Source organism: Bacillus sp. OV166, assembly GCF_900177675.1.
In the GTDB taxonomy this organism is placed as follows: domain Bacteria; phylum Bacillota; class Bacilli; order Bacillales; family Cytobacillaceae; genus Neobacillus.
On sequence record NZ_FXWM01000002.1, the window covers coordinates 350,001 to 406,174 of the forward strand.

Sequence of the window (56,174 nt, forward strand, 5' to 3'; positions counted from 1 at the left end):
TGATATTCCTGTACCACCTCTTTATCGTTTGAGCAATGGGGGGACGCAGAAGGATAGGGTAAGCGCGCTGTTGGATATGCGCGTCTAAGCAGTTAGGCTGAGAAGTAGGCAAATCCGCTTCTCGCGAAGGCTGAGCTGTGATAGCGAGGGAAATTTAGTACCGAAGTTCCTGATTCCACACTGCCAAGAAAAGCCTCTAGCGAGATAAAAGGTGCCCGTACCGCAAACCGACACAGGTAGGCGAGGAGAGAATCCTAAGGTGAGCGAGAGAACTCTCGTTAAGGAACTCGGCAAAATGACCCCGTAACTTCGGGAGAAGGGGTGCTTTTTGAGGTGAATAGCCTCGAAGAGCCGCAGTGAATAGGCCCAGGCGACTGTTTAGCAAAAACACAGGTCTCTGCGAAGCCGCAAGGCGAAGTATAGGGGCTGACGCCTGCCCGGTGCTGGAAGGTTAAGAGGAGGGGTTAGCTCACGCGAAGCTCTGAATCGAAGCCCCAGTAAACGGCGGCCGTAACTATAACGGTCCTAAGGTAGCGAAATTCCTTGTCGGGTAAGTTCCGACCCGCACGAAAGGCGTAACGATCTGGGCACTGTCTCAACGAGAGACTCGGTGAAATTATAGTACCTGTGAAGATGCAGGTTACCCGCGACAGGACGGAAAGACCCCGTGGAGCTTTACTGTAGCCTGATATTGAATTTTGGTACAGCTTGTACAGGATAGGTAGGAGCCTGAGAAGCCGGAGCGCTAGCTTCGGTGGAGGCGTCGGTGGGATACTACCCTGGCTGTATTGAAATTCTAACCCGCACCCCTGATCGGGGTGGGAGACAGTGTCAGGTGGGCAGTTTGACTGGGGCGGTCGCCTCCTAAAGAGTAACGGAGGCGCCCAAAGGTTCCCTCAGAATGGTTGGAAATCATTCGCAGAGTGTAAAGGCACAAGGGAGCTTGACTGCGAGACCTACAAGTCGAGCAGGGACGAAAGTCGGGCTTAGTGATCCGGTGGTTCCGCATGGAAGGGCCATCGCTCAACGGATAAAAGCTACCCCGGGGATAACAGGCTTATCTCCCCCAAGAGTCCACATCGACGGGGAGGTTTGGCACCTCGATGTCGGCTCATCGCATCCTGGGGCTGTAGTCGGTCCCAAGGGTTGGGCTGTTCGCCCATTAAAGCGGTACGCGAGCTGGGTTCAGAACGTCGTGAGACAGTTCGGTCCCTATCCGTCGTGGGCGCAGGAAATTTGAGAGGAGCTGTCCTTAGTACGAGAGGACCGGGATGGACGCACCGCTGGTGTACCAGTTGTTCTGCCAAGGGCATCGCTGGGTAGCTATGTGCGGACGGGATAAGTGCTGAAAGCATCTAAGCATGAAGCCCCCCTCAAGATGAGATTTCCCATAGCGCAAGCTAGTAAGAACCCTGAAAGATGATCAGGTTGATAGGTCAGAGGTGGAAGCGTGGTAACATGTGGAGCTGACTGATACTAATCGTTCGAGGACTTAACCAATTTTTAAGGCATACTCGTTTTTACAAACTTCTTCTGCATTATCTAGTTTTGAGGGAATGATACCTCAACAAAATAGTCTGGCAGCAATGGCGAGAAGGTCACACCCGTTCCCATACCGAACACGGAAGTTAAGCTTCTCAGCGCCGATGGTAGTTGGGACACGCGTCCCTGTGAGAGTAGGACGTTGCCAGGCTGTTTAATTTAATATTAAACAAACGTAATACTTTTTATTATCGCGGGGTGGAGCAGTCTGGTAGCTCGTCGGGCTCATAACCCGAAGGTCGCAGGTTCAAATCCTGCCTCCGCAATCAAGCGCATCTACTCATATAAAATACATAGAATTACATAATTTTTATTCGCCTTAAGGAGCTATTCTTAAGGTTTTTTTTATTCCATGTTAAATAAATGGAATATTATATTAGTTATAAATTTCAAAAACGAGTACTCTAATACTTACTTGGGGTGATCTTTAATAAAATGTATTGAAATAGATAAAATCATTCTGATTGCATTTCGGATTGTTTTTTTTCCTGATAAGCATCCTTGGTTTATTCCTCGTGAATCAAGAAATCTTCCTATCTTCCTATTCTTTTCCGTGGTTTACTTCCGAATAGTTCAAACATAAAACATTCTACCTTATTAAATCGAGACTATCTGTATGAATAAGACTCTGAAAAATATACATATCGAATTTGGAATTTTATTAAATTGGACTTTGAAGTTTGATATCTGTATTAACTACAAAAGGTTATTTAAACGTATCCCAATCTCGACAATTTTTTTGCTTCAAGGATGGAAAAGTCCTTTATAAGCAAGGGATCATACCAAAACTAAACAAACGTTTGATTAACAAAGGAAAAGGGAAAAAAGGTCGAAGAATGTAAGATTACGATGTTTTTTTCTAATTTTTTAAGAATAAGAAAATAACTCCAAATAAATACACGGATAATTCGTGATAAATTGGAATTATAGCTCTAGAACAACTTGTGGCTGCAAAAAAAATTTCTAATTTCAATATGTGCTAAATTCACATCTACTATTATATACACGCCCGGACAACGTATAGTTTATAATTCAAGTAACACCACCAAACGGTCAGCAAGGAGGGTTTGTTTTGAAGGATAATATAATAAAGGAAAAAGAGGTAAAATCACGCAACCGAGATAACTTTTTAATCAAGCAGCGTGCGTTTGTGAAGCTGTATTTGCTCTCGTGGATCGAGCAGGGGAGACCATACGGCCAAGAGATGTTGGATGATTTTTATGAAACATTTAAATATTTTAATTATAAGCCCAACCATTCTGAAGTTTACAAAGGATTACACGAACTGCTGGATGATGGAATCATCACAAGGTCTCGCATTATAAAAGAGGGGTCAAAGCGCCAAGAGCTTAAGGTATATGAAATCGCCAATAAGGATGAAGCTAGACGGTATAAGAAGCAAGTTAAAGAAGATTTAGACCGCAGTATAGGCCTTTTAAATAAAGCAGTTAGAGATAATTATGTATAAACTAATCTATGATAAATATTTTCGCAAAATTAGGCGCTCCATACGATACCTTATCGAATCTCAAGTCGACATGAGTCCCGATGAAACTGTTAATCTCATGAACCATTGAATTAAAACTTTTAGCATATCTTGATTGCAGCTATTTTGCAATTTTGCCATTCAGCTATTCTTCTTTATGCATATTCGTGAGGGAGACGGACCAAGATATGTAGAGGGCTTTGAGCAATTTATGAAACGTTATACCAACGGACTTGCAATTGAAAGAGCGGCAATTGAAAATCTTAAATAACAAATTAGGAATTAAAACCACGATAGGGATGAATTTCTCCTGTCGTGGTTTTTATTTAACTTAGTTTTTAAGAGTATTTTCCCAATCAGCAGCAAATTTTTCGATTCCTTGATTAGTAAGTGGATGTTTAGAAATTTGCTCAATGACTGAAAATGGAATCGTTGCAATATGTGCACCTGCCATTGCTACACGAGTTACATGATCCGGATGACGAACAGATGCTGCAATAATTTGTGTGTCGAAATTATGAATGCGGAACAATTCAGCTATTTTTGATACTAATTGGACACCGTCTTCGGAAATATCATCTAAGCGGCCTAAAAATGGAGATACATACGTTGCACCAGCACGAGCTGCTAATAGTGCTTGGTTTACTGTAAAGATAAGTGTGACATTTGTTTTAACGCCTTTATCAGCAAGATAACGGCAAGCCTCTAAGCCAGCTAAAGTCATAGGAAGCTTGATTGTAATTTTCTCATCTCCGCCGTTAATTTTAATTAGCTCTTCAGCTTGGGCGATCATTTCATCAGCTTTAATGGCTTCTGGAGTTACTTCAGCGGAAACAGACTCTACTTGTGGAACTACTTGGCAGATTTCTTCAATGCGGTCTTCGAATTTTACGCCTTCCTTCGCAACTAGGGAAGGATTGGTTGTAACACCAGATAAAACGCCAATTTTATATGCCTTTTTAATATCAACAAGATTTGCAGTATCAATAAATAATTTCATCGTATATTTCCTCCATTTTAAGATTGCAGTAGACTTTTTGCAGTTCGAACAACATTTTCTGTCGTAAATCCAAATAGCTCCATGACTGCAGCGCCCGTTCCTGAAGCACCGAATGTTTCAATAGATAATACTTTCCCTTCTGATCCTACATAACGTTCCCATCCAAGAGAGATACCCATTTCTAGTGCCACACGCTTCGTAATAGAAGCAGGGAAGACAAGCTCTTTGTACTCTTTCGGTTGACGATCGAAAAGTTCCCAGCTTGGCATTGCGACAACGCGAACCGATACATTTTCCTTTTCAAGTTCAGCTTTCGCGTTAATGGCTAATGACACTTCCGAACCGGTAGAGATCAAGATAACCTCTGGTTGGTCATTTGTTTGCGTTAATACGTAAGCTCCTTGTGAAAGGTTGTCTAAATTGGCTTGTGTTTCTTGGAACACAGGCAGGTTTTGACGGCTCAGCACCATGGCAACAGGACCGTCTGTTTGTTTTAGTGCATAAGCCCAAGCACTTGCAGTTTCGTTTGCATCTGATGGGCGAATTACGGTTAGCCCTGGGATCGCACGAAGAGAAGCTAGCTGCTCAATTGGCTCATGAGTTGGACCATCTTCACCAACCGCAATCGAATCATGAGTAAATACATAAGTGACTGGAAGCTTTTGCAAGGCTGCCAAACGAATGGATGGTCTGAGATAATCATTGAAAACAAAGAATGTGCTTACAAATGGCTTTACCCCGCCATGAAGAGCCAAACCATTGCCAGCCGCTCCCATTGCGTGTTCCCGAACCCCAAAGTAGATATTTCGTCCGCTAAATGATTCTACCGCGAATCCTGCGTCTTCCTTTATATCTGTCATTGTGGAATGAGAAAGATCCGCACTTCCTCCAAAAATAGAAGGAACTGATTTTACAAAATGGTTAATGGCTTCTCCGCTGGCTACACGAGTTGAGATTGTTTTACCTGTATCAAATGTCAGGATGTCTTCCACATTAATTAAAACTTCTCCCGTGATGGCATGTTCCAGTTCCTTCGCTAATTCAGGATATGTCTCTTGGTAAGACTGGAATAATGCATTCCATTGTTGTTCTTGACTAATTCCTCTTTGTTTTAGCTCTTCAAAATGGGCCTTAACTTCTTCCGGTACAAAGAAAACCTCTTCATATTGCCAGCCATATACCTGTTTTGTTGCACGAGTTTCTTCTGCTCCAAGTGGATTTCCATGTGCCTTGTTTGTTCCTGCAACTTTGGGACTTCCATAACCGATAGTGGTTCTAATTTCGATCAAGGTTGGTTGGTTTGTATTTTGTTTAGCTAATGTAATAGCTTTTGAGATTTCTGCTACATCATTGCCATCTTCTACTCGTAAATATTGCCAATGAGCAGATTCTGTTCGTTTTTGAATGTCCTCTGAAAATGAAAGGTTTAATTCACCGTCCAAAGAAATATCATTTGAGTCATATAATGCAATTAAATTTCCTAGTTTCATATGGCCGGCCATAGACATGGCCTCATAAGAGATGCCTTCCATTAAATCTCCATCGCCAACTAAAGCATATGTATAATGGTCAATTACAGGGTATCTATCCCGATTGAATTTTGCAGCTAAATGCGCTTCAGCCATCGCCATTCCTACTGCATTTGCAATTCCTTGCCCTAAAGGCCCAGTTGTCGCTTCAACACCTTCTGTGTGACCAAATTCGGGATGACCAGGTGTTCTGCTATTAAGCTTTCTAAAACTTTTTAAATCTTCTAAAGATACGTTGTACCCAGCTAAATGAAGCAAACTATACAACAAGCTAGACCCGTGTCCGGCAGAAAGAATAAATCGATCTCGATTAAACCATTTTGCATTTGCAGAATTATGATTTAGATGATGCGCCCAGAGTGCATATGCCATTGGAGCAGCCCCCATAGGTAAGCCTGGATGACCGGAATTAGCACTATTGATCGCGTCAATTGATAAGGTGCGAATCGTATTTACAGCAAGTGTTTCAATACTATTATTCATCTTTTTTTCCTCCTTTTATTTCGTGTGATTTTTAAATTGGCACAAAATGTGAGTATTAGGTTTCTTGCCTCAAATGATTTCTTGTTTTTGCATTTTAAATCCAGTTTTTTCGTGTTTAAGAATATTTTATCTTTATAAACAAGAAAAAACAAGAAAAATTTTGCCGGATTTTTTTAGAATTGGTGAATTTAAGAAAAAATTATATAATAAAAGAAAAAACATGCAAAAACACGGAGGCTGATCAATGTTATGCTTAGAAAAGAACGACAAAGCAAAATTTTACAAATACTTGAAAAAGAAGGGAAAGTCGTTGCTAAAGAATTAAGCATGAAATGGGATGTTTCCGAGGACACAATTAGACGAGATTTAAGGGAAATGGATTCATTTGGTCTTCTCAAAAGAGTACACGGCGGGGCATTTCCTGCATCTGCGAGCGCTTTAACCTTTTCTGAAAGAACGGAAGAAAATATAGATGCAAAAAAAGAATTAGCCTTAAAATCGGTGAAGATTATTAAAGATGGACAAGTTATTTTAATAGATGGAAGTACAACAAATCTTTTTCTGGCTCAAGAAATTCCAATGGAGTTTAAAGGGACCATTATTACGAATAGTCCCTCTATTAGTTTGGCATTATCAAAACATCCAAATACAGATATCATCCTTTTGGGTGGAACCTTTTTTAAGGAATCTTTTGTAACTGTAGGATTAGATGTAATTGAAGTGCTTAAAAAAATTAGAGCCGATCTCTGTTTTTTAGGAGTGTATTCCTTGCACCCTGACTTTGGTATCAGCATTCCTCATATAGAAGAGTCTCATGTTAAACGTCAGATGATTAAAAGTTCAAATAAAATCGCAACCCTGGTAACAAGAAGTAAACTTAATACAATTTCCAATTACTTGGTTGGTCCTGTTTCAGAACTTGATTACTTAATTACGGAAGATGGTCCTCTAAGTCATAATTTAAACAAGTATATGGAATTAGGTATCGAAATTATTTAACTATAGTAGTTATTTTATATTTGAGCTAAAGCAGCTAATAGCTTTTACATTCTTCTATAAAAAGTTTAAAAACGTCATGATATACTAAAAATGTCCATGCTAAATAACCTTCCTCATTTTTCTTAATGGAAGGTTTTGTTGTTTTTAATTAGATATAGGTTCTAAGCTACATCTTGGGATGTAGTTCTACGTTTTAATAAGGCATAAAAACAATGTAAGTGCTAATTTACACAGGCAATGATAACTACCTCCATGAGAAATGTGGGCATCCACCAGTGCGATCATATTTTTACTCATCCACCAATTTCTGTAAGTAATTGGTCGGTGGGCTATAAGTTTTTTTTTCAAATGGTCCAGTTTTATCCTTTTCAGTTATCAATAACACAAGCCAAATTCCTTACAGTAAAGGTATTTGGCTTGTTGCATGTCGTATTTTGCTTAGCGTACAAAATTTCCTTCATGTTGGCTGTACCCCTAGTATGTATAGATAAAGAAGAAAATTGAAATTCGTTAGCCTGTTGAGGAATTAGTCCCTTTATGTACCTGGTGGTCCAACAATTTCTAAAGAAGGATGGGCTCTTATTCGTAAGAATGGGCTTGAATTCCGTCCTTACACTGAAGAAGAGTTGTTTCAAGATGTAGGCGACGAAGTAGATGAGGTCAGACAAAACGATCCAGCAGCAGTAGAAGTTGGTTTTGCTCGAACGCTTTTACGCTCAACTTGGTGAACGCCCCTCTACAGTTAATCAAAGTTTTACCAAATGGTTCTCACGTTTATAATCTGTCGTATGATTATAAAATTTTCTCAAAAAACGAAAGCTACCAAATGGAGATTCGTTTACCGTTATCAGGGATTGCTATGCCGAGTGGTGAGGTTACTTTAACGGTTTTAGTTCCACAAAACGTTACGATTAACCGGGCTATTAGGGGTACCGCCAACAAAATGCGGATTTCGCACGCTAAGACAATTTTTTACAATAAAAAGCCGGATTCCTGCATGCTAAGAGGTTTCCGGCTTCCATTGTTTAAAGGTTTAAAGGCCTTAATAAACTTAAATTAGTCACTTGTTCATTATCAAAATTGTATTCTCCTAAGAAATTAATGTGTTCCCACCCTAAAGGTGAAATATGACTCAAGAGAGCTTCGTTAAACTGACCTATTTCCTTTTTATATTCGGCTGCTTTCGCCAAATATACTGTATTCCAAACACTAATAGCGTTGATGATGATATTAAGCGCAATGGCACGTTGAAGCTGATCCTGCAATGCTCTTTCTCTAAATTCTCCATGTTTACCGAAAAAAATAGCTAGTGCAAAGGCATTCATGGCTAAATTTTTCTTTCAATGATATATCAAAATTTTTCCTGCTTTAATCAAATGTATGATTAAATAAAAAGGCATGTTAAAAATTAATGTTGAATTTCATTAAAATCTAAAAGGACCTGTTCTGGGTGGGTGTTGTAATTGTTGAATGACAATAAAGATGTTGTTTGTAAAGTTATTTAAAACCCCATCCATGATATTCAGCAATCGGGCCAGATAATGGAATAAGAGGTCATAATAAACCCCATTTTTTTTACAGCCATCAGGTGTACTTGAGAGTGCGAAATCGTTGATTTATCGGAGTTCTATAAAATCCTGAATAAACGACTAAAACAAAAAAACGCTAATTTTTTGTGTGCCAAGGGATTCGCGTTTTTCCTACATCCTAAAATGTGCGATTATTGTTAACTAGTTTTGTATGGAATATATAAAGAGGAATACTCTTTAACTGATACGAATCTATTGTAAGGTAAGCAATAATAAATTCAATCTAACCTTGTATACAGAGGAGTGAAACTATATATGTCAAACATTTTAAAAAGTACATACCCAGTAGATACATTCACTCAATCAACACTTACATCACAAGATGGTACAGTTATTAGTTATCAAAGTATCGGTCAAGGACCCAGTCTTATTCTAATCCATGGTGCATTAAATGATTCGAGGGACCTTAGCAAGCTTGCCCAAGAACTATCGGATTCATTTACAGTCCACATCATTGATCGAAGAGGACGAGGGATGAGTGGACCTCAGGGAAGTGAGTACTCTATTAACAAGGAATGCGAAGATATTCAAGCGCTACAAAAAGTAACAGGTGCAATTTATGTATTTGGACACAGTTATGGTGGACTCGTAGCTTTAGAAACTGAACGTACGTTTCAATCTTTTACCAAAATAGCTCTGTATGAACCTGGAGTTTCTATAGGCTCATTACCAACAGAGTGGGACTGGATATTAAAATATGAAAAGGCCATGAACCAAAAAGATTTTAGAGAAGCATTTACTAGTTTTGTAAAGGGTGCAGGCCATAGTCCTTTAACAAGAATGCCAAACTGGTACGCAAAACTTATCTTACGTATGGTAATACGTGGAGATCATTGGATTAAAATAAAAGAAATATTACCAGCAAATTTATGTGAGCATAGGGAAGTAAAACGCTTAGAAGGCACTTACAACAATTATCAAATCATTAATACAAATATATTATTAGTTTCTGGAGAAAAAAGTCCAGAAACAGTGCACCAAATGATTCGAATATTAAGTCGAACAATTCCAAAAACACAAACATTAATGCTCCCAAAATTACATCATCTTTCTCCTTGTAATGAACATAATCCAATTGAAGTTGCAAGACACATAAAGCAATATTTTCTTAGTTAAGATCTATATAATATTTCAAAAATTCAACATATTATAATCATTTTTTATAACTACCGATAACACTTGATTATGTAACATAAAGGTGAATTTAATATGCACCCGTAATGATACTAATTATTATAAATTAAGATCTTCCACAATCGGGCACAATTCTGCAGCAAGAATTGTACTCTTTCTTTATGTTAAGGGCCATATAATGGAATAAACTAAAAGGACAGTTAGATATGGTTTCTTTATCACACAACCATACAGTTGCTTACATTTGACGGGCAACCGTAAAGTTACATATACTTGCCAGGTAACTGCAGGGTTGCTATATTCAAGGAGGTAAAACATGGATTACATTTCACCGAAAGAAGCGGTGTTAAAGGTGAAACGGTGGCCTAAAGATACCATAGCGGCGGGTCGTCGTCATACCGTTGGGCTTAAATTTGACGGAACGGTGACGGCTGTGGGTGATAATAAATATGGCCAATGTGATGTAAGCGGCTGGCTGGATATTGTGGCGGTCGCGGCTGGTAATGTTCATATGGCGACGAACACGGGTAATGCTCATACAATCGGTCTTAAATCTGACAGTACTGTAGCGGCTGTGGGTTGGAATAAGCATGACCAATGCGATGTAAACGACTGGCACGATATTGTAGCGGTTGCGGCGGGTTGGCGTCGTACCATTGGGCTTAAATCGGATGGCACGGTGGTAGCAGTGGGCCGAAATAATGAAGGTGAATGCAATGTAAGCGGCTGGCATGATATTGTGGCGGTCGTGGCGGGTGACTGGCATACCATCGGTCTTAAATTGGACAGAACGGTGACGGCTGTAGGTAATAATCGGTATCGCCAATGCAATGTAAGCGGCTGGTGCGATATTGTGGCGGTCGCGGCGGGCTATCTTCATACAATCGGTCTTAAATCGGACGGAACGGTGACGGCTGTGGGTTTGAATAAATATGACCAATGCGATGTAAGCGGCTGGCGCGGTATTGTGGCGATAGCGGTGGGTAGTAATCATACCATCGGCCTTAAATCGGACGGTACTGTGACGGCTGTGGGTTGGAATGAGTATGGCCAATGTAATGTAAGTGATTGGCGCGATATTGTGGCGATTGCGGCGGGTTGTGCCCATACCGTCGGTCTTAAAACGGACGGCACGGTGGTTGCTGTGGGTGATAATGAATATGGCCAATGCGATGTAAGAGGGTGGCACGGCATTCAACTGCCCGGCAATTAGTTTTTAATAAAAACAAGCCAGAGAATCACTGAACGAGTTAATGAGCATTGCTTCAGAAATAAGGCTATTCCATTAAAGGGCGCTTTTCTGGAGTAAGATAAATGGGCTGATCGGCTTTACCGTTCAGCCCATTTATCTTCTCAATAAGGTACACTCTAGACTGATAAAATCATAGTTAAGAGCGTCTCATAAGAATTGTCTCAAAAATGAGTTACAAGAAGCCCTTTCCCGGTAGGGAAAGGAACAATTTTTAAAATCAACCGAAAAAACAGCCCAGAATTATAATAAAAGTAATTTCGGGGCTGTTCTATTTAACATCAGCTTTATTTCTAGCCTTTTTGCAGTAACCTCTATTTTAAGCAATTTTTTTATTTGTTCACATATGGAGCTAACAGGGATTCAGAAGGAATTTAGAGAGTAATACAGAATAGATAGGTTATTAAATGGTATAAATAAAGAGGGTGCTACAATGGGTTCAAAAAAGAAATGCTCCAGGCATAAAGAAACCAAAATAGAGACTCATTTAACAATTGAAAATAAAACTTATATCAGTAACTATTGTTTTTCTTGTTGGGTAGACCAAGAATTTAAAAAAGAAATGAAAAAATTTGAAAAACGACTAAAAGGATCCAATTTAATGTGGATAAGAAATTTATTTTCACTTGATAAACCGAATTTTTACGAATTTGAAGAATTATATAGAGGTCACGCAAATAGTGAAAAGAAAAATGCAAAGAAATACAAATCGGAACTTCGCCAAAAATATTATAAAAAATATCCTCCTACCGATTTAAATGAAATTCTTAAATTAAATAGGGTAGAATTTGAGAATTATATAGAAGCTCTTTTTCAAAAACAGGGATTTAATGTAACTAAATCTCCTGAAGATGAGAATGTTGGAATAGATTTAGTGATTGCAAAAAAGATAAAAAGCCAAATAACAAGAGCCGCAGTCCAATGTAAACAACATAAAAAATCAGTGGGTGTTTCGGCTATACAAGAAATTTTTAATGACCAACATATTTGTAAATACAGTAAATCAATGATCATAACCACTTCCGAATTTACAACTTCAGCTATTAAAAAAGCAGATGATTTAGGAGTGGAATTATGGGATAAAACTAAATTAATAGAAGAAATTAATAGAACGGTAAAAACAGATAATAACAATACTTTATCATGGGATGAATTTCTTGCTCCACATTTAGTAGAAGATAAATTTCCTAATAAAAAAAGAACTTATAAAAAATCTTCAAGTTCTTTTTAAATGTTATTGATCTTGCTGTTTAATCATTTACATATGGAGTTAACAGGAATTCAGATGAAATTTCTTTACCTTCTAATTTTGTCGTCAAGACTAAGAAATAATGAGAGAGTAAATAATTGTTCAGGAGCTAAAAAGTCAGAGTTTTGACCTTCAAAACGATGAAAGGTTAAAACACCTCCAATAAAAAAGAAGAAGTTGAAGAAAAAAGATTGCTAATTTCAATTGTCCTTTTATCTAAAAATCCTTTAGTCGCTGCGATTTTAACCTACATTTAGATTGAGTACTTCAAATCAAAAGTGCCGGTGCAAAAACCCGACATTTTTTCTTTGAATGCTTCATAAAGGGGAGATTTTTATTGATCAAAATATAATTCGTATAATATAAATTTTACGAATTATAAATACAGATAGTTTAAATGGAAAATTTTATATTAAAATCTGTAACAGTCTGATAACTTTGAACACTTTTCGCAAATTCGGTTTGAGTTACAATTAAGAAGGCAAGCTAATTACAGGCTTGCCTTTATCTATATAATGAAGTAACTAAAAACGCAACAAGTTATCCGCGTCTTCCGTCTCTACCGCCCTGTTTTGCTCCAGTGTTACGTTTGAGTGAGAGTTGTCTTTAGCAGCATGAGCATATAGAGGACGTATCTTTATACTGCTAAAAAACTCTAATAATGCCTGAGTGGCAATACCCTGGCTCCAAAAATTCCTCGCCAATCAAACAAGGAACTTATTATAGATTTTAAGAAACGTTTAATCTTTCTCTTTTCAAATAAGTAAGTACAAAAATAACCAAAGGAAAAAGTGCAGACAGTCTAAACCATCCCTTTGTGTACCGCTTAAAATTTATACTAAGAATGCTCCTAACGATACCATTGCATTCTTTAATGCTTGTTCATATGCTTTATCTTTACCAATAACTAAACGGAAATCAGGCATATCTCGAACAGTTGAACGCCCTTCTACTTCATAACCATTTTCAAAGATAAGAAGACAAATTGTTGATTTATCGCTCATACGGTGAAATTTTTTCTCAACAATCATTTCCTCTAACTTTATACGTTTATCATCCTTTATTCCAATAGTTCTAGAATAAGGGAATACAATATGATCATATTTATGGTTATTCTTACAATCTACGATAAGAATGGCTTTTCCATTAAGTTCAACGTTATTAATCTCTCCACATTTAGGACAAATACTTTCGATAAACATATTCCTTCTCTCCCTTTAAGTTATTTAACGAAGTTGGTAAATGAAGTCCAAATAAGGGATACTGTAATAATAAATACGCTAATAAATCCAATGCCGTGAATGGATTTTAAATGCTCCCTTTTTCCTCCAAATTTGCTTAAAACTAATCTTCATCAATGATCATAAAAATAAAAAGAACACTAGTTTACTTAGTGTTCTTTAAAACGCACCAATAGTAAACCTCCTCTCTAAACGCTTACGAGGTTAGCTGTTGGATTCGGACTTAAAGAGTAGCCCTACCTTTTAAAAAGGATTCACCCCAAGTACAAATGTACAAAAAATTGGGTCCCCCGCTCCTATTGGATTAAGCGATATAAGGTTGCTTTAATAAATTTTTAAGTTTTATGATGATAAATATATTCCTTTAATTGCAAGTTGTAAATAGGAAAAAATAAAATTTTTCCTTATGCCACTAAGGTTGACAGAACAGCCTTACATTGTTTAATATGAGCACTCGCTTTGATGAAGATTCTAACTCAATACTCAACTATATTTAGCCATTGACCGTCAGGATGTGACTTTAAGAGATAAATTGCACACTTTTTAAACGCTAAATTGCATTCAAAATGGATGTTAAGTAACAATAAAGTTGGTTAAAAAATAATCAATTCATTTAAAAACTCCAATCATATTATTCCATTATATGGCCCTTAATGAAATAAGGCTTATGAGCTAACTGCAGTTAAGTTGTGGAAGGATTTTTGTAATTAAAACAGAATAATTATATTTACCTCCAGAATTTGTAAGCAAGTTATTTATCTTTAGGTATTAATTGAAAAATACAAGATAGTGAAAAAAAGGAGGAAATTTTAAAATGACGCATCCCGCATTAAAAATGTACGACTACCACATATGGGCAAATGGAGTTATAATTGATCGTTTAAAAGAACTTCCGCAAAACATTTATCATAAGGAAATTCAGACTGGTTTTTCTTCGGTATCAAAGGTTTTGTCTCACATTTATCTCACTGATTATGCATGGTTTGACATTATCTCAGGTAAAAGTATGAATGAAGCAATCTCAACCACGAATCAATTAAGAGAACAGATCGAAACGAAAAGTATTGAAGAAATGAAAAAGATCTTTTTAGACTTATCTGAATGTTACAAAGAACTTCTGAACAGCCAAGAAAATATTGAAAAGGTGATAGTAGTTGATAACCCCTATGCTGGATTACTTGAAACTTCTGTTTCTGAAACGGTGCTACATGTTGTCACACACGGATCTTATCATCGTGGCAATATAGCTACCATGTTACGGCAAATGGGACACACCTCCGTGATGCAAGATTATGGACTTTACCTATTCATGCCCCAAACTTCATGATTACTGGTCTGGGGGTTTTGTATATTTTTAAAAAAATTCTTCAATTAAAAGAGTGCTAATGTAGGGACAACTAATTAAGGAGGCGACCAACATGGTCATGACATTGGAGCAATTCCGCGAAATTTTGGATGAGAATCGTCGTTTAACCATTCGAACAATTGAGGCTTTCCCTGAAGACAAGTTATTCACCTTTACACCGATTGAACCGCTGCGGCCCTTCTCAAAAATGATTTTAGAGATACTAGATATTGAACGCGGATATATACGCGGTATCGCTCTAGGTGAATGGGAATATAGCCAACCTTTTGCTGGTGTTTCGACCAAAGCGGAACTATTAGACGGTTGTCATGAAACAAAGGAGGATGTGCAAAAATGGTGGCCAAAAATCACCGAGGAACGGTTGCACACCGTAGAAAAAGATCCCTTTTTTGGTGGCGAAATGAGTCATTTCGAGCGTCTACATTATGCGTTGGAAAATGAAATCCACCATCGGGGCCAAGGTTTTATTTACTTACGGTTACTTGGGATTGAACCGCCAGCGTTTTGGGAGCGACAATAAAAAGGGACAACATTTTAATTTAACCCGGATTCGTTCCGGGTTTTTTATACCGGGGTAGTACCAGCGAAGCTGTCACTAGGCCTATTAAGTTACATTCTATTTTCGCTTGGTCGTACAGGTGTTACTAAATGTTCACACATAAAAAGGACTCCTAAAGGCTTAGGAATCCCTTTTTAATTCTTGAAGTCGCTTGTATGCTTCTTGGTAAACTTCATTATCTTCTCTTTTTCCGACAATAATTATTTCTGCAATTTCGGCCTTGTCCCCATTCGGTAAACGATTCGATAAGGTGAGAACACGTTTCAACGACCTGAGTAATTCCAGAATAGGGCGCGTTTATTTAACAACGTGACGCAGCTCTATATGTTTTTTAATTAGTGAGCGATCATATGCCTATTTAAGAATCGAGTGCGTTTAATGGTAACGAAAAAAGCCCAATTTCCCAAATTAAAGCCATTACATATGACCTTTTACAAAAAACACTTTAAATCTAGGGGATTGAAAAATATGGGAGAAAAAAGTAAGTTACGTTTAACTGGAAACATTATTTTAAAATTGGTGATCTCTATCATCTTAATGATTGTTTTAACCGGTATCCTGTCAATTCCAGCTATTATTTATATCTTCACGACTTCTAATGTTCCATTAGAAGCAATTTCTAGTCTGGAATTCGATGATCCTGTTGTGGGATTATTAACAGGGGCTGCATCGTTTTTTGGGGTGCTTTTAACTGTTTTAATTATGACAAAATTTAAAAAACAATCCCTGGAAAATATGGGTTGGATGGATTTTTGGAAACACAAAAGGGAGCTTGTCTATGGATTGGTTCTCGGATTTGCTTCGATTACAGCTGTTTTTCTTGTTTTATGGGCTACGGGACAAATTTATTTTGAAAAAAATGCGTTTTCACATATGAACTTCTCATGGTCTCTACTAGTTGGTTTAATAACATTCATTTTTGTGGCGTTGAACGAGGAATTATTTTTCCGTGGATACATTATATCGATTTTAAAACCAACCCACTCGAAGATTATCATTTACATTGTTTCGGCGGTTCTTTTTAGTTGTGCACATATTTTAAACGATAATGTGAAAATCATAGGTCTAATGAACATTGTTTTGATTGGATTGCTATTTGCGTACATGTTTTTAAAAACCAATCGCTTATGGATGTCCGTTGGTTACCATCTAACATGGAACTTCTTTCAAGGAAATATATGGGGATTTCATGTGAGTGGGACCAAAACTACTAGCATCTTTCAGCCGAAAATTCATGACACGATATTAACAGGTGGAGGTTTTGGGCCGGAGGCAGGGCTTTTAACAACGGTTGTAATTATAGGCGGATTTGTTGTAACAAGGTGGTTTTTGGGCTCAAAGTCAGTGGATTTTCAGAAAGAAAATAGATCCATATAAAAATAGAAGTTTGACATAGATGGGACATAGGGTTAGGTTCCTTGTCCCAGTAGGTGATATTTATTATATCTTTTGCTTGTTCAACAGTTTTGTAGGATCTTCAATTAAAGGGCGCAATTGCGGAAGAACGCAGCACAAAAAGATCAAACTTTTTTATAAAAACAAAACTTAAATCTACTAAATAAGAATCCATTTTGATCAAATCTTTTTTTCAAAATGGATTCCTTTTATTTACCGTAAAATACGGGTTTGTGAGGTGATTTTGGTCAATAAAAGGCATGAACATATTTGATATGTCAAATATGTTCATGCCTTTTATTTAAATATCCTTGACCCACATTATCTAAAGATAACACCTTGGTCCGCATTGTTAAGAGGCGTGGTGGGTTCTGTTATTATTATCATATATCCTTTAAATGTTTTTGTCAAAGAATACTAAGAGCTGTAAGGAGAAAGGTAAAGGACGATATTATGAACAAAATTGGAACTAAGTAGATGTTTTATGAAAATTGGGGTAACCTGCGGGTCCAATAAAATAAGATCAACGCATTTGAGCGGCTTTAGAATAAAGAAACTTCTATAAATAGATAGGCCAAGTACAATCTTTTTTGTCCTTGGACAAGTTAGAGGGAGAAGAGTATTTTCTCTCTTTTTTACTTTAATTAACTTTGCGTTAAATCTTTCTTTAACGAACAGTTGTGGAATTCCTGGTTTTGTGATACTGAGCCCCCACCATTAAACGGCCAAGGTCCAGTGTAAGACGGGTCAGGCCAAGAGTGGTTCATGCTTGGCTGTGTTTCAGACCAATATGGATGAGTAAATACTTCCACTGATGTACTCGAATTGGTTCCAGGTGCAGCTGATATTATTGGTTGAGCCCCACCTGGTGTACTCGGATGATATATGGGCTTTTTCTTACCCTTTAAGATTGGCATTGTAGGAGTTCCAGGTCCAACAGGATGTGGAGTGCTAGTAAGAACTGCTAGAGGTATTAGTTTAGGCGGAATTTGTGGTCCAATAGTTGGAAACTGTATATAAGAGGGAAAACTTTGCTGACCCAACATAATTGAATGGTGTTAAGAAGGAAAATAATGATCATAATTCAAAGATTATCTCTCCTTTTAATTGTTTTAAGGTATCGAGATTGTTAGTGCCCTATAAAATATTCCGTTTTTTTACATTGATTGACGAAATACTTTATGAAAAATCCCAAAGTCAGAGTCGGCCGATTAACATAAGTGTTGTTTTGTAGTCAATTCAAATTGGATCCTGGTGAAAAATAACAAAAAACCTATCTTTTATAGATAGGATATTTTTTGTGAAAAACCTATAAAATTTCTAAAAAAATCATTAAATATCACATTTATTTATTGATACCCTTTGTTTTTTGCTCGTTTTCGTTGCTTTTATTAATTCCTGTAGCTTTTGTGAATATCGATTCTAGATTCAAAGGTGAAAACAAAAAAGGACCTTATACGGCACCTTTTTCTTTTCAAATATCCTCAAACAAATTTCCGAATACCACACATGTTTCCATATCCAATCTAGCCATCCAGTGTATGTATCTTATTTCTTTTCCTGTTAAATCTCTGTTCAATCTGCTTGAAATTAGACGGATTAATCGTTTATATCTCTCTTCTTCAGTTACATAACTAGTATCCTCTAAATTTTCTTTTCTAGTCATCATTATACTTAGCTCCTATAAATTAATATGTTCATTGTTATACCTTTGTAATTGTTCTTGTAGAATTAATATGTAATTCATCATTGCCATTCTAACTATAGAAGGGTAGTAACGATTGTTAAGTTCTTGTTCACATTCCTCTAAATCCATCTTTTTTACTGCAATAATTTTATTTAATTCTTCTATGCTCATTGATACCCACCCCTACATATTAAAAAAATCATCATAATTCACATTTGAATCCAGTTTCTTAAGAAAATTTATGATTTTCCTTGCTGTGCTTATTGTTGGCTGGTGTTCGTCATCTGAACATAACCGACTGATAGTAGCTCTGCTAACTCCTGATTTTTCTAACTCCTTTTGACTGATACCGTGCTGGTCAATATATCGCCCTAGCTTTGACCTATCTTTACCAATGCCAAACCATTTCAAAACTTCCAACCTCCCAAGTGCTTGTTATTTATAGCTCAAGGATGGACAAAATTTTCATAGCTTATACATAGGTTTCATCTCTGAAAATTTTTCTCATAGATGATGCAACTTAGACAAACGGTAACGCATAGGCTTTTATCATTGGGTAAGAACTCCTTCAGATGTAGGTCGGAAAGATAAGAACTACTTCTGATGTGGTTCTGAAAGGAGAAAATTTAGATGCCGGGATTAAAGAAAATTACTCTTGTCTTAAACACAGATGACCCAGAGCAAAGGGATTTATATCGCTTTGTCAATAGCCTTCCTAATGGTCAGAAGAGGAATAGTAGTGCCTTTCTTCGCACTCTTGTTGACCGTGAGTATCAAAAGAAAAAGGTGCAGTATCTCGAAGAAAATCAGAAATTTTTACAAGAAAAAAAGACGCAAGAAGCGTCTAGTGTGAAGGTTATTAAACCAACTAAGAAAAACATCACATATTTAGCTAAGGATATTGACCAAAACGCCAATTAAAGCTCCGATTGCTCCACCTATAATAAATGTCATCCTTAACACCTTCTTTTGTTGGTTTTAATTGTATCATCCCCAATTAATTTAAAAATATACAAGGAGTGGACAGCATGAGAACGCAAACACTTGATTTTAAACGATTTGTTAGCAATGAGACGTTTTCTACCGATGAACTATTGAAGATGTTAGAAGATAAAAAATTAACCAAGATAGTCAGTATTGGCGGCGGATTAATGCTTTTATTGGTGCCAAAATCAGCATTAGCAGCAGCTAAAGCATCAACAGATCAAACTTTTGGTGACATATGGAAAGCTGTTATGAATGTTGTGGATTGGATTGCAGTTGGAGTTTTTGTTTTCTCTGGTGTCTCTTGGATGTTAGGACATAGACCAAAAGCAATTGAATTACTAATAGGTGGTTCAGCAGGTTACATTTTAGCCCGACATGCTATTGATATTAGAGACTTCTTGAAAAAGTTATAAGGAGGTGGGAACGATGGGAACAAAAACAATCATTATGCTCTGTTTGTTGGGTTATAGGATTTACTCCAAGAACAAACCAGTAAAATCGGTGAATTTTAACGCATTCCTTCAAAAAGGAGGGAATAAGCATGAAATTTCGTTTATCAAGTGAATACGGTGAGCTTTCAGAGGTTCGAAATATGATCCCACACCACGGAATTGATTTGGCTATTCCTGAAGGTACTGAATTAAGAAGCGTAATGGATGGAGTTGTTGAAAGGGTAGTCGATTTTGGAAACAATAATCTAGGAAAGGGCGTATTTATCCGAAACGATGACGGCACATTGTCTATCTGCGGCCATATGTCAAAGATTAAGGTGAAGGCAGGGGAACATTTAACGTCTGGGGAATCAATCGGTTTTTCAGGGAACACAGGACACTCAACAGCTGCACATTTGCATTATGGTATAAAGGATGTTGCAGGTCATTGGATGGATCCCACACCTGTTGCGGAGAATGTTTCGAATATGTCAGGTAATGACTTTCATTTCGGTGATATAGGCGGTGTTTTATTAGATAAGTACAATAAGTTTGCTGATAAATTCATTGGTTCCGAAATGAATATGGTCGTCAAACCAGCACAAGAAACCTTACAGGACTGGTTAATATCCCTTGGCAATACTCTAACGGATTTAATGCCAGAGATAGGCACTGGAATAACGATATTAGCTGGAATAGCCATAATGTTTACAGGTAATTTTCCGAAATATATCACTCGGTGGGGATTTGCTATGATGGGGGTGATTTCGTGGATTCTACTCGCAAAATAAGGTCAATCAAGTTATCCGATTACTTTGCATATCAGAGGAACAAAATGATCACTTATCGCATTATCCCTCATATTTCAGTCACGAATAACAGCAATACCAAGATGTGGAGGATTCTTCATAAGATGTATGAAATCTATGACAATGTTCCTTCTCGGCTAAGTAAGAAAGGTTTTAAATTAACGTATCGTGAAAAGGACAGTATTTGGTTCGATGTGGTATTCAAGCAGGATGGAAACGAGAAACGGATTGAGTTTTATGTAAGCACATCAGAAATATGGGCAAAGAAATTCCGTGAAATCCTTGAAAATTATATGAAGGTCACTGTAGAAGAGGTTGAAACTAATGCACTGAAAATCCCCGATACGAATGAAATCGTACTCCAAGAAATCAGACTTTCCAGGCATGATATATTTTCACTTGGTGTCAAAGCTTCAGAACAAACTACACCTATTGCTTCCATATTGACGGCACTTGATGACATTTCAATGGATGGCGACTTTGCCCGTCTTTCTGTTTGTGCGGAAACATTTGACCGTAAGAAATGGGCACATAACGGACAGTGGGCTAACGAAAAACTACAAAAGGGGATAATACCCGTAAGAGCAAGAATAACCCCTAGCAAGGTACAGAAGGCTCTTAAAACAGGTATATCCACCTTTGCAAATGAAGTGTATGACGTTGTTAACGACATTATGAATGCCATATCAAACACATTCTTCAAGAGTGATAAAGGATTTGAGAAGAAGAAGGTTATTGATCGTAAGCACGCTTTAATTGAGGAGCTGCATTCTAGTAAGGTTACCCAAAAGACACAGGAAAAGCTCAATCAACCTGTTTGGAAAACACATATCCGTGTAGCTACCGTAACTGAAAATAAGCTCCGGGCGGATTTAGTCGCCAATACAATCAGCAGTGCCTTTGCTGAAATATCTGGAGATAATGAGTTATTACCCTATAAGATTCGCTTGAAAGTTAGGAAGCGGGAAATGATTAATGAAATGAATACTCTTCATTTATCAAAAACAACTATGACGGAAGGGGATGTATCCTTACTATCTTGTGATGAGATTGCAAAAGTCGCTATTCAAATGCCTACATCTACGATTCAACAACGGTATGAAAATGAATTATGCGTTAATAAGAAGGTGGAGACAGATATATCCTCTATTTTCGTTCATAAGGAAGAGAAAGCTGGTGTGCGAATAGGTGATATTGTGATTAATATCGGCAGCAATAACATTACGTTCAAAGATGAACCATTGAAAAAGCACGAATCCAAAAGCAGCAGCATTTTAATTGGCCACGCAGAATTCAAAGGTAATGATATTCCTATTGGTATTCCTTTAGGAAATCCGGATGAAACCTACAAAGGCTATGTAGCAATGGGTGGAATGGGTTGCGGCAAAGATACCATGATTCAAAATTTTGTTACTGAAGCCTCGTTAAAGCACAATATAAGCTTTGTTGTCATTGACCAGGTAAACAAAGAAGGATTGCAAGGTATGGCAAATGGTATAAGGGACTGTCTGCCTCCTGAAAAGATTATTGATATTGATTTGTCTGATGATAATTACTTGCCTCCACTGGATCTAACTGAAGTAATGGAGAAGTTAGGAAGAAAAGGTGCAGATAGGTTCGCAAATGAATTGATTGATTTCTTCGGTGATTTGGAATCAATGGGGCAAAGCAGGAAGATATTAAGGGCTTTTGCTCAAGCTTCTAATGGCAGCCTATACAACATCAAGCGATTGCTTGAAAATGAATCATTTCGAGTAGAAACAGCTAAAAGGCTGCGGGATGAAAACAAAAATAGGGTAGCGGAAGAGATTGAAAAATATATCAGCGAATACGAACTAGTGGAGAAGAGGAACGGCAAAGGCGAAATTACTTCATCAGATATGAAGTGTACTAAAGACGGGCAAAAGTCCATAGATGGGAAAGCAAGTGCAATCTATAACCGATTAGATGAGTTTATGGGGGATTCCACGCTATTTGAAATATTTGCTCAACCTCCTAAAAACGAAATGAACCTGGAACAATGGATGAGGGAAGGGAAAGTAATTATCTTTAGGGTGCCGGATAGAATCTTATCTACCGTGGCGGTAAGAACCTTAGTACATTGGATAACACTTAAAGTGCTAATGACAAGAATGTTAATGACAGTAGATGATCAAGAGAACGGGGCTTTTATTGTCTTTAACGAGCCTCAAACATATTTATCCGATAATCCCGGTCTTGCTAAGTTATTGTCTAGGATTGCTGTTCAAGGACGTAAAGAACGGTTAGGAAGCATCTTTGCGTGTCACCACTTGGGGCAATTAAAGGAGATTTCAGAGGATTTAATATCCGGCGGTGTTAATTGGCTGCTATTCAAAAACGACAACGAGAACACCTTTAAAAGGCTGGAAACACAGCTACAGCCAATAACTATTGAAACAGCTTTAAATATCCCGAACACCAAAACAACACGGCACGCTATTTGTATTTTGAACTTTGGTGGAGAACGTAAGCCAGCCTTTTTAGTAAGGATGTTAAAGCCATCTTACGAACGATATAAACCTTATGACAATTCATTCTTAACTAAGCGGCACTCTAGAATGTTTGGAAGGCATTATGAAGAAATTCAGGAGATAATTGATCAAGAAGAAGTTAATTACAGAAAAAAAGAAAGAAATTAATGAAAACCGTCGTAGGACCTGCATTTATAGCTGGACCCGTGCATATGCTGCTTGTAGGCAACAGCCACAACAGCGGTGAGGCATACTATACCCTTCGGCCTTAATAGGTCGAGGGGTTTTACTTTTATATGACAGTTCGGAACTATTTCTGAACTACATCAGAACAGCATCCAGAGTGGTGCTTTTTTTATTTTCAGAGCGATTTGAGACATAACGCAGACTTTGTAATAAGTTATGGGTTTGTCCCCACAAAATTCTAATGAAAAAGCACTTCCATCCATAATTTCCCAACATATTTTGTAAGGAATAAGTTTAAAGGAGGCTATAAAATGGATGGATTTGGTGGATACGGCGGATTTGGTGGTTGCGGTGGCTATGGCTACGGCGGTGGTGTCGGCTGCGGTGTTGGCGGTTTTGCTTTAATCGTTGTATTGTTTATCTTGTTAATCATCGTTGGAGCTGTTATCTGTTTTTAAGAAAAAAACAATTACGCTTATCTTAGAAATACAAAAAAGCCCTACAAGGGCTTTCAGATTGTAGACAAAAGGCATTCGAATGAGCCCATTCGGATGCCTTTTTATTGGATTTTTGCTCATAAGAGCAAAATTTAGACCTACCTTTGACTATTATTACGCCAATTCTGGACCTTTCCACGTCCAGCTGGCCATCTTTTTCAAGTTCATGGCAGCAAAAGTAAGCATCGCTTGCATGGACAATTTTTTTAAGCCTCTTAAGGTTGTCCAACGCATACCATGCTTTTCCTTAGCATCCGCAAAGACCCGTTCAATCGTTTCTTTACGTCTTGCGTAAATGCTTTTATTTTCTTGTGTGTGACGAAGATGATCGGCTTCTTCTATGTAATGTTCCCAAACATGTCGCTCAATCAATTTTTTATGTTCTTTACTCTGCGTGCATTCTGAAAGTAAAGGACAATTTTGGCACTCAAACGGATTAGAGAAGTATTGACGCTTTCCATTCTTCGTCGTCGTTGCATATTTCAGTATTTGTCCTTGCGGACAGATATAACAATCGTAGTATTCATCATAAATATACTCATGTTTTTTCATATAACCGTCCTTCGTACGAGGTCGTGTATATGGTAATGCAGGAGTCATATCATTTTCAATTACGAATTGAGCAATAGCAGGTGTTTTGTATCCAGCATCAGCAGCAACAGCTTCAGGTTTCCCGTGTTTTTCAATGACCTTCTCAAGTAGTGGCTCGAAAATGACGCTATCATGGATATTCCCCGGGGTTACAATTGCACCCAAAACAAAACCATTTCGATCCGAAGCCGCATGAAATGAATATGCGAACTGTTTCGTTCGCTCATCCTTTACGTAATAACCACTTTCTGGGTCAGTGGTACTTTCTTTAATTTCCTTTAATTCTTCTTTTTCAAATTTATCTGGAGGAAATGGCTTTTTTCCGTGATCATCCCGGTCTTTATTAATCTCTTCTTGTAGACGTGTTTCATAAACCTTCGATTCCTTTCGAACTACTTTCTTTTCAAATTTACGCTTATTTGCACTAGCTTTAACATGTGTAGAATCAATAAATACGTGCTCGCTACTAATCAATTTCTTTTCTGAGGCTTCCTTTAAAATACGATAGAATATCTGTTCAAATAAATCAGTATCCTTAAAGCGTCGCTCGTAGTTTTTACCAAACGTTGAAAAGTAAGGTACCTTATCATAAAAACCAAAGCCGAGAAACCAACGATATGCCATATTCGTTTCGATTTCTGCAATGGTTTGACGCATAGAGCGAATACCGAAGGTATATTGAATGAAAGCCATCTTTATCAATACCACAGGGTCAATACTCGGACGTCCCCGTTCAGATGAGTACATATCTTGAACAAGTGAATAGATAAATGAAAAATCAATAGCAGCTTCTATCTTACGAACCAAGTGGTTCGCGGGTACAACTTGTTCTAAAGCTATCATTTCTATTTGATCACGATTCATCTGTGTATTTTTAGTTAGCATTTCATCCACCTCATCTATATGTCTGTATCTTAATTATACAAAGGACTGATTTAAAGGTCATTATTGATTTTAAAACTTGTTGATTGGAGCGGAAGGCGCGAAGACTCCTGCGGGAGTACGGAGCAGGGGAGACCCCGCAGGCGCTTAAGCGCCGAGGAGGCTCCCCGCTACGCCCGCGGAAAGCGAAGCGCCTGGAGCGCAAATCAACAAACAATTTAACAAAGACATAAAAAAGACTGCCGGCAAACCCAAGTTTTTCGGATTTGTCGACAGTCTGAAAGCCCTACAAGGGCTTTTTCTTGTGTTTGAGACTATTCTGATTAAGGTGTATATGCCATGGAAGGCTATGGGGCTTCGGCTACACTCTAGCTTATGCATCAGTTCATGTGAAATAATCAAGGGGTTAAGCCTTATTTTGAGGAAATATTATTTATTTACTTTAAATCAGCACTTGTCCACTCCGTTTTATTATTAGGACATATGTTATTACTACCACCAGTTATTCCTGCACATTTAAAAGACCTCCGAAGAGGCGTTTGCATGTATTGCAGACGTTTCTTTTCATTTTTAGAAATTGTTTAAGCAAATCAAATATTTTGTCCTAACCATTATGATGTTTGACCAATCCATCCTTGTCTTACGAAATATATACATAGTAAGAAGTTTTTTCCTTCAGATATTCCAATAGGTGGTTGTGGGGCTTATGTGGCGGTTACGGCGGCAGTACTTTTGTATTAATCGTTGTATTGTTCATTCTGTTAATCATCGTACTTTCCAGTGTTTGCTAATGTTTAATAAACCAAATGTTTGAGCAAAGTCAAATTAAGCATAGTGTGAGGTGTTACACTTGGGTGGTGGAATGGGAACTGCGTTAATCGTTGTATTGTTCATTCTTCTTATCATTATCGGAGCTTCTTTCATGTGCTACTAAATTGCACAGTGCACAGGGCAGGTTGAGTAAATCTGTCCTTTTGTTATATAAACTTCTGGAATGAAAGGAGGATGAATTAAATGCCATTTTTCGGATTTGGTCGAAGAGACCTGTTTTTTCGTGACGGCTTTAGAAGAAGACGGTTTTTCCCCATTGAAATTGAAATTGAAATAGAGAGAAGAAGACGAATTGAAATTGAAATCGAAATCGAAAGAGCGAGAAGAAGACGCAGATTCTTTTAAGCAAATGATTTGAACGGTTTACCAGGGGCCAACGGGCTCTTTATTTTTTTGTCCATAAAAAAGAAGCCAGGTTACAGTGCCCCTGACTTCAGCCAACACCCTATGAATTAATTTTTTTGCGGAACAAACGTTCTTTGTTGGTCAAGTATCTATTTAACTATAAATGATTTTTTGTATCGTGGGTATTTATATACTATTTCTTCGTATGTACCTGTATCTTTGATGAATTCATCCTTGTAAATAAAACATTTCGCGTGCTGGATCTGTGTAAACATGGTGTCTGTTTGAACTATATCGTCTTTTCGAAACGGTTCCTTGCACACCATACAATGCGGCTGAATTTTTTCTTTTTCCATAATACCCCTCCTTTCTGTCTTCAACATATCAAAAAAAGAGGGGTATTAATTTAAGTTCACAAAATCGTTTATATTTTGAAAAATAATTGTCGCTATTAAGCAGTATTATTTCTTTTCTAACTCATCCATATTTCATCCAGATGTGGTCTAGGAGTTTTATGATCATCCTGCCAAAGATTCTTTAACATTTTTATCGTTTCCTGCATGAAAAAGCCATTCCATTTCTTCATTTCACGATATTTATTTATTAAAAATTCCCCACTTTTATATATTATGGGAACATTCGTTTTTGTTGTTCGAGGAATATGTTACAAAAAATTTGGATATGCCTACATCCTCCTTCAGTTTTTTTCCAGTCATGCAGCCTTAAGTCTGCGATCTTTCTTCAGAAATAAGTACGATAAAATGGTTAAAATCATACAGAACTACTTCGGGCGGCAGCACTACGGACTGATCAGAAAGGAAAGAGCATCTTTCTATCATTCCGTACGTGTCGCTTCGGCATTAAATGGACCGATAACCACGGTCTGTACGGCTAACGCCTACATGCCGTAGGTTCCTGTTCCATTTACGGCTTACGCCGCCATACCGAACGAGCCGAAAACCGGAAAATCAAAAGATTGAAAGAATAAAAGACAAAAGGAGAGCAGCCGAAACGGCTGCTTTTTATTGTTTATTTTTCCCTTTTGCCTTCCGAATCGTAAAACAGCGCAGGCCTTCTAATCTTCCAGCCGGTAGGACACCCGAACCTTCCCGGCTAGAAGCTAAGAAGGCTAGTCAATCGGTCAAGGGGCAAAAAACTTTTTTCCTTAAGGGCGCTTTCGCAACAGTAAATAACTTTTTGTGCTAAGAGCACCCTTGACCCATTGCCTATGCGTGTTTTTCGTTCTACTTTCAAAAGGGGAAAAATCATCCACATTATAATTAATTTCGGCATTAAATGGACCGATAACTACGGTCTGTACGGCTCATGCCTACATTCCGTAGGTTCCTGTTCCCTTTACGGCTTACACCGCCATACCGAACGAGCCGAAAACCGGAAAATCAAAAGATTGAAAGATCAAAAGAATAAAAGACAAAAGGAGAGCAGCCGTTTCGGCTGCTTTTGTTATTTATTTTTCCCTTTTGCCTTCCGAATCGTAAAACAGCGCAAGCCTTCTAACCTTTCAGCCGGCAGGACACCCGAACCTTACCGGCTAGAAGCTAAGAAGGCTAGTCAATGGGTCAAGGGGCAAAAAACTTTTTTACTTAAGGGCGCATTCGCAACAGCTAAAAACTTTTTGTACTAAGAGCGCCCTTGACCCATTACCTATGCGTGTTTTTCGTTCTACTTGCAAAAGGGGAAAAATCATCCCCCTTTGGGGAACTCACTCGCTTCGCAAGTCAAAAGGAAAAAGAAATCTTTAACCAAACTTCAAAAATCTAATTAGACAATCAAAGGAGGATAAACCAAATGACAAAAAGCGTGTATGAAATTATTACAGAAAAAATCATCGAAAAATTAGAAAAGGGAGTTGTACCGTGGCGTTAGCCATGGACCAATTCAAATGCGATCAACTGGAAAACGCAAAAACCTTACCGGGGAATCAATATTTTCCTAGTGGAGCCGGGGGAATATGCTTCCAAAAAACAGATTTTAGAAGCGGGTGGACGAATTAAAAAAGAGGAACTAAAAAATTCTCATATCATTGTGTATTGGCTTTGGAAAGAGAAAGAAGACGTAGCCTAACCCCCAAATCGTATTAATACGAAAAGGGAATTCTCCTTCTGAAAACCGTTCTCTTAACCTTTTTATATGAACATCGACTGTTCTTTCGTCCCCTTCATAATCATAGCCCCAAATGTCTTCAATGAGCTCTTCTCTAGAAACAGTCTTTCCAGGATAACTTGCCATTTTAAACAATAGCTCGAATTCCTTCAACGGAATGGTATATTCCCGCCCTTTAAAAGAAATTTCATGTGATTTCCGATTTAACTTAAATTCATCAATATTGATTGTTTGTGAAACGGTTATTTTATACCGTTTTAATAATGCTTTTACTCGTGCGGCTAACTCAATCGGGTCAAATGGTTTAACAAGATAATCATCCGCCCCGAGATCAAACCCCCTTCACCTTTTGCGCTGTTTCTCCTTTGGCGGTTAACATTAAGATCGGAATATCACTGAACTCCCGAAGCTCTCGACATAATTCCCAGCCATCCATGTTTGGCATCATAATATCAATGATTGCTAAATCTACCTTTATTTTTTCCATCAATTGCAATGCCTTTATACCATCAGAAGCCTCATAAAGCTCGAATCCCTCCTTTTTTAAAAAAAGGAGGACAAGTTCTCGAAAATAGCAGTCATCATCGACAATTATTATTTTCGTCATTCATCCTCATCCTTCCGAGTTATTACGCAGGTTCTATTAATCGTAATTGTTGCTCGGCAAATTCACGATACAAAGAGTGAGTTTGTAGAAGTTGTTCGTGTGTACCACTTCCGGTAATTTTTCCTTTTTCGAAAAAGATAATTTGATCAGAATCAATGACAGTTGATAAACGATGGGCGATAATGAGGGGCGTTCTTCCCTTCATTAAAAAGCTTTGATGGTTTTGTTCGTAGCACCAATTGAATAAATTGACCCCAGCCTTTTTGTTGCTTCACTTCTGACATATTAATTTACATCCTTTCTATCTTTGTCGGTAATTAACATATCCCATTCCTTATTACAAACATGATTATACAAAGAATATATGAATTGAATATGAACAACTAAGGTTCATAGTGCTCAAAATGAGTTTTCATCTGACTACTAATTGTAATTCATAATCCTTCCAGCATTGGAAATAATAAATACAATGCTGAATACGGCGGTGAAAACGATAATGGGCTGGTTTACAAAAAAACAGGGACAAACAGATGAAAAAGAATCACTCGAACAATATCTCAAACGCTCAAACGATTTTAAACAGGTTTATTATATCAATCAACCAACAAACACTCAGTTTTCTTTTTCCTTTATTGCTACGCTAATTGACGAAAGCATTTTGCAGGAGAATGCCCTTCCTTATTTACTAGAGAAACCCTTCGAAACAATCGAAGATGTAAAGAAACTTATCGCGATAGCTGACGTGCAAATTAGCAACGATCCAAGCGTAATCGAACAGAAATTGTTTAATGGATATGTACTATTAACACATGATTCAGACAAAAAAAACTTTGCGTTTTTGGCCGCCCAAAAAGAGCTTGTCCGCGGCATTACAACGCCGGAGGTTGAATTTAGTGTAATCGGCCCGAAGGAAGCTTTTGTCGAATCAGTAGAGCAAAATATCAACCTCATTCGTAAAAGGCTCCCCGTGAAAGAACTTATTATTGAAGATTTTACAGTGGGTTCTCTTTCTAAAACGAAAATATCCGTTTTGCACATTGATGGCATTGCCGATCCCACCAATGTCAAAACCATTAGGGAACGGATAAAAGGTATCGAATTTGATGCTATTACGGATAGTTCCTATATCGTCCAAATCATATCTGATAATAAAAATTCCCCTTTTCCCCAACTTCTGGATACGGAGCGTCCAGACAGGGTGACAGCCATTCTGGCAGAAGGGAAAATTGCTATCCTTGTTGATGGGTCACCGCAAGCATTGATTGCGCCAACAACACTGGTTGAATTCTTCAGTTCCTTTGAGGATTATTTCTTAAATTGGATGTTATCCTCTTTTTTCCGGCTGATCCGGCTTTTCGCCGTTGCCTTTTCTATTTTAATAACGCCTGTATATGTAGCGACCTTATCCTACCATTACGAACTGATACCAAAGGATTTAATGAACACTTTGGTTACCTCCCGCCGGGAAATACCGCTCCCGCCCATTCTGGAAGCACTTTTTTTGGAACTGACGATTGAACTGCTTCGGGAAGCGGGAGCGCGTCTTCCTACTAAGGTTGGCCAGACGATTGGTATCGTGGGCGGTATCGTTATCGGAACGGCCTCTGTTGAAGCCGGACTGACAAGTAACGTCCTCCTAATCATCGTGGCGCTGGCAGCATTAGCATCTTTTACGACACCTGTTTATAAAATGGGCAACGCCATTCGGTTACTGCGCTTTCCTTTCTTGTTTTTTGCAGAATTGTGGGGGCTGCTTGGAATCGTTTTTTGTTTTTGTCTGTTAATGACACACGTAATAAGGCTTACTTCCCTTAACAGGCCTTTTTTAGAACCAATCTATCCACCTAGAATGACGGATTTGAAGGATTCGCTTATTAGGCTTCCGTTCAGCAAACAATCCAAAAGGCCACATTATTTACGGACACAAAATCCTGTTCGTTTTTCTCTTAATGAAAAAAAGGAAAAAAGAGATATTGATGAATAGGAGGCGGGTGTTGGGATATGGAACAATTAGTGCCTGAAAAAGCAAAAATATCGCCTTTTTTAGTTTTTTTTCTAGTCCACACTATGCAGCTTGGCATAGGTGTCCTTGGCTATCAGCGCATTATCGCTCAGACCGCAGGATATGATGCATGGATATCGGTAGTTATTGCTGGTTTAAGCGTCCATATCATTCTATGGATGATTTACAAAATCGCTGAAACAGCCAATGGGGATATTGTATCAGCTCATACTTTCGTATTTGGAAAGAAAATGGGCAAACTCCTATCTCTGCCATTTGTGTTATATTTTTTACTTATCTGTGTCTCGGTGCTTAGGACCTTTATTGAGGTCGTACAAGTGTGGATGTTTCAGGATATGAGTACTTTTTGGTATTCCTTGGCTTTTTGTAGTTTAGCTATCTATATTATTTTCGGAGGGTTTAGAACCGTAACAGGAGTGGCATTCTTTGGAGTTGTTCTTCCAGCCTATCTAATATTCACTTTTTTCTTTACCATCCCTTATGCTGATTTAAGAAATTTACTTCCAATCTTTGATCACTCGATTAGGGATCTGGTTATGGCATCTTATCAAATGTCGCTTACTTATCTCGGCTATGAGATACTATTGTTTATTTACCCGTTTATTAAAGAACCACAAAAATCAAAAAAATGGGCTCATCTGGGTGTCCTTTTTTCCACTTTTCTTTATACGTTTCTTACTATTGTAACCTTTGCCTATTTTTCAGAGGGACAGCTGCAAAAGAATGTCTGGGCAACGTTGACAATATGGAAAATAGTGGAAATGCCTTTTGTGGAGAGATTTGAATACATTGGCATCGCCAATTGGAATATCATCATTCTCCCCAATTTCTGTATTGCCCTATGGAGTGCCAGCCGCATTGTAAAAAGGGTGACCAACATGAAGCAAAAATATGGGGTCCTTATATTAGCAATGGTCGTGTTAATCACCATTAATTTTTTAAAGACCCGGCAACAAATTCACACCTTGATCGACTATACAGGAAAAATTGCTTTTTTGATTAACTACGGGTACATCCCATTACTCTTTTTTCTGATTCTTATTGTGAAGAAGGTGAAGAAAAAATGAAAAGTATCATGATATCCCTACTAATTTTAACCACAGTTCTTGTAGGGTGTGTACAAAAGGAGATCTTAGATGATGTTAATCTCGAAACGGGAAGCGCTTATGATTATGTTGGTGATAAGATACGCGGAACGGCATTAATACCTATCTATTTGCCAGATAAAGCCGTTGAAAATAAAACCTTTACGGCCTCTTCTATGTTAAGCAGGGATTTTTTAAGAGATGTGCAGCGTCAATCTTCAGATCCGATCGTGACAGGAAGTCTTAAAGTAGTCCTTTTTGGTGAACGGCTTGCGAGAAAAAAAGGAATTTTAGACCTCATTGATTCGTTTCAACGGGATCCCAGCGTAGGTGCCGGCCTTTACCTCGCTGTAACAGAGGGTGAAGCAAAGGATTTTGTTGAAGGTCAGTTTGGAAAAAGAGGAAATGCCGTTTATTTATCCAATCTCATTCGCCATAATATGAAAACAAAAGATGTGCCCAAAACAAACCTTCAGCGTTTTTTATTTGATTTTAATCAATTGGGGAAAACACCTTATCTCCCGCAGTTAAGAAAAATTGGAAAGGATCAGATTGAAATAAGCGGAATCAGCTTTTTTCGGTATGGAAAAGTCGTGGAAACCATTCCAGCTGAGAAAATGTTCTATTTCAAGCTGCTGGTTGACAAATATAGTCAAGGAACCTTAAAGGTGAACATGGGCAAAGATTTGGCAGCCATTGAAAGCATCAGTTCAAAATACAAAATGCGGCTTGCATCCAGAGATCCCGTTACAGTAAATGTGCAGCTTAAGATTAAAGCTATCTTAAATGAATACTCCGGCAACCGTGCTACACCAAAGGAAATTAAAGAAATCGAAAAGAAACTACAAAAGAAAATTGAAGTTGAATGTAAAAAATTAACAAAAGGGTTTCAGGAAAAAAATATTGATCCAGTAGGATATGGGCATTTTGTAAAAAGCAACACTAGGCAATTCAATTTTAAACAGTGGGCAACTGACTATCAAAATCTAAAAGTAAATGTCCATGCAGATGTAGCCATTACGGAATCTGGGGTCATAGAATAATTTTGATATTCACTTAACCATTTTAGAAAATATATTGCTTCATACCATTCTCTGCTGAATCTGAAAAGGAGACACTTTGTTTTAAGTATCTCCTTTTCATTTAATATAAGGTTTTAGATCACATTTTAAACATTTATTTGGAAAATCGCCCCACTAAAACCCAATACAGGAATGCGCTGAAAACAGTAATGAGTGAAAGAACCAATAAAATATTACTATATAAGGAAGCGTCCGAATTATTTAGATATTCCAAGGATATTTCCTCGCATTGATGAGTGATCCATCATTGCTGCTGTATAGGCTATACCAATGGAAGCAGCTACATTAAGAATCAAATTATAAAATCCGACCGCTGTTCCCGAGTTTTCTTTCGCAATAGTACTAATGCATGAATCAATCATCGGAGCATACATAAACGCAAACGAACTAGAGAATAAAATCATGGAAATTACGAACACAATCACAGAACTTTGTATAAAAAATCCGCCTACCAATAGACTGGTGGTAATACCAGCCATTGCAATAGTGATACATTGCCTGGTTCCTAATACTCTAGCAATTTTTCCAGAAAGTGCCCCAACAGTGGCGGCTAAGACATAAGCCAGGATTAGTAAAAACGAAATGGTATCAAGATTCAAATTATAAAGCTTTTCAAGGAGAAACGGAAACAAGAAAATATACGCTAATTGCACTGAGTAAATAACAAAAGCGATTGCTAACAAAGAGATAAAACGCTTGTTTTGGAAAAATGAAATGCCAATGAAAGCTTTGGAATCCTTGCTGATATAAACTATGAACAAGGCAATTGCGACAATAAACACGAGAAGATAAATATAGTTAAAACCAGTAATATATAACAATAGGGTTGCAGCAATGGCTCCTACTAGAAATAAGCCAATTACATCAACATTACCGCCTTTCAAAGAAACAGGGGAAAAAAAGACTTTTGCCAAACCTTTTTATTATCGAATTTGGGAGATTAATAAACAGTGTACAGGTTTAGAAAGTAAAAGAAGTAATGAAACCTTTGATCATGACCCCATTGAAAAGGCAGAGGAAATTATTAAGGGATATATGCCTGGTCCTGATTACGCATTTCATTCTGGAAAAGCCGTATATTATCCGACATGGGATAGAATCAATTGCCCTCCACTTAAAGATTATAAAGTGCCGGAAGAATACTATTGCACCCTGTTGCATGAAATCGTTCACAGTACCGGACATCAAAGTCGCTTAGCACGCCCAGGCGTCACGACACAAGGTGTGGCTTTTGGGGACGAAGTGTATTCGAAGGAAAGAGGAATTAGTAGCGGAAATGGGTGCGGCGATGTTGTGTGGAGTGGCTGGTATTGATAACAGCACTTTAGAAAATAGCGCTAGTTATATCGATTCATGGCTAAGAGCTTTAAAAAAAGAAACCCGTTTAGGGGTACGGCAAGAATCGTTCTTTTTTGGGCCACTCATACACAAGAGAGATTTTTTATAGTCGGCAAAGATCTGCGGTACAAAACGGCCACTTTTTGAGTGGCTATTTTTTATGTTTATATTTATTACAGAACTTCGTTTAAAGAGGTGGGCAGCTAATGGCGGGAATGAAAAAGGAACTACCGTTGTTGCATCAACAAGTATTAGGGTTAATTCCAAGCGGCGATCGGTCCATTACTTTTTGTGAAATCATTCAAACGTTAGGATTAAGTAAGCAACATGAACGAGATATACGTCAGGTTCTTGTTGACCTTGTGATGAAATATGGGTATCGAATCGGCAGTGCCAGTGGTGGAAGTAAACGGAAAGGATTTTTCTTAATCGAAACCGTGGGCGGAAATTGGAGAAGGCTAGTCATACCCTTACCAGTCGGCAGCGGCACATAGAAAAGCGTAATATGGCGATGATTGAAAATTTCAGAAAGTATCATCGCCTTTCTGAGGATGAAGCGGCACAGGTTAACAAGTTAACAGCAGTTAACTAGGGGGATTATTCCTTATTTTGTTTTGGTTTTTAAAATCAAAATGGGGTGATTTCCATGGATATACGCAAACAACTCGAAAAGGTAATTGATACGAGAGGACTAAGCGACAGCAAGCTCGCGGAATTGCAGGAGAAATGGAGTAAGAACGGGGCTGTGTACTCAGGGGCAAACAGCAGGAATGGATAGTAACGCCCGCCGCTGGGTTGCAGTAATCATTTTTTGTCATGGGTAAAAATCCATTCGTGGGGGGATAAAAGGTGGCGTATAACGAGAATATGAACGTCTACAGTATATGGCATGAGGACGATGCAATTAGGTTGGAAACCAATCAATCAGAGTTGACCAGCTTAGAAACAATTATGATGGTAGGTGCTAAGCATTTCATTGACCACGGCAAAATAAAGGAATTGCAGCAGATCATCACCAGCCTGCAATCAAAATTACAGGAAGTAAGCTAGGGGCTGCCGGTGGTGCAGCTTTTTATGACCATAGAATACCACACTTCACTAGAAGCCCATATTTAGCCTGATGACGTTTTAAACATATCAGAATACGAAACTATTGGTAATGGTTTTAAATGCTGTCATTGGTCAAATTTGAAAGCGGATTACAGCATAAATAATATTCAGTCTATTTTGTTTGAAGCCTTTTAATAAAAACTCTGTTAAATAATAATGTTGATAATTACTCAAAACAAAAAGGACCCATTTAGGTCCTAGAATAGCCTTCTTCAGCCAGCTTCTTAGCTCAAAAAGAACAACTGCCTTTGATGGCAGCAAGTTCTTACCGGAGGCTCCTGAAAATACTGTTTAAATCATTTCCTTACTAGAATCAACGTCTTCTTCTTTCTCTTTCAAATTCAAAGGGGAAAAAAGGGAAAAAGGGGAAAAAGGGGAAAAATCGTCTTCTTCTAAAGTCATCACGAAAAAATCGATCTCTTCTAAAATCATCACGAAAAAAACCCATGTGTAATCATCTCCTTTCATTTCAGAAGCCTATATGACAAAGGACAGATTAACTTAACCCGCCCTTTGTTCCGTACAATTTAGTAGCCGCTCATGAAAGAAGTTCCGACAATGATAAGCAGAATGAACAATACAACGATTAACGCAAAAGCACTTCCCATTCCATCACCCATGTATATCGCCTCCAACTATTCTTATTTAAATTTACTTTACTCAGTCAAAATCCTTCTATTTGGTTTATCAAACATTAGCAAAAACTCGAAAGTACGATAATTAACAGAATGAACAATACCACGACTAAAACAAAAGTGCTGCCGCCATAGCCACCGCCGCCATAACCGTAACCGTCGTATCCATAACCGCCGCCACATAAGCCCCACATACAAATCACCACCTATTGGAATATCTGAAGTAAAACCTTTCACTATGTATATATATTTCGTAAGACAAGGATGGATTGGACAATCATCCTAATGGTTAGGACAAAATATGTGATTTGCTTAAACAATTTCTAAAAATGAAAAGAAGCGTCTGCAATAAATGCAAACGCCTCTTCGGAGGTATTGATGTATGCCTGGTGGCCTTGGATAGTAATAACATATGCACTCAGAATAAAGCTGAATGGGACAAGTGCTGAATAAAAGTAAATAAAATTGACTCTAAATAAATGAACAAATTTGGGTGTTGGAAAACGATGGCGTATAACGGGAATATGAACGCCTGAGGATGATGCTATCAGACTAGAACCCAATTATTCTGAGTTTACCAGTTTTGGACTTCACTAAAGTGGTAAACCAGCATAAATTAGATTATTAACCTGTAAAGGATGTTTTTATATGTCAGCAATCCCTTTTCAAATAATTATTGATGTTGTGAACGGTGGGGTTGTCAATTTTGGCGGTGCTTTGTATGTTAATCCTAAAAACGCTGTGAAGAGTAATCACGGTGCAGGCACTAACAATACAGGTATTCACATCGTAACGATTAATGGAGTTAGTTCCACTAATTCGCTAGATGCTGATGCAGTGGATCAGCCAATCGTTGATGATTAAAAGTAAATTAAGAAGTTTGGCACCACGGCTTGTTGAAAATCAACAATCAAATTTAACATAGCCAATAAATAAAAAACTCTATAGGGCGGCAGCACTACGGACTGATCAGAAAGGAGAGAGCACCTTTCTGTCATTCCGTACGTGTCGCTTCGGCATTAAATGGACCGATAACCACGGACTGTACGGCTCACGCCTACATTACGTAGGTTCCTGTTCCGTTTACGGCTTATGCCGCCATACCGAACGAGCCGAGAATCGGAAAATCAAAAGATTGAAAGATTAAAAGAATAAAAGACAAGATGAGAGCAGCCGAAACGGCTGCTTTTGTTGTTTATTTTTCCCTTTTGCCATCCGAATCGTAAAACAGCGCAAGCCTACTAACCTTTTAGCCGGTAGGAACCCGAACCTTTCCGGCTAAAAGCTAAGATGGCTAGTCACTCAATCAAGGGGCAAAAAACTTTTTTGTTTAAGAGCGCTGTGCAACAACAAAAAACTTTTTGTGCTTAATCCCTTGACCGATTGCCTATGCGTGTTTTTCGTTCTACCTGTCAAAAGGGGAAAAATCATCCCCCTTTGGGGAACTAATTTGCTTCGGAAAGCAAAAGAAAAAATGAAAGTGATAAAAATTAAAAAACACAAAGGAGTTTTGAAAAATGGAATTAACATCAATTTTTGAAGTGGTTCGAATTAAGCAGGAAATCAAGGAGTCATTAGAGCCTTTTGCACTTCATCAAATCCGTTCACCGCAAGATGCGCAAGAATTAGCTGCCGCACAAATTGCAGATGAAGACAGAGAAGTTTTTCTTGTCATGATGCTCAATACTAAGAATCAGGTGATTGGGTTACATAGAGCGCATGTAGGTAGCTTAAATTCAAGCATAGTACATCCGCGAGATGTGATGAAAAGCGCTATTCTTAACAATGCTGCATCTATTATTGTCAGTCATCAGCATCCTAGCGGTGACACGACACCGAGCAGAGAAGATATAGAGGTAACGAAACGACTTGCAGAAGCAGGAAAAATTATCGGAATTGAAGTTCTCGACCATGTAATTGTCAGTCATACCGGAAAGCACGTCAGTTTAAAAGAGAAAGGGTATCTATAAAAAAAGAAAAATTACAAAAGGGGCAACGACAACGCCCCTTTTGCTTGAAAGAAGAGGAAAAATGAAAAGCTACATCAGCTGGATCGCCAGCTGGTTGAGGCTTACGGATGGAAGAAAAAACTAGCCGTTTTTTCTTGATTAAAGCAGGCATCGAGCCTGCTTGCAGTTGCTGCTCAAGCAGCCTATAAAAACCTTTTGAAAGTTTATTCGGGGATAAGAAGAAGTTTGGAAGTGATAAAGATTATATTTAATGCATAATATTCCTAGTTTAAATTGTCTTTTATCCAGGATATATAAAAATGCTGATAGTCAACTTAATTTCTCACATAAAACTAAACTTTAATGATATTGTTTTTTTATTTTTGTTTTAACGCAAGGTTTTCGTTTTGAAAGAAATTAGTACCTTATAGTTCATGGGCTTCAGCTTTATGGTCTAAAACAGGAAATATAAAGTTAGGGTAAAAGGGCATAATGAACGAACCTAAAGGATTTAAGATTAAGAGAATAATAGAATAATGCATGATTCCATTTTCGTACTGATGAATCTTTATAAGAGAATGTTCTTACATCTTCTAAATGGCAAAGGGTCCTAAATCATAATTATATTCGTTTTAAAACCTCAGTATAGAATCCCTTAAAAACAAGCTAAAAGGAGAGAATCGGTTATGAAAACGTGCCCATATTGTGGTAGTAACATAGAAAGAATTGATCAGCAGTACTATTATTGTAATTTTTGTAGTATGAAGCTCAATGCAAGGATCGTAAAAGAGAATCACGAACGTCTAGACGTCCGATTTCAGGAATTTGTATTAGATGCTTATATCGATAAGACAACACCAGAAATAATGATATTATCCACCTTTGAGTTATTATATTTGCTTAAAATGTTACGAAAAGAGCGCAATGACACGTATCATCATATGCATGTTTTTCATCGGGCTGGTATTGCCGGTTGCAAGGATTTTAAAGAGGCTGAAAAAGAAACAGGCCAGGATTACATGTATTTCACAAAAAAGACGTTTATTGTGGAAAATATCATCCGTACGCGTTTAGGTTATGTGCCGGAACATATTACGGAAAGCTATTTGGTGAGGTATATTGAAAACATTAAAAAGGATAAAAAAACTGGTCCGATGATTATTCGGACCCAAAGAAAAAACATTTTAAATAAGATGTAAATGCAAATTTTTTGTATACCGATCATAATGTAGTGAGGATGTAACTCATACATGAGATTTTTATACTATGGGTACATCTAAAGTGAACAACTATTTAATTAGACACGGGGAGGGTTTCTAGAAATCCTTTCCTTGAGTTTTTCCTAGAACGGCACTAAAGGTTTTCGGCTCAATCCAAACAAAACCCGACAATTTTTTTACATGTAACGTTTGATTAAACAAGTGAAAAGAGGAAAACGGTCGAAGGAGGTAAGATTATCTGGAATGAATACTAATCTTTTAAGGTTAAGAAAAAACACGGAACCACTGCGACAATCTTTTTAATATGCTAGGAGGGAAATTCCTTTATAAATAAAGGATCTATTACAAATCTAAACAAACGTTTGATAAACAACAGAAAAGAGGAAAAGGGGTCGGATTATGTAAGATTACCTGGCTTTAATGCTATTCATTGAAGACTCAGAAAATAACTTGAACGCTCCGACAATCTTTTTTCATACTAGGATGGAAAGGGTTTTATAAATAAGGGTTTTTATAAAACTAGAGACCTATCACACTAGAAAGTCGGTTCCTAAAGTTAACACATCAATGTTGGATTGTAGCTTTCTCTATAAAGAGCAGATATCTTCTCAATCCCGATTCGATGTTAAGCTTTGTTGAATCATGGGTGCGGTCAATATGCAAATCATTGAATCAGAGTGGTTAGGTGACATTACCGAGGCGACCGTCTCCATATCGCATTTTTGAGTTGAAACGCATCAACAAAGGCGAAGGGATATATTAGCTTGATGTGATGGCTATGGGGTTATTGATGTAATGCCTGTTTTTTTACTAAATCTTACATACCATATCCAACTCTGTATCGGATTTTCACTATTGATGAAGATCTTCTTGTCCTTCAATTAACTATTCAAGTATGGCAGAGAGCCCTTTTGAATAAATAACAGGCTGCTGCCGTATCCCTCAACTTTGAAACGTCCTTTTGCCATTGTCGATAAACCAAAACCGATTGTAAGATTGACTCACATAAGGATGGTATTTCCTTTTCACCATGAAGGAGATAAGCTTCAATATACTTTTCTATAAGAAGATTACTAATCCACTCTTTTTGTTTAAGTTTAAGCAGCGGAAAAGTTATTATTAGTTTGAATTAATTTTTTCATCCGTTATTCATGATTTTACATATGTTCCTCCTTGGGGCTACATACAATTATTTCATTAAATTATAAATTCTATCTTTCTTGTCCATATCCTCAACAAATAGGAGATTCCCCTTGGATACCAAAAGGTCCAAGAAGGAACATACTTGTGTATAATCTTTAGGCTTATTGGTTGAGAAGCGGTCGTTAGATAACTTTCCTTCTCGAATTAAAATTTCACAAATTTCCATCGCACTAGTTACCCCTGATTTTAAAAGGGATATAATGGCATCGTGAACTGAAGAGAGGGGTTGACTTTCAGCAACTTCCTTAATTTCCTCCATAAATAAGTCATCAAATGATATTTGATTCAAATTTGCACTTCCTTTCAAAACAGTCTTCTGAAAGAAAACTGTTCTATATCTGCTTATTCTCCACGTTTTGCCTTCTTTGACCCATGAGCTTTGCTGCCTGTCTTGCTTTTTCTTGCTCAGGATTCGAATAAAGGGCTGCGGTAGTTGTGGAGGTATGCCCCAATTGTCGCATAAGAAGATGGATATCTCCGGTTTCGTCCATTAGGTTTGTAGCATATGTATGTCTTAACTTATGGGGAGACATAGATTTGTTGGACTTATATGCTTTGGTATACTTCTTTACCAGACTCTCAATGGCTCGATTAGAAAGGGGAGTGGGTTCGTTCTTTGATTTGGTAATAAAAACAAAGTCATAATCTTCATTTCCAGCATTATAACGCTGAGAGCGTACATCTAAAAACTTCTTAAGATCCGACATAGATTCAGGTACCACCGCAACAATATCCTTTTTCCCACCTTTTCGTAACACAGAAATTCTATTTTCTTCAAAATCTAAATCTTTTAATCTTAAATTAGAGAGTTCATTAACTCGAATTCCACTTCCTAAAAATAAGGATAAGATTGCAAAATCTCTTTCTCTGTCCCTTTTAAAGAAAAATCGCATTCGGGATTCTTCTGGAAGCTCATTTTCATACGTATTCTGAACAAAGTTTAAGAAATGTACATCTTCATCATTTTGAAATATCTTTGATGATATTTTTGTGGCCCTCGCTCCCAGTGTTTCTTTTACTTTATTAACCTCAATTTTAAGCATTACATTCCTATAAAAGTAAGGCTCACCATCAGCATTTTCTGTTTGAGTCGTTAGATATTTAAAAAGAGAGCGGAGGGCGGATATTTTCCTGTTTATTGATACTTTCTCTGGTTTCTTAGTTTCTTTATTATTAATATGGACTTCGCGTCTCTGTAGGTACTTAAAGAAGTTTTTCGCATCATCTAAACGCAAGTTCTCCAAGTCCGATAAGGGAATATCTTTAATATTTTGACAGTCTGTTATTCTTTCAGCGATTAGCCAACCAAAGAAAATCTTATAATCGTGTAAATAATTTAATAGTGTGGAGGGGGAGCGGGTATCAAGTTTATCATCCACATATTCCATAACATAGGAAGGCATTTCCTTGACCATTTCCTCTAATTTCTTTTGATGGGTCTGATGTTGTCTTGAGTCGGCCATGTTTCCACCCCTTGTCGAAATTTGCCGTTTATGCGTAAAATTCAATTTTTACGTATAGTTATTAACATAATTACTTTATGGTAAACATAGGATTTATTGCTTTTTACTGAAAAAAAGGGAGCCGTAAGAAAGTAGGATTATTTTATAGGGACTTTTACGTAATCATACTTATCCGGATACATACTTCTAAACTTACTAATAGCATTTTCAGCAGCTTCTTTAGATTCAAAAACTTCATTTAAAATAATTGCTTCTTTATTTGTATTTATATGAAATACTCTAATTTTATATCTCATAGAAAACCCCCCTTATTAATATTCTAGAATTTGTCTTGTATAATCGGTAAAATCACCTAGATGCTTATCCACGATTTGATTTAGAATGTCTATATTAAGGGTTTGGTAATCGTGTACAGCAATGTTTCGAAATCCTACCATTGCTTTTAGTCTTTTGGCTATATTTTCGTCTATAATCGAGTTAGACTGAAGCATATCAAACGCATCTCTACTGGTCTGAGGCAATCCAAGGCGTTGTTCAGAAACGATATGCATGGCCAAGTCTATAGAGGCTTCACATGAACGTTGTATGTTTAGAATAATTGAATCTTGTTTCGTATAGTCTTTTAGATTAGCGGGATCGTTTGCATATACTTCTTGTATGCGGTTTATACAGCGTTCAATCACACTTATTTTGTTCAAAATCACATCATTTTTCATAAACAGACCCACTTTCACTGATATTTTTTAAGATATTCTTCCGTTCTTCATTCAATTTTGCGTACATGCTAAGAGCAGTCATTTGTTGATTCCTCAGTAATGTGTCATCTTTTGAGTAAATGACAGTACCGGTTGTGTAAATCTGTGCCTTAAAAACGGTTGATGCCGTCCCCAGATTAACCAGATCCACATCTATTTTGAGGATATCTGCTAATTCTTGAGCTAATAAAAAAATCTCATATGTAGAAAGTGATGAATCCTGATTGTAGAAAGCCACATCAATGTCGCTGTCCTTATGTGTACAGCTTTTCGCATAAGAACCAAACACAATAATAAATGAAGGATTCATTTTGCCTATAAGGAAATCTTGAATTTTTTGAAACATTTCTGATTTCATAAGACACGCTCCCTAATGATAATATGAATAGTATACCAAACATTCATTCTTATGTAAATTATTCGTAAAACTGGTATTTTACGCACAAATGATAGCATAAATAAATTAGAGGAAGGAAAGATCCTCCTCTCTTTTTACTATCGACACGAAACTCCCAATAAATTTAAGACACTAAATCTTGCTGAAACATGATTTAGCTTCAATATTGATGAAACAAAAATCCTAAATTTATGGCTTATGTGTCATTTATGATCTTTTACAGCCTTTAGTTAGAGAACGGATGCTCTTGCTTTTCGATATAAGCGCCTGATTGCGGAAGATTGAAAAACGCGAAAGGGCTACAAAAAATGGCTTCTAAGTTATTTTACTAACGCACCCGTTACTTTAAGTACACTACTTCACAATCTTACTTCCAGAAAAAAAAGAGCTGCGGTAGCAACCTTTAGTTCTTAATAAAAAAATTATTCTGCTATCCTAGTAACTTCATCTTCTGATATACACCATTCCTCACATCCATCAAGTTTTTCCGCTGTAAAAATATCCCCATCTTCTCCAATTGAGGAAATTTTGACCTTTTCTCCAATTTCAAATTCATGATCTGTTTTATTTTTCATTATAATTACTATTTCTCCAATCTTGTATTTACTCAACAGACATGCCTCCTTTTATTAATCTGCGTAGTATAAAACTTGATTAATTAAAATATGAAATGCGCCTCCATAAACTCTATATTTGAAAAAACGTCAAATATTTACATCTGTTTTTATTTTTCCAATAAAAATTGGTATATCACTTGAAATATTCTTACCACCAGGGACATGAATAGGACCTATTATATTTCCATATTCCAAAATAGTTTCTTTATTTCGGAGGCAACTAACAAAGTTATTTAAGTCTTGGGTATTTTTACGGGGGGATATATATGTTTGGGGTCGGTAAATTTCATTTTCATTCACCCACCCCTTTTTCCTAGTATTTGTAAAATTCACCTCTTATCATTGACCACCATTTCCACCTTCACCACCCATTCATTTTCCAGTTTTTCTTACCTTTACAAATCCATTTTTTCTGTTCCCCTTCTTAAATTTAAATCCGACCTTATACAACATTTTATATAAAGTATTCGAAGGAAGTTTACATTTAAATTGCATTTTATTTGGTGATTTTTTTTTTTTATTGTTATTCATCATTATTTTGTTTTCCGTGATTAATGATTTTCTTAAATTAATTTGTATGTTACCGTGGCTATTATTTATTTTTAATCGACATTTATTTTTATTTGAAAATTTAAATTCAGGTAATTCAGGCATAGGAAAGGAAGATCACCTTTAAAGGGAAGAATGGCAGGTTTGTTGAAGCAGGAGAATGAAATAAATGATTAAATTTCCGTATTAAAAAAATGATAGGCATTGTACAATACTATTGTATATAACAAAGAAAAAGTTTCTTTGAAAAAATATTAAAGATAAAACTAAAATGGAGTAACTTTATGACAACCAAAAAAGCCCTGATTTCTGCACTTATCACTGTAATTCTTACCGTTGTTATTCGTGCCATACTTCATGCCAATGGCATCCATAATTTTTTTAGCGACAATTATATTGGTGGATACTTATTTTATTTGGTCATTTTTTCATTGTGTTACTTATTCTTTAAAAGGCAGTCTAATAAATAAGGCTTGTATATTAGATAAAATCAATTAACTGTTAGCTATATTTTCACAACAACTGGACTGTTTCGGCAGTCCTTTTTTATTTTTTTAAGAGGGATTAATGTATTTTTATTGAAATATTGTAAGAATGATTAAGAATAAAAACAATAAAATAAATATAATATAAATTACTTTTTGGGAATTGTGGTGGGAGAATGGATTTATTCTTGTCTGTTCCATGTATTGTTTGGGGGATAGTAATTTTATTTAACTCCATTTTTAAATTAAAAAAAGAAAACTTTAAAGAAAAATTTGATTTTATTGGGGCTGGTGACGGTTCTGTTCAGTCAGATTTAGGGGAAATTCTATTTAGTTTTATTAGTTTCTTTCCTTGGTGGATTGTAAAAGGTTTTGTCGTTATTGTTGGTATTGGTTTTGTGTTTTTAGGTATATTGCTTCTAAATTACCCAATAGTACTATGAATCAAATTAAATCTATTTTTTCATAAATTTGTTTACTGGGATTAGCTGGCTGTTTCGGCAGTCCTTTTTCATTATCCTACTTCAACTAACTGGCAGAATAGTTGAAGATGGAAAACTAATATGAAACAAAGATACCCTTAATGTGTATGTATTGGTAAGGCGGTGAAAAAGGGGGAATTTTAATGTTTCAGTTTTTTCTAATTGTAGGGATAGTATGTATTATTATTTCAGGTGTTTTTATCGGGGCTTGGGTTGATGGAGACCGTCAAAGAGGAAATTTTTATTCGGAAACTACGGAAGACAGAAATTCCAGAACAAAAATAGCGTTAATATCTGGTCTCGTCGGCATAATTTCTTTAGTAATTTCTGGGTTAATTTATTTTATATTACATTAATCGATTCTTAAGTGCTTTACTTTAAAAAGTGAGTAAAGCCTTTTTCTTGTTGCATTTTCTCTTTAAAAGGACAAAGCCTCTTTTTTCGAAGCAAAGGGAAGGTACTTAAAGATATTGTGAAGAAATACACTTAAAGTAACGGGGCAGGTTAGTGTAATAAGTTTTGGGGAATTTTTCATGAAGAATACGGATACAGTTCATGATAAGATTCTCTGTAAAGAGGGTGCATTTTTTTGAGAAAAATTTTAAATAAGAACATTTATATTTATATAGTGGCAGTCATATTAATATTTATTTTTTTGCTTTGGTATCACTATTCTTGGTGGATAGCATTATTAAATTCAATAGCTGTTGTAATTGTTGGAGTCTTACAATACAAACCTGTACAGAAAATAAATCGTAATCGTAAGCGATATTTTCCGAGGTGGGTGCAATCTCTAATAAACACTCTTCTTCTTCTAACTATGTTCAATTTTGGAAGCCATTTTTCCGAAATAACAATACTTTGGTTTTTGGTTTTTGCAATGTTAATAGTAAATCTTATTTTTCCTGAATTACCTGAAAAATGAGGGGGAATGGTACTTTTTAAAAGAGATTTCTTGTTAAACTAACTGGGTGCTTTACTTCAAGTCTCAGCCTAAATAAGAAATGATAGAGGTGGCTAAATTGAAAATGGTGGTAAAGTTTAAAGACGGAACAATTTTAACACAATTTATTGATGTTTCTTCATTCAAAGGGAATTTTTTTAAGTTCATACAAAATAACATAAAAAATAATACCACCATTGAAACTACTGACCACACAACAGAGGAAGTAGTTTCAATGAATTGGGCAGAAGTTTATTCGTTAGAAATAATAATTGGTGAATAAATACGAATAGATAGCCGTTCTTCAACAAACGGGTGCTTGAGTTGAAAAGCAGAATTGTCATCGAGGCAGTCTTTTTTTGTTGAACTGACGAAGCAGAATAGTTAAAGAATAATTGGTAAAAAGGCAATCTCCTTTTGTCTTAATGGGCGTTACAAATTTGCAAACAAAAAGGTGATTCTTTGTATGTTGGAAAAAAGGGAAGGCATAATCAATGAAATTGTCTATGAATTTACCTCTTATCGTAATGGAAAGTACAGTATCTACCCAACCATTTCAGATTTGTATTTACTTTTGAATAAAATTATTCGTTCCAAAGTTACAACCGAATACATCAGAATCACACCATTTTATTTAAATGAAAAGGTTAAATTACAACGTGAATTTGATGAATATATGTTCTATTTGGAATGTAGGGAACAGTTTACCTTCCAAGATGAGGAATTTCATATATTAGAAAATTTAGGTAGGGATGCTAATACTGTAACATCCGATGAATTTGAAACAGGGAAAATTCTTACCCCCTTGTGCAGATACGATGACCCCAAAACTTATAAATCCTTACTCGAAGGATTCCGTAAGTTTTTAGATATGATTTTACCTCGTTTATTTGAATCTGCGAGGATTGACTTGGAGCTTACTGATGAAGACTTGGCATTCGGTTATTTTTGTTTTGAAATCCATAGTGAATAACTGTTTGTGAAACATTGTACTTAAACTATCGGGTGCTTATGCTCAAAAATGATCGCTGCTGCGGTCTTTTTTCTTGTTGTACTACCATGAAAATTAACTTCTGTGAGATCTGGAAAATGGCAATACTTAAATAGACGCAGCTCATTCATTTTTTAAAAAAGAGCGGAGCGCCTGATAAGGGTGTTTATGGACTATGAATAATGGGTTAGGATGCTTCTGTAATTGTCACAGTATAACCTAAGTTTTCTAGTCTTCGAACTGAATGGCGTACAATAGAAACTTGTCTGCCGATGGTATCTCATAGTTATGATTGAAGGCTAGTGAAGAAATAGCGAAAGCCATAGAAGAACCAACAGCGGTCAAAGAAGGAACAAAATCGAGAAAGAAAAATTGGATTATGAAAAGGGTTATCTGGTGAATAAAAGTGAAGGGTGATTTTCTGAAAGGATAGTCTTTCCTATTGGTTAAGAGATAAGAACAGGGAGCGTTCCAGACTAAAATTATAAAGAATCTGACCCATTCTACTTTGTTTTTTATCATGGTGTAATATACCTAAGAGCAACCAAAATGAAAAAAAGTAAAAGAAAGAAAAAAATATCGATAAAATAGGAAAAAATTATTCCAAACGCTGTTTTTGTTTTTCCTTGGATGAAAAAATAAATACTGAGTCCAATGACAACCATAAATCCAGCTAACATCCCCCAAGAAAAAACGTAAACATTGGAAAAGAACTTGGTAACTAAAACGACCAATCCCAAGATTATAAAGCTTACCGCCATTCCCATTGCAATATTGACTTTGTCTTTCTTCTTTATCTTTTCAATGGTCATTTTTTTTAAGCCTGCTGTCTGTGCCGCTATATAGATAAACTCATAAAGTTCTTCTATCTTTCTTTTTTCAAAATAAACATAATTTTCATTTATTTTATTAATCCTGCTGACAGCTTTATTAACAGCATTCATTATTTTTAAATTGTTCGATTTACTTTCTAATTTTTCTAAGTTGATAATGTAAACGTCAAGAATCTCATTTATTGCATTGATATATTCCACGATAAAATAGTCACTATTTGAATCATCCTCAATCCATTGAACAGTTGGCTTGTTTTTTTTCAATTCTTCAAAGGGCATAGTATCCTCCAAAATTGTATTTTGTCATCTGGCTAAAGATGTATTTGTCAATATTAATTTGAGCCAGTGTGATCACTTCAAAAGTGAGCCACTTCATTCTGAGTTATTTCCATATTTGGGGGAGGACTTGGAGTTTAGGGTATCTTGCCTCGAGGGGCAAGATACCCTAAACTCCTCGCGCGCCCGGCCTATTGGTCGCTCTCATCCCTTTGATTCATACTTTGTCTAAATCGATACGATTCTCCATTAAGAAGGAGGATATGAGCTTTATGGGTTAGTCGGTCTAGTAGAGCTGCGGTCATTTTTTCATCTCCAAAAATGGAGGTCCATTCCGTAAATTCCAGATTCGTAGTAATCATCACGCTAGCTCGTTCGTAGCGACCGGCAAAGAATTGGAACAAGAGCTCTGACCCAATTTTCGTGAACGGCACGTAGCCCAGCTCATCAATAATGATCAAATCAAATTTGAGCCATCTCTTTTCCAATGCACCTAGCTTGTGTTCTTCATTAGCCAAAAGGAGTTCTTCTACTAGTTCTGCAGCCGAGATAAACTTAACCTTATATGCATTTTTAATCATTTCAATTCCGATCCCCGTAGCCAAATGCGACTTTCCAGTCCCGCTGTTTCCTAAGAATATTATGTTTTCCTTCTTCTCCACAAAATCTCCCTTTGATAGAGTCAGAAAACGATTTCGGTTCAGACTTGGCATTAAACTAAAATCATAGCTATCTAGTGTTTTTTTGACAGGAAAAGCAGCTTGTTTAAGCCTTCTTTGTCTTTGATTTTCTTCTCTAGACTCTGATTCTGCTTCTAATAAGGCCAAAAGAAATTCCTCATAACTCAAGTTACGATTCTCAGCCTCTCTTGCGAGAGAACGGTATTGTGCGGAAATAGTCGGAATTCGTAGTTGTTTAGTAAGGTGATCTAAAAGTAGTTCAGTTGTCATTTCCTAGTGCCTCCTGTTAATTGACCGTACTGTTCAATACTGGATTTATTCACTTTGTAATCTAAAAGATTGACTGGTGTTTTATCAGTTGGAAGAGTACTGATTGGTATGTTTTGGTTTGTAAGCCTTTGTATAATTTCATGGACTTTCTCATATCGGAAAACTTGCGTTTTCTCTGCTTCCAATAAGGCTTTTGTTAAATTTTCCATACCAATGTCACGATGGAGGAGGAGAAGTCGAATGAACTTCCTATCACCTTCAGATCCTTCCTGCTCACGCATTTTCAAATGGAATCGCTTAAATACATCAGGGATTTCAGTGGTTTGGAATGCGTGAGCGTCCCGGATTGCCCGGGGTTTTTTAAGCAAGACTTCCAGATAATGATCAAGAACCGTAATCACCTGATTGCGTTCATAGGAACGAGGGTGTTCTGCGATCACACGGTTTTGAGCCACTACGATTACTCGATCGACAAAAATTTTTGCCCATACAGCTTGACCAGCATAGCTACAGGGTACAGAATAACGATTAGTTTCCACTGTAATAAGGGAAGTTTTATTTACTTTGCACGATAGAAGTTTACAAGCTTCAAAACGATTAGTAGGAAGAGGATGGAGACTCTCTTTTTCTTTCTCCCACATTTCTAGGACAGTCTCTGATTTATTAGGGACGTGAGTCCTTCCAGCTTCCTTTAAACACCAATCTTGGAGATACTCGTTCAGTTCATTAATAGATTGAACCTCAGGTAGAGGCACCAAAGCATTCCTTCTTACATATCCAACAGTGCCTTCGATACGACCTTTTTCGTTTCCACTTGCAGGATTACAGAATTCAGCTTTAAATACATAATGAGCCTGGAGACCAATAAAAGCCTCTTGTTCTAGCCGATCTCTGCCTTGAAGGATTTTTATTACAGCTGTTTTTAGATTATCAAGTAGACCTTCTGTCGGAACTCCTCCTAAGAACTCAAACGCATGAACGAAGCCATCCAGGAATGCTTCCTGTTTTGCATGAAGATATGCTCTCACAAACCGCATACGACTTGCGGAAAGTTGGACGCAGAAGAGATAAACCCGTTGTGTTCGACCCTGTAGAATAATATCCGCCTCTCCCCAGTCGAATTGGAATTGGTGGCCGAGTTGAAAATCAAGCGGTATAAATACTTCCTGAATTTGTTGCCTGCGTTTGGCTACGATTTTGCGAATGTTTGAGGCAGAGCCTTTAAAATCATATTCATCTTGTAATCTCTTGAAAATTTTGATAGCGGTATGCTTTTGCTTTTTCCAGCTCTTTAGGTCATCTTCTAACCATTGATCAATGATTGGAATTACCCGTTTTGTTTCTGGAGAATATTCCTTTGTTCCATACACGTATTTTCGTAAAACTATTGTTGGTGCTGTATTATTTTTTAGGTATTTACTCACGGTGTTACGGGAAATTCCAAGCTTTGTCGCAATTTGCCTTTGCGATAATCCTTCAACCTCTTTTAAGAATTTGATATTATGAAATTGAGCCATTTCGATCATCCTTTTCTTCCTCTCTCAATGAAGTAAGTTTGGTCACTTCCTATCATAAGAGGGGTTAATAGAATTGGGAATCATGTGGCTCATTTTTTATGTGATCAAAACGTTTAAAAGTGGCTCAAATCTAGATTATCAAAAACAAAAGACTCTTGCTAATGTACATGCAAATTAAGAAGTCCAATTCGTTGACATTGAATTGATCTTCTTTTTGATTTCCTATTTTAATTCTACAATTCCAATCGAAACACCTCTTAAACCAAACAGAACCGTTAAATTCATCTCAAATTTGTGAAGGAGTACACTTAAAGTAACGGGTGCAAGAGTTAAAGATTGGGATGGCTGCGGCGATCCCGTTTTCTTATTGTGCTAACGGGGCAGGATAGTTGAAGAAGGAATTTCCAAGCGTTTTGACCAAATCGATAGTAGCGAGCCTCAAACTGTTCTAAATTTCTTGGCCTGATAATGCGTGCTGTTATTGCAGGATTGGACATAACCTAGGCAACTGCAAGGGTTGCGGGTTGCAGACTAAGTGCCATTTTCCGCAGCAAATGCATTAAATCGGTCTGCTACAACAAAATTCATTTCATCCGCAAAAGTGATCCGTATATCTTTCTCTTTAACTAGTCGCCCTTAACCTGGACGTTTATTTACCTCATATTTTCCTATAAGAATTTCAGCATCTAAAGGACACCGCAAATAAAACCATAATATGAACGGGAGCTTTAGTCTAAATAATAGATAAAAGAACACATATTATATACGTGTTCTCTTCCCACAGTATGAAAGCTATACCTCTTTTAAATTAATTATTAACATAAATTTTTGAAATATTAATTATTGCTCCTTTCCTTTGCAAGCGAATCCCGATCACTCGCTGTTGGAGGCTGCTCTAACCATCCATTTTTTATCATCAGGTTTGCTCCGTCTTCTGCAAATAGTAAAAGTTCTAAAATTAGTCGAATGTAATGAGCACCTATATCTCTTCTTGAATTGACACTCATAGCAGAACCATAATATGCAATAGATAATTGTGTAGATAATTGAATTTGGTACATTATATATCTATCTGAAAAGGTCATAGAAGTTGAGTTAGTAATCATCGATTGCCAAGAAATGGGTGAATTTAATTTCTCTTCATGAAATACCGATTCAAATATTTTTATTTGTTTATTGGCAATGTCAAGACCTCTCGTGAGATATTGACGAACCTCTTTGGATTGGGCTACTTGGATAAATCCCACTTTTAAAGCAGCATGTAAATGCATTTTAAGCATGTTAAAATTAATATCTCCAATTTCCATAACATTCAGCGGTCGACGTTCTCCCAACCATCCAGTTAAAAAACTTTGGTGTTTTACAAAATCGATAGAATCGGGTGGTGAAATAATAGGAGGTCGTGTGTAAAGTCCTTTCGTAAGCATTACATCAATGGATTGATCAAAAAGCATCATCGTTTCGGTCATGCAGGTTGTGTAATACTTCCGTAAGTCAGATCGAATAGAAGTACTAACTGACAAAGAGTATCCAGTCAACCCTTGCAAAGTCATGATATACAGATAATTTAGGTAGAAAGGGTCTTGAAAAAGACGAGGTGCGTTAATGTTTACATCTTCTTTTTCTGTAAACCCATGTGGAATAGGGTAGTTTTCTTTTAACATGAATGCTGTAATTTCTTGAACATGCATTTTTGATAATCCTAAGGCAGTTTGGTAGAGTGATTTGACTTCGTGATCTTCGATATGCTCGAGTGAATAACGAAAAAAACAAATAGACATTGTATCAAAAATGTATTGAGTCCAAAGGCTTGCAATTTCTGGAGCAGTTAATCGAATTGGATTATTCGTCTCCAAGGTTTATCCTCCAATATATACGGAATTGTTAAGAGTTCTTATTCTTTTCTCAGTGAATAAAAAATATGTAAAAAAATTGAAAACTGTGATAATCCCAAGATTATAATGATTGATTGGATATTTGTTTGTTTGATATTAAATTGTTCATGTAAGTTTTTACGAAGAAACTTCAGCAGGGTTCGAAGCAGGAGGGTCAGTAATTCCTTTTATTATTCGGGATAATTGGTAGCTATTCTTCGGTAATTACTATCAAAAAAACAACATAGTTATTAAGCTAACGGGTGCAAGAGTCCAAGATTGGGGTTGCTGCGGCAGCCTTTTTCTTGTTCAACTAACGGAGCAGGTTAGTTGAACAAGCTAATATTCTATTCAAAGGATATTTAACGGCAGATTATAAAAAAAGAGCCCGTAGGCTCCCTGAAACAATGTTTAAATAATTTGCTTAAAAGAATCTGCGTCTTCTTCTTTCGAATTCAAAGCGTCTTCTTCTCTCGAATTCGATTTCAATTTCAATACGTCTTCTTCTATCTATTTCGATTTCAATTTCAAAAGGGAAAAACCGTCTTCTTCTAAAATCGTCACGAAAAAACAGGGACTTTTTCAGTGCCCAATTTTTTATTAACCCTTTTTTTCTAAAGTATCAATTTTAAAAAACCATCTTTGAAAAATTCGCTCAAGGTAATAACATATCCACATTGTTATAAAACTCCAATACCCTGTCCATTTTTTATATCTTATCAAATTTGTGTACTTTACAGCAAAAAGTTCAAAGATGGTTAGTATCGAAGTGTGAAAACAGTAGTAAAGTGTTTTTACAATATTTGATTTATTTTCTGGAAAATACAGAATAAATAAGGAGGATAACGCTGGATAGACAAAGTATTCAAATGTAAAGCTTGACTTATTTGATTTTTTGAAAAATAAACGTTTTGGATAGGAAATTAAATTTTTCTCTACAACTATTAAACCGAATAACCAAGTTATTAATTGTTTGAATAAGAAAGGAAATATTGCTTCTCGAATCCTCTTCCTTGGAACAAACTTAATCAATAATAACGAAGTAATTATCCATGCTGAGATTTCTATTGCTTTATCTAATTTACTTTTCATCAATTTTCACATCCATTTTTTTGAATATTGTTTCCTTTTGATTAGGACAATATTCGGATATATTAGCTAGATTAGTTGGTGAATAGTACGAACAAATTGTGCAATAAATAGGATGTCCTTGTTCAACTAACGGGTGCAAGAGTTGAAGATCCAGCTGCCATTTTTGGCGGCTTATTTCTTATTAACGGGGCAGGTTAGCACAAGAAGGATTGTTAATTCAAGTCGCCGAATTTTATTTTTGTGAAAGGGAGAATATTCGGGGATGTGACAGGAAGAAGGAATGATAATGCTACAACAGATTAAAATAGGAAAATGGTTAATAGAAGCTGATATTGATAAGACACGAGAATTTTACAGCAAAGATATACCAGTCTGTAATTGCTTATACTGTAAAAATTATGTTGAAGCTTGTAAGAATTTAAGGACTACTGTTTCTGATGTATTCACTAAACTAGGGATTAATCCAGCAAAACCAGCACATCTTTCTGAACTTCCTACTGAGGAAGCGAGGACACGGTTATACTTAGGGCATTATCATCTTGTGGGAAGAGTGCTAGAAGGAGAATTGTGTACAGACACTAACTTTAATGAAAAAAATACTATTGAGGTAACCAATTTCACAGTTGGATTTTCAGAGGATTTAGAGTTTGTACCAGAAGGATTCCCAAACCCTGTCCTACAGTTAAGCTTTGATGCTAAAATTCCTTGGGTTCTTAAAGAAAATCCAGATGATTGAGTAAGAGTCTTGTGCAACTAACGGGTGCTTATGTTAAAGATGGGATGGCTGTGGCGATCCCGTTTTCTTATTGTGCTAACTGGCAGGTTAATGAAAGAAGATTTGGTGAAAAATGATAAGAAATCATAACCTACAAAAAGGAAATGAGTAAAGTGTTTTTTAACATTATACTGGTTTTTGTGATACCGTGGATTGTTGGACTTCTTCACCTATATAAACAGGATAAGGTGTTAATACCCGTGATTGGTTCATTTTTTAGCGTTATTGCTTTTACGATAAACGAATTTGGTTTTTATTTTGGTTTTTGGGAGGTTCTACCTTCTTTTAATCAAAAAACCTTGTCAGCATTACCTTTTAATTTAGGTCTTTACCCTATTTTAGCTAGCTACTTAATATATTTTATAAAGAAATATAAGTACCCATACTTAGTTCTTCTTCTAATGACAATATTTACAACTTTAATCGAAATGATATTTAGTTACTTCGGAAGGGTAATTTATAGTAATGGCTGGAATAATATTTGGACATTCTGTTCGTATATGTTTCCTTATATTTTAGTGTATTGGTTCTATACATATTTAAAAAAGCTAAAGATTTTAAAATAGTCTATTTCAACTAACAGGGTGCAAGAGTTTAAGAATAGGGTTTGCTGCGGCAGCCCTTTTCTTGTTGAACAACGGTGGCAGGTTTGTTGAACAAGGACAATTGCTTCGTTGCAATTGTTTAATAAAAAAATTCTAACAGTATATCCTAGAAAAGAACTTATTTTTGTGTTTTAGATGGGGATGTATTCAATGTGGTTTCTTTATGCATCTATTGTTCTGTTTAACCTGACTGCATTTCTGATGAAAAAAAAATTACGTCCTATTGAATATTATGCAAGCATTTTTTGGGGCTTATTTAATGCGGAGTTAGCTGATAGATTTACGGATAAATATAATATGTATGGATTTTTCGAACCTTATTTCATAGAAGCTAAGACTTTACTTATTATTTTAGATATATACCCAGCTGCAATTATGCTTATTATTAATTGGTATCCTTTTAACCGACCATTAATTAATAAGTTTTATTACATATTATGTTGGTCTGCTTTTTCTACCCTTTACGAATGGTTATGTCTAAAAATGGGATTCTTATATCATAAGAATTGGAATATGTGGTTTTCTGCTGTTTCTTATCCTATTTTATATGGGGTGTTATTATCCAACCTAAAATTTATTCGCTGGTTAGAAAAAAACAAATAGTTCAAGTGCTTAAATATCATATTGTGAAGAAC

63 protein-coding genes, 1 tRNA gene, 2 rRNA genes, 3 pseudogenes and 1 riboswitch (1 of these 70 only partly in view) are annotated in these 56,174 nt (G+C 36.7%); of the genes and pseudogenes, 39 read left to right on the forward strand and 30 right to left on the reverse strand.

All coding sequences use genetic code 11. From position 1 onward, the window contains the following. The 4 genes from CCK98_RS33490 to CCK98_RS33505 all read left to right on the forward strand — a co-directional run. Positions 1-1,500 (forward strand): 23S ribosomal RNA (locus CCK98_RS33490); it begins 1,435 nt to the left of the window's first position. Positions 1,501-1,576: 76 nt separating this feature from the next. Further along, positions 1,577-1,693, forward strand: a 5S ribosomal RNA gene (gene rrf, locus CCK98_RS33495). A gap of 41 nt (positions 1,694-1,734) precedes the next feature. Next, positions 1,735-1,808: transfer RNA gene (locus CCK98_RS33500), tRNA-Met, on the forward strand. An 806-nt stretch (positions 1,809-2,614) separates the two neighbouring features. Beyond that, positions 2,615-3,010, forward strand: a complete 396-nt coding sequence (locus CCK98_RS33505) for a helix-turn-helix transcriptional regulator (RefSeq protein WP_251027066.1) — start codon at positions 2,615-2,617, stop codon at positions 3,008-3,010. 349 nt (positions 3,011-3,359) lie between these two features. Here the strand turns inward: CCK98_RS33505 and fsa are convergent, their stop codons facing one another. Together fsa and tkt are read right to left on the reverse strand one after the other, a co-directional pair. Further along, a complete protein-coding gene (fsa, locus tag CCK98_RS33510; RefSeq protein ID WP_088090887.1) occupies positions 3,360-4,028 on the reverse strand; it encodes a fructose-6-phosphate aldolase in 669 nt (222 codons plus the stop codon). A 17-nt stretch (positions 4,029-4,045) separates the two neighbouring features. Next, positions 4,046-6,040 carry a transketolase gene (tkt, locus tag CCK98_RS33515; protein ID WP_088090888.1) on the reverse strand — a complete coding sequence of 665 codons (1,995 nt, stop codon included), beginning with the start codon at positions 6,038-6,040 and terminating at the stop codon, positions 4,046-4,048. A 249-nt stretch (positions 6,041-6,289) separates the two neighbouring features. Here tkt and CCK98_RS33520 point away from each other — a divergent pair, with 249 nt between their 5' ends. Beyond that, positions 6,290-7,039, forward strand: a complete 750-nt coding sequence (locus tag CCK98_RS33520; protein ID WP_088090889.1) for a DeoR/GlpR family DNA-binding transcription regulator — start codon at positions 6,290-6,292, stop codon at positions 7,037-7,039. A 1,025-nt stretch (positions 7,040-8,064) separates the two neighbouring features. Here CCK98_RS33520 and CCK98_RS33525 read toward each other — a convergent pair. Continuing rightward, positions 8,065-8,376: pseudogene (locus tag CCK98_RS33525) on the reverse strand (Tn3 family transposase); the annotation flags it as partial. A 507-nt stretch (positions 8,377-8,883) separates the two neighbouring features. Here CCK98_RS33525 and CCK98_RS33530 point away from each other — a divergent pair. The 3 genes from CCK98_RS33530 (at position 8,884) to CCK98_RS33540 (ending at position 12,242) form a co-directional block, all read left to right on the forward strand. Then, a complete protein-coding gene (locus CCK98_RS33530; RefSeq protein ID WP_088090890.1) occupies positions 8,884-9,744 on the forward strand; it encodes an alpha/beta fold hydrolase in 861 nt (286 codons plus the stop codon). A 334-nt stretch (positions 9,745-10,078) separates the two neighbouring features. Then, a complete protein-coding gene (locus CCK98_RS33535; protein ID WP_088090891.1) occupies positions 10,079-10,975 on the forward strand; it encodes a chromosome condensation regulator in 897 nt (298 codons plus the stop codon). 469 nt (positions 10,976-11,444) lie between these two features. After that, positions 11,445-12,242, forward strand: a complete 798-nt coding sequence (locus tag CCK98_RS33540) for a restriction endonuclease (protein WP_088090892.1) — start codon at positions 11,445-11,447, stop codon at positions 12,240-12,242. A gap of 851 nt (positions 12,243-13,093) precedes the next feature. Here CCK98_RS33540 and CCK98_RS33545 read toward each other — a convergent pair. Continuing rightward, entirely contained in the window at positions 13,094-13,462 is a 369-nt protein-coding gene (locus CCK98_RS33545) for a Gp49 family protein (protein ID WP_088090893.1), read from the reverse strand. Between the two features lie 218 nt (positions 13,463-13,680). After that, positions 13,681-13,822: riboswitch (cyclic di-AMP (ydaO/yuaA leader) on the reverse strand. A 493-nt stretch (positions 13,823-14,315) separates the two neighbouring features. Between CCK98_RS33545 and CCK98_RS33550 the strand changes: the two genes are divergently transcribed. Together CCK98_RS33550 and CCK98_RS33555 are read left to right on the forward strand one after the other, a co-directional pair. Continuing rightward, positions 14,316-14,828, forward strand: a complete 513-nt coding sequence (locus CCK98_RS33550; protein WP_088090894.1) for a DinB family protein — start codon at positions 14,316-14,318, stop codon at positions 14,826-14,828. 91 nt (positions 14,829-14,919) lie between these two features. Then, positions 14,920-15,387, forward strand: a complete 468-nt coding sequence (locus CCK98_RS33555) for a DinB family protein (protein ID WP_088090895.1) — start codon at positions 14,920-14,922, stop codon at positions 15,385-15,387. Positions 15,388-15,546: 159 nt separating this feature from the next. Here CCK98_RS33555 and CCK98_RS35895 read toward each other — a convergent pair whose 3' ends face one another. After that, the gene (locus tag CCK98_RS35895; protein ID WP_179196073.1) at positions 15,547-15,693 is read right to left on the reverse strand and encodes a hypothetical protein; all 147 of its coding nucleotides are present in this window, start codon (positions 15,691-15,693) and stop codon (positions 15,547-15,549) included. A gap of 201 nt (positions 15,694-15,894) precedes the next feature. Between CCK98_RS35895 and CCK98_RS33560 the strand changes: the two genes are divergently transcribed. After that, positions 15,895-16,803 carry a CPBP family intramembrane glutamic endopeptidase gene (locus tag CCK98_RS33560; protein WP_179196074.1) on the forward strand — a complete coding sequence of 303 codons (909 nt, stop codon included), beginning with the start codon at positions 15,895-15,897 and terminating at the stop codon, positions 16,801-16,803. 662 nt (positions 16,804-17,465) lie between these two features. Here the strand turns inward: CCK98_RS33560 and CCK98_RS33565 are convergent. The 4 genes from CCK98_RS33565 to CCK98_RS33575 form a co-directional block, all read right to left on the reverse strand. Beyond that, positions 17,466-17,738 (reverse strand): hypothetical protein, encoded by a 273-nt coding sequence (locus CCK98_RS33565; protein ID WP_088090897.1) that lies wholly within the window; start codon positions 17,736-17,738, stop codon positions 17,466-17,468. Between the two features lie 557 nt (positions 17,739-18,295). After that, positions 18,296-18,490 carry a hypothetical protein gene (locus CCK98_RS33570; protein ID WP_088090898.1) on the reverse strand — a complete coding sequence of 65 codons (195 nt, stop codon included), beginning with the start codon at positions 18,488-18,490 and terminating at the stop codon, positions 18,296-18,298. 12 nt (positions 18,491-18,502) lie between these two features. Next, on the reverse strand, positions 18,503-18,679 hold the full coding sequence (locus CCK98_RS35900; protein ID WP_179196075.1) for a hypothetical protein: 177 nt from the start codon (positions 18,677-18,679) through the stop codon (positions 18,503-18,505). A gap of 12 nt (positions 18,680-18,691) precedes the next feature. After that, on the reverse strand, positions 18,692-18,919 hold the full coding sequence (locus CCK98_RS33575; protein WP_088090899.1) for a helix-turn-helix transcriptional regulator: 228 nt from the start codon (positions 18,917-18,919) through the stop codon (positions 18,692-18,694). 219 nt (positions 18,920-19,138) lie between these two features. Between CCK98_RS33575 and CCK98_RS33580 the strand changes: the two genes are divergently transcribed. From CCK98_RS33580 to CCK98_RS33600, 5 genes are all read left to right on the forward strand, one after another. Further along, positions 19,139-19,429 carry a hypothetical protein gene (locus CCK98_RS33580; protein ID WP_088090900.1) on the forward strand — a complete coding sequence of 97 codons (291 nt, stop codon included), beginning with the start codon at positions 19,139-19,141 and terminating at the stop codon, positions 19,427-19,429. A 107-nt stretch (positions 19,430-19,536) separates the two neighbouring features. Further along, on the forward strand, positions 19,537-19,908 hold the full coding sequence (locus tag CCK98_RS33585; protein ID WP_256942624.1) for a glycosyltransferase: 372 nt from the start codon (positions 19,537-19,539) through the stop codon (positions 19,906-19,908). 128 nt (positions 19,909-20,036) lie between these two features. Further along, a complete protein-coding gene (locus CCK98_RS33590) occupies positions 20,037-20,717 on the forward strand; it encodes a M23 family metallopeptidase (RefSeq protein WP_088090901.1) in 681 nt (226 codons plus the stop codon). 122 nt (positions 20,718-20,839) lie between these two features. Further along, positions 20,840-23,395 (forward strand): ATP-binding protein, encoded by a 2,556-nt coding sequence (locus CCK98_RS33595; RefSeq protein WP_088090902.1) that lies wholly within the window; start codon positions 20,840-20,842, stop codon positions 23,393-23,395. 329 nt (positions 23,396-23,724) lie between these two features. Next, complete coding sequence (locus CCK98_RS33600; protein WP_088090903.1) at positions 23,725-23,871, forward strand: YjcZ family sporulation protein; 147 nt, start codon at positions 23,725-23,727, stop codon at positions 23,869-23,871. A 153-nt stretch (positions 23,872-24,024) separates the two neighbouring features. Here CCK98_RS33600 and CCK98_RS33605 read toward each other — a convergent pair whose 3' ends face one another. After that, a complete protein-coding gene (locus tag CCK98_RS33605; protein WP_088090904.1) occupies positions 24,025-25,386 on the reverse strand; it encodes an IS1182 family transposase in 1,362 nt (453 codons plus the stop codon). A gap of 692 nt (positions 25,387-26,078) precedes the next feature. Here CCK98_RS33605 and CCK98_RS33610 point away from each other — a divergent pair. The 3 genes from CCK98_RS33610 to CCK98_RS35905 all read left to right on the forward strand — a co-directional run bounded on the left by CCK98_RS33610 (position 26,079) and on the right by CCK98_RS35905 (position 26,559). Beyond that, positions 26,079-26,174: a YjcZ family sporulation protein gene (locus tag CCK98_RS33610; RefSeq protein WP_088090905.1), complete on the forward strand. Its 96-nt coding sequence runs from the start codon at positions 26,079-26,081 to the stop codon at positions 26,172-26,174. A gap of 50 nt (positions 26,175-26,224) precedes the next feature. Further along, a complete protein-coding gene (locus CCK98_RS33615) occupies positions 26,225-26,317 on the forward strand; it encodes a YjcZ family sporulation protein (protein ID WP_256942625.1) in 93 nt (30 codons plus the stop codon). An 80-nt stretch (positions 26,318-26,397) separates the two neighbouring features. Continuing rightward, a complete protein-coding gene (locus CCK98_RS35905; protein ID WP_179196076.1) occupies positions 26,398-26,559 on the forward strand; it encodes a hypothetical protein in 162 nt (53 codons plus the stop codon). Between the two features lie 149 nt (positions 26,560-26,708). Here the strand turns inward: CCK98_RS35905 and CCK98_RS33620 are convergent, their stop codons facing one another. Further along, a complete protein-coding gene (locus CCK98_RS33620) occupies positions 26,709-26,915 on the reverse strand; it encodes a hypothetical protein (protein WP_088090907.1) in 207 nt (68 codons plus the stop codon). A gap of 1,052 nt (positions 26,916-27,967) precedes the next feature. Here CCK98_RS33620 and CCK98_RS35045 point away from each other — a divergent pair. Next, positions 27,968-28,204: a hypothetical protein gene (locus tag CCK98_RS35045; protein ID WP_142292257.1), complete on the forward strand. Its 237-nt coding sequence runs from the start codon at positions 27,968-27,970 to the stop codon at positions 28,202-28,204. Between the two features lie 380 nt (positions 28,205-28,584). Here the strand turns inward: CCK98_RS35045 and CCK98_RS33625 are convergent. The 3 genes and pseudogenes from CCK98_RS33625 to CCK98_RS36720 form a co-directional block, all read right to left on the reverse strand. Then, positions 28,585-29,290: pseudogene (locus CCK98_RS33625) on the reverse strand (response regulator transcription factor). A 22-nt stretch (positions 29,291-29,312) separates the two neighbouring features. After that, positions 29,313-29,498 (reverse strand): annotated as a pseudogene (locus tag CCK98_RS36715) (multidrug ABC transporter permease); the annotation flags it as partial. Beyond that, the gene (locus CCK98_RS36720) at positions 29,443-29,574 is read right to left on the reverse strand and encodes a hypothetical protein (protein ID WP_256942626.1); all 132 of its coding nucleotides are present in this window, start codon (positions 29,572-29,574) and stop codon (positions 29,443-29,445) included. The gene CCK98_RS36720 and the pseudogene CCK98_RS36715, both read right to left, overlap by 56 nt. A 212-nt stretch (positions 29,575-29,786) precedes the next feature. Here CCK98_RS36720 and CCK98_RS33635 point away from each other — a divergent pair, with 212 nt between their 5' ends. From CCK98_RS33635 to CCK98_RS33645, 3 genes are read left to right on the forward strand one after another with little or no spacing between them, the layout of a single operon-like run. After that, entirely contained in the window at positions 29,787-31,274 is a 1,488-nt protein-coding gene (locus CCK98_RS33635; protein ID WP_088090908.1) for a spore germination protein, read from the forward strand. 17 nt (positions 31,275-31,291) lie between these two features. After that, a complete protein-coding gene (locus tag CCK98_RS33640) occupies positions 31,292-32,380 on the forward strand; it encodes a GerAB/ArcD/ProY family transporter (RefSeq protein WP_088090909.1) in 1,089 nt (362 codons plus the stop codon). Next, on the forward strand, positions 32,377-33,441 hold the full coding sequence (locus CCK98_RS33645; protein ID WP_088090910.1) for a Ger(x)C family spore germination protein: 1,065 nt from the start codon (positions 32,377-32,379) through the stop codon (positions 33,439-33,441). Before CCK98_RS33640 ends, CCK98_RS33645 begins: the two co-directional genes overlap by 4 nt. A 236-nt stretch (positions 33,442-33,677) precedes the next feature. Here the strand turns inward: CCK98_RS33645 and CCK98_RS33650 are convergent, their stop codons facing one another. After that, complete coding sequence (locus tag CCK98_RS33650; RefSeq protein ID WP_256942627.1) at positions 33,678-34,301, reverse strand: MFS transporter; 624 nt, start codon at positions 34,299-34,301, stop codon at positions 33,678-33,680. Positions 34,302-34,314: 13 nt separating this feature from the next. On the opposite strand from CCK98_RS33650, the gene CCK98_RS37170 reads away from it, so the two are divergent. The 5 genes from CCK98_RS37170 to CCK98_RS33665 all read left to right on the forward strand — a co-directional run bounded on the left by CCK98_RS37170 (position 34,315) and on the right by CCK98_RS33665 (position 35,868). Further along, positions 34,315-34,794: a zincin-like metallopeptidase domain-containing protein gene (locus tag CCK98_RS37170; RefSeq protein WP_256942628.1), complete on the forward strand. Its 480-nt coding sequence runs from the start codon at positions 34,315-34,317 to the stop codon at positions 34,792-34,794. Next, positions 34,769-34,927: a hypothetical protein gene (locus CCK98_RS36725; RefSeq protein WP_256942648.1), complete on the forward strand. Its 159-nt coding sequence runs from the start codon at positions 34,769-34,771 to the stop codon at positions 34,925-34,927. The genes CCK98_RS37170 and CCK98_RS36725 overlap by 26 nt, the downstream gene beginning before the upstream one ends. 97 nt (positions 34,928-35,024) lie before the next feature. Beyond that, complete coding sequence (locus CCK98_RS33660; protein WP_088090911.1) at positions 35,025-35,312, forward strand: hypothetical protein; 288 nt, start codon at positions 35,025-35,027, stop codon at positions 35,310-35,312. Positions 35,313-35,464: 152 nt separating this feature from the next. Next, on the forward strand, positions 35,465-35,596 hold the full coding sequence (locus tag CCK98_RS36730; RefSeq protein WP_256942629.1) for a hypothetical protein: 132 nt from the start codon (positions 35,465-35,467) through the stop codon (positions 35,594-35,596). 71 nt (positions 35,597-35,667) lie between these two features. Beyond that, positions 35,668-35,868, forward strand: coding sequence for a hypothetical protein (locus CCK98_RS33665; RefSeq protein WP_088090912.1), 201 nt, complete (start codon positions 35,668-35,670; stop codon positions 35,866-35,868). 351 nt (positions 35,869-36,219) lie between these two features. Here CCK98_RS33665 and CCK98_RS35915 read toward each other — a convergent pair whose 3' ends face one another. The 3 genes from CCK98_RS35915 to CCK98_RS33680 form a co-directional block, all read right to left on the reverse strand. After that, positions 36,220-36,363, reverse strand: coding sequence for a hypothetical protein (locus tag CCK98_RS35915; RefSeq protein WP_179196077.1), 144 nt, complete (start codon positions 36,361-36,363; stop codon positions 36,220-36,222). Between the two features lie 92 nt (positions 36,364-36,455). After that, a complete protein-coding gene (locus CCK98_RS33675; RefSeq protein WP_269320614.1) occupies positions 36,456-36,536 on the reverse strand; it encodes a YjcZ family sporulation protein in 81 nt (26 codons plus the stop codon). Positions 36,537-36,622: 86 nt separating this feature from the next. After that, on the reverse strand, positions 36,623-36,757 hold the full coding sequence (locus CCK98_RS33680) for a YjcZ family sporulation protein (RefSeq protein ID WP_088090914.1): 135 nt from the start codon (positions 36,755-36,757) through the stop codon (positions 36,623-36,625). A gap of 454 nt (positions 36,758-37,211) precedes the next feature. On the opposite strand from CCK98_RS33680, the gene CCK98_RS33685 reads away from it, so the two are divergent. The 3 genes from CCK98_RS33685 to CCK98_RS33695 all read left to right on the forward strand — a co-directional run bounded on the left by CCK98_RS33685 (position 37,212) and on the right by CCK98_RS33695 (position 39,711). Beyond that, the gene (locus tag CCK98_RS33685; RefSeq protein WP_088090850.1) at positions 37,212-37,427 is read left to right on the forward strand and encodes a spore germination protein; all 216 of its coding nucleotides are present in this window, start codon (positions 37,212-37,214) and stop codon (positions 37,425-37,427) included. A 653-nt stretch (positions 37,428-38,080) separates the two neighbouring features. After that, positions 38,081-38,533 (forward strand): RadC family protein, encoded by a 453-nt coding sequence (locus CCK98_RS33690; protein WP_088090915.1) that lies wholly within the window; start codon positions 38,081-38,083, stop codon positions 38,531-38,533. Between the two features lie 665 nt (positions 38,534-39,198). Further along, positions 39,199-39,711 carry a hypothetical protein gene (locus tag CCK98_RS33695; protein WP_088090916.1) on the forward strand — a complete coding sequence of 171 codons (513 nt, stop codon included), beginning with the start codon at positions 39,199-39,201 and terminating at the stop codon, positions 39,709-39,711. A gap of 1,210 nt (positions 39,712-40,921) precedes the next feature. Here the strand turns inward: CCK98_RS33695 and CCK98_RS33700 are convergent. The 7 genes from CCK98_RS33700 to CCK98_RS33725 form a co-directional block, all read right to left on the reverse strand. After that, a complete protein-coding gene (locus tag CCK98_RS33700) occupies positions 40,922-41,224 on the reverse strand; it encodes a DUF3895 domain-containing protein (protein ID WP_088090917.1) in 303 nt (100 codons plus the stop codon). Positions 41,225-41,267: 43 nt separating this feature from the next. After that, entirely contained in the window at positions 41,268-42,398 is a 1,131-nt protein-coding gene (gene xerS / locus CCK98_RS33705; RefSeq protein WP_088090918.1) for a tyrosine recombinase XerS, read from the reverse strand. 137 nt (positions 42,399-42,535) lie between these two features. Beyond that, positions 42,536-42,694 carry a hypothetical protein gene (locus CCK98_RS35920; protein WP_179196078.1) on the reverse strand — a complete coding sequence of 53 codons (159 nt, stop codon included), beginning with the start codon at positions 42,692-42,694 and terminating at the stop codon, positions 42,536-42,538. A 15-nt stretch (positions 42,695-42,709) separates the two neighbouring features. Further along, a complete protein-coding gene (locus CCK98_RS33710) occupies positions 42,710-43,114 on the reverse strand; it encodes a DUF86 domain-containing protein (RefSeq protein ID WP_088090919.1) in 405 nt (134 codons plus the stop codon). Beyond that, entirely contained in the window at positions 43,104-43,511 is a 408-nt protein-coding gene (locus CCK98_RS33715; protein ID WP_088090920.1) for a nucleotidyltransferase domain-containing protein, read from the reverse strand. The genes CCK98_RS33710 and CCK98_RS33715 overlap by 11 nt, the downstream gene beginning before the upstream one ends. 461 nt (positions 43,512-43,972) lie before the next feature. Continuing rightward, the gene (locus CCK98_RS33720) at positions 43,973-44,161 is read right to left on the reverse strand and encodes a hypothetical protein (protein WP_088090921.1); all 189 of its coding nucleotides are present in this window, start codon (positions 44,159-44,161) and stop codon (positions 43,973-43,975) included. A 93-nt stretch (positions 44,162-44,254) separates the two neighbouring features. Then, on the reverse strand, positions 44,255-44,467 hold the full coding sequence (locus CCK98_RS33725) for a hypothetical protein (RefSeq protein WP_142292258.1): 213 nt from the start codon (positions 44,465-44,467) through the stop codon (positions 44,255-44,257). A gap of 533 nt (positions 44,468-45,000) precedes the next feature. On the opposite strand from CCK98_RS33725, the gene CCK98_RS33735 reads away from it, so the two are divergent. From CCK98_RS33735 to CCK98_RS33760, 5 genes are all read left to right on the forward strand, one after another. Next, a complete protein-coding gene (locus tag CCK98_RS33735) occupies positions 45,001-45,186 on the forward strand; it encodes a hypothetical protein (protein WP_088090924.1) in 186 nt (61 codons plus the stop codon). Positions 45,187-45,377: 191 nt separating this feature from the next. Next, on the forward strand, positions 45,378-45,644 hold the full coding sequence (locus tag CCK98_RS33740) for a hypothetical protein (RefSeq protein WP_088090925.1): 267 nt from the start codon (positions 45,378-45,380) through the stop codon (positions 45,642-45,644). A 182-nt stretch (positions 45,645-45,826) separates the two neighbouring features. Next, positions 45,827-46,039 carry a DUF5316 domain-containing protein gene (locus tag CCK98_RS33745; RefSeq protein ID WP_088090926.1) on the forward strand — a complete coding sequence of 71 codons (213 nt, stop codon included), beginning with the start codon at positions 45,827-45,829 and terminating at the stop codon, positions 46,037-46,039. Positions 46,040-46,705: 666 nt separating this feature from the next. Then, the gene (locus CCK98_RS33755) at positions 46,706-46,909 is read left to right on the forward strand and encodes a hypothetical protein (protein WP_142292259.1); all 204 of its coding nucleotides are present in this window, start codon (positions 46,706-46,708) and stop codon (positions 46,907-46,909) included. Between the two features lie 183 nt (positions 46,910-47,092). Next, positions 47,093-47,599: a hypothetical protein gene (locus CCK98_RS33760; RefSeq protein ID WP_088090929.1), complete on the forward strand. Its 507-nt coding sequence runs from the start codon at positions 47,093-47,095 to the stop codon at positions 47,597-47,599. 536 nt (positions 47,600-48,135) lie between these two features. Here the strand turns inward: CCK98_RS33760 and CCK98_RS33770 are convergent. From CCK98_RS33770 to CCK98_RS33790, 5 genes are all read right to left on the reverse strand, one after another. After that, positions 48,136-48,729: a hypothetical protein gene (locus tag CCK98_RS33770; RefSeq protein WP_088090931.1), complete on the reverse strand. Its 594-nt coding sequence runs from the start codon at positions 48,727-48,729 to the stop codon at positions 48,136-48,138. 188 nt (positions 48,730-48,917) lie between these two features. Next, positions 48,918-49,676 (reverse strand): IS21-like element helper ATPase IstB, encoded by a 759-nt coding sequence (gene istB / locus CCK98_RS33775; RefSeq protein ID WP_088086613.1) that lies wholly within the window; start codon positions 49,674-49,676, stop codon positions 48,918-48,920. Then, positions 49,673-51,193, reverse strand: coding sequence for an IS21 family transposase (gene istA / locus CCK98_RS33780; protein ID WP_256942630.1), 1,521 nt, complete (start codon positions 51,191-51,193; stop codon positions 49,673-49,675). Before istA ends, istB begins: the two co-directional genes overlap by 4 nt. Before the next feature lie 836 nt (positions 51,194-52,029). Then, on the reverse strand, positions 52,030-53,049 hold the full coding sequence (locus tag CCK98_RS33785; protein WP_256942631.1) for a DUF3231 family protein: 1,020 nt from the start codon (positions 53,047-53,049) through the stop codon (positions 52,030-52,032). A 618-nt stretch (positions 53,050-53,667) separates the two neighbouring features. Continuing rightward, a complete protein-coding gene (locus CCK98_RS33790; protein WP_088090933.1) occupies positions 53,668-54,159 on the reverse strand; it encodes a CBO0543 family protein in 492 nt (163 codons plus the stop codon). A 286-nt stretch (positions 54,160-54,445) separates the two neighbouring features. Here CCK98_RS33790 and CCK98_RS33795 point away from each other — a divergent pair, with 286 nt between their 5' ends. The 3 genes from CCK98_RS33795 (at position 54,446) to CCK98_RS33805 (ending at position 56,142) form a co-directional block, all read left to right on the forward strand. Then, positions 54,446-54,895 carry a hypothetical protein gene (locus CCK98_RS33795; RefSeq protein ID WP_088090934.1) on the forward strand — a complete coding sequence of 150 codons (450 nt, stop codon included), beginning with the start codon at positions 54,446-54,448 and terminating at the stop codon, positions 54,893-54,895. Positions 54,896-55,047: 152 nt separating this feature from the next. Further along, positions 55,048-55,500, forward strand: a complete 453-nt coding sequence (locus CCK98_RS36900) for a CBO0543 family protein (RefSeq protein ID WP_088090935.1) — start codon at positions 55,048-55,050, stop codon at positions 55,498-55,500. Positions 55,501-55,689: 189 nt separating this feature from the next. Next, positions 55,690-56,142 (forward strand): CBO0543 family protein, encoded by a 453-nt coding sequence (locus tag CCK98_RS33805; RefSeq protein ID WP_088090936.1) that lies wholly within the window; start codon positions 55,690-55,692, stop codon positions 56,140-56,142. The last annotated feature ends 32 nt before the right edge of the window (positions 56,143-56,174 follow it).

What these genes read in the sequence shown, in the direction of transcription:
- CCK98_RS37170 (WP_256942628.1), top strand. Translation starts at nt 34,315, where the DNA reads ATGGCTCCTACTAGAAATAAGCCAATTACATCAACATTACCGCCTTTC.
- CCK98_RS33620 (WP_088090907.1), bottom strand. Translation starts at nt 26,915, where the DNA reads ATGGAAAAAGAAAAAATTCAGCCGCATTGTATGGTGTGCAAGGAACCG.
- CCK98_RS33640 (WP_088090909.1), top strand. Translation starts at nt 31,292, where the DNA reads ATGGAACAATTAGTGCCTGAAAAAGCAAAAATATCGCCTTTTTTAGTT.
- CCK98_RS33565 (WP_088090897.1), bottom strand. Translation starts at nt 17,738, where the DNA reads ATGCCAATCTTAAAGGGTAAGAAAAAGCCCATATATCATCCGAGTACA.
- CCK98_RS33645 (WP_088090910.1), top strand. Translation starts at nt 32,377, where the DNA reads ATGAAAAGTATCATGATATCCCTACTAATTTTAACCACAGTTCTTGTA.
- fsa (WP_088090887.1), bottom strand. Translation starts at nt 4,028, where the DNA reads ATGAAATTATTTATTGATACTGCAAATCTTGTTGATATTAAAAAGGCA.
- istA (WP_256942630.1), bottom strand. Translation starts at nt 51,193, where the DNA reads ATGGCTCAATTTCATAATATCAAATTCTTAAAAGAGGTTGAAGGATTA.
- CCK98_RS33530 (WP_088090890.1), top strand. Translation starts at nt 8,884, where the DNA reads ATGTCAAACATTTTAAAAAGTACATACCCAGTAGATACATTCACTCAA.
- CCK98_RS33735 (WP_088090924.1), top strand. Translation starts at nt 45,001, where the DNA reads ATGACAACCAAAAAAGCCCTGATTTCTGCACTTATCACTGTAATTCTT.
- CCK98_RS33600 (WP_088090903.1), top strand. Translation starts at nt 23,725, where the DNA reads ATGGATGGATTTGGTGGATACGGCGGATTTGGTGGTTGCGGTGGCTAT.
- CCK98_RS36720 (WP_256942626.1), bottom strand. Translation starts at nt 29,574, where the DNA reads ATGTCAGAAGTGAAGCAACAAAAAGGCTGGGGTCAATTTATTCAATTG.
- CCK98_RS33690 (WP_088090915.1), top strand. Translation starts at nt 38,081, where the DNA reads ATGGAATTAACATCAATTTTTGAAGTGGTTCGAATTAAGCAGGAAATC.
- CCK98_RS33550 (WP_088090894.1), top strand. Translation starts at nt 14,316, where the DNA reads ATGACGCATCCCGCATTAAAAATGTACGACTACCACATATGGGCAAAT.
- CCK98_RS33745 (WP_088090926.1), top strand. Translation starts at nt 45,827, where the DNA reads ATGTTTCAGTTTTTTCTAATTGTAGGGATAGTATGTATTATTATTTCA.
- CCK98_RS33570 (WP_088090898.1), bottom strand. Translation starts at nt 18,490, where the DNA reads ATGATGACTAGAAAAGAAAATTTAGAGGATACTAGTTATGTAACTGAA.
- CCK98_RS33555 (WP_088090895.1), top strand. Translation starts at nt 14,920, where the DNA reads ATGGTCATGACATTGGAGCAATTCCGCGAAATTTTGGATGAGAATCGT.
- istB (WP_088086613.1), bottom strand. Translation starts at nt 49,676, where the DNA reads ATGACAACTGAACTACTTTTAGATCACCTTACTAAACAACTACGAATT.
- CCK98_RS33585 (WP_256942624.1), top strand. Translation starts at nt 19,537, where the DNA reads ATGAGAACGCAAACACTTGATTTTAAACGATTTGTTAGCAATGAGACG.
- CCK98_RS33520 (WP_088090889.1), top strand. Translation starts at nt 6,290, where the DNA reads ATGCTTAGAAAAGAACGACAAAGCAAAATTTTACAAATACTTGAAAAA.
- CCK98_RS33805 (WP_088090936.1), top strand. Translation starts at nt 55,690, where the DNA reads ATGTGGTTTCTTTATGCATCTATTGTTCTGTTTAACCTGACTGCATTT.
- xerS (WP_088090918.1), bottom strand. Translation starts at nt 42,398, where the DNA reads ATGGCCGACTCAAGACAACATCAGACCCATCAAAAGAAATTAGAGGAA.
- CCK98_RS33790 (WP_088090933.1), bottom strand. Translation starts at nt 54,159, where the DNA reads ATGAAAAGTAAATTAGATAAAGCAATAGAAATCTCAGCATGGATAATT.
- CCK98_RS33635 (WP_088090908.1), top strand. Translation starts at nt 29,787, where the DNA reads ATGGGCTGGTTTACAAAAAAACAGGGACAAACAGATGAAAAAGAATCA.
- CCK98_RS33605 (WP_088090904.1), bottom strand. Translation starts at nt 25,386, where the DNA reads ATGCTAACTAAAAATACACAGATGAATCGTGATCAAATAGAAATGATA.
- CCK98_RS33580 (WP_088090900.1), top strand. Translation starts at nt 19,139, where the DNA reads ATGCCGGGATTAAAGAAAATTACTCTTGTCTTAAACACAGATGACCCA.
- CCK98_RS33685 (WP_088090850.1), top strand. Translation starts at nt 37,212, where the DNA reads ATGTCAGCAATCCCTTTTCAAATAATTATTGATGTTGTGAACGGTGGG.
- CCK98_RS33590 (WP_088090901.1), top strand. Translation starts at nt 20,037, where the DNA reads ATGAAATTTCGTTTATCAAGTGAATACGGTGAGCTTTCAGAGGTTCGA.
- tkt (WP_088090888.1), bottom strand. Translation starts at nt 6,040, where the DNA reads ATGAATAATAGTATTGAAACACTTGCTGTAAATACGATTCGCACCTTA.
- CCK98_RS33740 (WP_088090925.1), top strand. Translation starts at nt 45,378, where the DNA reads ATGGATTTATTCTTGTCTGTTCCATGTATTGTTTGGGGGATAGTAATT.
- CCK98_RS33595 (WP_088090902.1), top strand. Translation starts at nt 20,840, where the DNA reads ATGTATGAAATCTATGACAATGTTCCTTCTCGGCTAAGTAAGAAAGGT.
- CCK98_RS35920 (WP_179196078.1), bottom strand. Translation starts at nt 42,694, where the DNA reads ATGAGATATAAAATTAGAGTATTTCATATAAATACAAATAAAGAAGCA.
- CCK98_RS33535 (WP_088090891.1), top strand. Translation starts at nt 10,079, where the DNA reads ATGGATTACATTTCACCGAAAGAAGCGGTGTTAAAGGTGAAACGGTGG.
- CCK98_RS33770 (WP_088090931.1), bottom strand. Translation starts at nt 48,729, where the DNA reads ATGCCCTTTGAAGAATTGAAAAAAAACAAGCCAACTGTTCAATGGATT.
- CCK98_RS33675 (WP_269320614.1), bottom strand. Translation starts at nt 36,536, where the DNA reads ATGGGAAGTGCTTTTGCGTTAATCGTTGTATTGTTCATTCTGCTTATC.
- CCK98_RS35900 (WP_179196075.1), bottom strand. Translation starts at nt 18,679, where the DNA reads ATGAGCATAGAAGAATTAAATAAAATTATTGCAGTAAAAAAGATGGAT.
- CCK98_RS33560 (WP_179196074.1), top strand. Translation starts at nt 15,895, where the DNA reads ATGGGAGAAAAAAGTAAGTTACGTTTAACTGGAAACATTATTTTAAAA.
- CCK98_RS33795 (WP_088090934.1), top strand. Translation starts at nt 54,446, where the DNA reads ATGCTACAACAGATTAAAATAGGAAAATGGTTAATAGAAGCTGATATT.
- CCK98_RS33680 (WP_088090914.1), bottom strand. Translation starts at nt 36,757, where the DNA reads ATGTGGGGCTTATGTGGCGGCGGTTATGGATACGACGGTTACGGTTAT.
- CCK98_RS33540 (WP_088090892.1), top strand. Translation starts at nt 11,445, where the DNA reads ATGGGTTCAAAAAAGAAATGCTCCAGGCATAAAGAAACCAAAATAGAG.
- CCK98_RS33695 (WP_088090916.1), top strand. Translation starts at nt 39,199, where the DNA reads ATGAAAACGTGCCCATATTGTGGTAGTAACATAGAAAGAATTGATCAG.
- CCK98_RS33760 (WP_088090929.1), top strand. Translation starts at nt 47,093, where the DNA reads ATGTTGGAAAAAAGGGAAGGCATAATCAATGAAATTGTCTATGAATTT.
- CCK98_RS33710 (WP_088090919.1), bottom strand. Translation starts at nt 43,114, where the DNA reads ATGAAAAATGATGTGATTTTGAACAAAATAAGTGTGATTGAACGCTGT.
- CCK98_RS33545 (WP_088090893.1), bottom strand. Translation starts at nt 13,462, where the DNA reads ATGTTTATCGAAAGTATTTGTCCTAAATGTGGAGAGATTAATAACGTT.
- CCK98_RS36725 (WP_256942648.1), top strand. Translation starts at nt 34,769, where the DNA reads ATGTTGTGTGGAGTGGCTGGTATTGATAACAGCACTTTAGAAAATAGC.
- CCK98_RS35905 (WP_179196076.1), top strand. Translation starts at nt 26,398, where the DNA reads ATGCCATTTTTCGGATTTGGTCGAAGAGACCTGTTTTTTCGTGACGGC.
- CCK98_RS33715 (WP_088090920.1), bottom strand. Translation starts at nt 43,511, where the DNA reads ATGAAATCAGAAATGTTTCAAAAAATTCAAGATTTCCTTATAGGCAAA.
- CCK98_RS36730 (WP_256942629.1), top strand. Translation starts at nt 35,465, where the DNA reads ATGGATATACGCAAACAACTCGAAAAGGTAATTGATACGAGAGGACTA.
- CCK98_RS33660 (WP_088090911.1), top strand. Translation starts at nt 35,025, where the DNA reads ATGGCGGGAATGAAAAAGGAACTACCGTTGTTGCATCAACAAGTATTA.